Here is a 57,671-nt window from a genome sequence, read left to right on the forward strand (position 1 = left end):
CAGCCTTCCGGCTATCGCCAGCTGACCTGCCCGGCCCTGGCCGGTGAACGCGGTGACCCGCCGCCAGCTACACCATGCAAGGGGACACGATCGCGGCGAGCCCTTTTCTGCCCTGTCGCTTCCGACGAACCGCGGGGTACTCAGGACCGTCGCCGTCTGCGCTGCGGTATCGGTGGCTGCTGCGCTCCATTCGATTCACATTCGTGCTGGGACCGACCTCCGTCCGCCTAGAGCGCGTCGAGCGATGAACGATCGCCTCTCAAGACTCAGATTGTTTGTCCGCGCCGCGCGGACCAGCAGCTTTTCCAGCGCCGGTCGCGAGCTCGGCCTGACGCAGCCGACTGCATCCCGCCTAATCGCCGCGCTTGAGGAGGACATCGGCACCACGTTATTCAGCCGCGCCACGCGAGCGGTGGCGCTGACCGAGCTCGGCGCCACATACCTGGTGCGCATCGAGTCGATCTTGGCGGCGCTTGACGAGGCGGATCACGAAGCGCGCGGAACAGGAGAACTGCGGGGCACACTGCGCGTCGGCACGTCATCAAGTTTCGTTCTCAGGGAAATCATCCCGCGACTCTCCGGCTTTTTAAGGCAATACACGCTGCTGAGGATTGAGCTAGTGACGAACGACCGGTACCAAGACCTCGTGACTGAGGGTATCGACGTGGCGTTCCGGCTCGGAGCCCTGCCCGACTCGAGTGCGATGGCTTGCAAAATCATGCACCTTCCGAAGGTGCTAGTGGCTCCCGGACTACCTGCGAGAGCGCGGAGCGCCCATTACGCCCTCAGACCTTGCTCACCACTCGGTGATCATCGGTCCGGCGCACTCATCGTCAACTTTCTGCTCGCGCAAAGATGGCCGTGTCACCTCAGTGCGCTTGCAAGCCAGCTCGCGATCACGATCAGCGAAGGAGCCACAGCAAGCGCCGTCGCTGGATTGGGGATCGCCGCGTCGAGCGAAACCACTGTGCGGGCAGAGCTCGCGACCAGGCGGCTCGTGCGGGTCCTGCCTGAGTGGGATTTCGGCTCCATGGAGGTCAATGCACTCTTTATCGGCGGAAAGACCACAAAGCCTGCCGCAGGGGCATTTGCCGATTTCCTGGCCAGGGGGCTCCGCCCACCTCGCGGCGCATCAGTTCGGCGCTCAGGGGCTCCAGAAAGCGTGTCCGTGCGTCCAAACCAATAGACCAGGCTGTTCTAACGTGTGCATGCAAATGGCATCCATATGCCGTGATTTTGGCGGCCCGTGAGGTCGTCAAGTGCATAGACAGGAGAAACTCATCGGAGAATCCATGGAGCTTCATCAAGTTCGCTATTTCCTCGCGGTCGCATCCACGCTCAACTTCACGCGCGCGGCTGAGCAATGCAATGTTACGCAGCCCGCTTTGACTAAGGGAATTCAGAAGCTGGAGCAGGAACTCGGGGGCCAGTTGATTTACCGTGAGCGCCAGCTGACGCAACTCACCGACCTCGGGAAAGAAGTTCTTCCGATGCTGGCGCGCACGCTTGCCTCGGCAGAGACGGCGCGTCGCAGAGCTAGGGAATTCCAACGCAAAGAGGTCGCACCACTTAAGATCGGCCTCGCCCCCTCCATCTCGGCTTCGCTCGTCCTTGATCTGATAGCTGAGATCGCAAAGTTCGTCCCAGGGCTTACTGTTGAGCTGCGCGAAGGCGCGGCGGAGAAGCTGATCGACCTGCTGCTCGAGGGAGAGGTCAACGCCGCAATCGTCGGGGACGTTCAGGACATACCCCCTCGCATCGACGACTGGTTGCTCTTTGAAGAGCGCTACGTCGCGGTTCTAGCGCAGACACACCAACTCGCAAATCGCCACTCGATTGGGATTGACGATCTCCGCGAGACCGTCTTGCTGGAGCGCGTAGGATGCGACGTCGCTCCGAAGATCCAACGGTCGTATTTCCCCAAAGAACCTCCCCATCTGGGCCACTGCAGCGGTCACGACTTGCACCTTCAGTACATGGCCGCAGCTGGGTTCGGCGTGATACTCGCGCCCGAGCACATGCCACGCCTTCCGACGCTAAAGACCATTCCCCTCGAGGGGGACCCGATTTCGCGGGAGGTGCGGCTGCTGGCTGTGCAGGGACGCCGCTACTCGCCGGCACAGGACGCTTTCATCAAGGTCGCGCGGCTTCGAGACTGGTCGATCGAAGTCCGCCAGAGAGACATCCCGCCCGGAAGGCTCCCGGAGATGGCGACCACGCCCGCGCTAACACGCACGTCGACAACGAACCGATTCCAGCGCATCGATCCCATCGCTTGAGGCCTCACCCGTTCCAAAGAAGCCCTATGAGATGCAGCCCGGATCCGAGCCGGTGAGTGCTTTCAGCGCCGCCGCATTCTCAACAGGATTTGCCGTACAACCGTGGCCGTCGTTTCGCGTTCGATCTGAGTCTCGGAGCGAAAAAATCCAATAATTTCAGTCAGGGGATTAGGGCGGAGGCTATTCTGATTCCATCGGAGTCAGGTAGCCAGAATTAGGATTCCATTGGAGTTACTTGGTCGGTCAGGCGAGATCGTACTGCTACGGGGCCGAATTAGGGCGGTGATGTCGAAGGATGAAGGCGCGTATCTAGCGCGAACGCTTCCTGAAGGTGCTGCTGGTACACGCCTTTCGCCCTGGTCGGGTCGAAGATCAGATTCCAGCTGTGATTGGACACCACACTTGGGATCATGACGAATTTGTGCTTGGCCAGGAGCGCATCCCCGAACGCCTGCTGGCCTGCGCCTGGGATGCCCGGTCGCAGCCAATTGGCGTTCGGAACGTCGGCAGGGCGAACAATATGAACGTCAGACACGTCGGAGATATAAAGCGCGGTCAGTACGTGAGGCAGAGTGTCTAGCGCTTTGAAGCCTTTGTGAACCGCCACTTCGAGTATCGCGGTCGCTGGATCAAGCGCGCAATACACAACGCGAACGCCTTTGCTGTTCCACCGGCCGCCGACCTGGAATGCGCCTTCGCCACTATCCCAGGTCGACGCAAAGCGCGCCTGATCGAGGCGCCAAGCGATGAGCTTGCCGCCTCCCAATGGCTCTACAGAAAGCGTCATGCATAGACGCCATATGCGAGGCGTGTGAGGTACTGTTCAACGAGCTCGATGCCCGCCGGAGTGGCAAGGAGGTCGATCGGGCGACGCTGGTCAAGACCGATGGCCGGACGCTCGAGCCACTGCTCGGCTTCTTCCTGCGAACCGAACACGTCCGTGGCCTTGGCGAGGATTTCGGCAAACTTCCAGGTCCGCCCACTTTGCTCCTGGCTGAGCGGCTTGTCCGGAGCGTCCTTGCGTCGCTGAAAGGTGCGAAGGCTCATTCCGAACGCTTTTTCCAGCGAGTCCGTTTGAATGATGAGGAGGTGACGGACGAAGTGGGTCAACGCAGAGCCTGGCAGTCCGTCCAGCAGCAGTTCGTGGGCGTCGAGGGCGCTTGTGATCCGGCGCGACAGGATGCGTGGCCCGCCGAGCAAATCGGCCACCTTCTGCAGATCATTGCCTGGCCCCTTTGGAGCCGGTTTCTCGGCTGCGGCAGTCATAGTAGCCTCGCGTCACGTGTCGCTAAATATACGTCACATGTCGCAACTAATCAAGCCTAACCCTCCACGGAACTTGCCTGAATCTTGGTTGCAGAGGGCGGTGGGGTACTTGCTGACAGGATACATAGCGGCGAAAACCAGCCGTTCCTGGCGCATTGCCGAACTTAGGGGCGGTACTCGCCAACGTCGCCAACTTCTGCGACTTCGATTGCTATGGGGGAACTTTGTCTACGCTCAAGGCCGCGCTTGGCTGGGCGACAGTATTGAACGACTTGGCCTGGAGCTGATACAACTCGATCCGCTCCGTCTTAACCGCTGCGCCCCGAAGAGGCTCCGACCTCCAATTGGAGCAGACAGGATTCGGATCTCGTGAGAAACGCCAGAAGAGATCGGACCTTGACCCGACAGACTCCAATTGAAGGCGAATGACTCAGATCGAACACGAGACGACAGTGGCATCAACTCGTCGGAGGTCACGATAACCGGCAGACTTTCTTATGCGAATGCCGGAGATTCCTCCGCGAGCGGCCCGGCGAAAGAAATACTCGCCCGAACTATTCCGAGGCGGCTGCTTTGCGCATTGCACGGCTACGATCGTTGCCTCATAGCGCCGAGTCATTCGCGCTAATTGACGCGAGTTGGACGAAGGCGAGGTAATTGGCGCGGTTTGTCGGGCGCGTCGCTACCGGAGTCGCTCGCGCCCGGCCGGATAAGGTTCGCCGCTCGGGAGGCGCGAGCGGAAGACTGATCCAGTCGCCCCGCTCTATTCCGCAGCAACGGCGTGGTTGGCGCGCACTTCCGCGGTCAGCCACATCAGCGATTTGGTTGTTACGATGACGGTAAGATAGACCAAGAGCTGCATCTGCGTCGGCTGATCGGTATAGCCGATCAGCGTGTGCAAGGCGCGTCCGGGAATGCTCGTCTCGGGCAAAAGCCAGCCTAAGTTCCACACGACTGTGTCGAGCGAGGTTAGCCAGTTGGCGCGCTCCAGAAAAGCAACGGCCTGTGCCGCCATACCCGCCGCGAGGAGGGTGATCAGAACTGTCGTTGTTACAAACAGCGGGCGCGACGGAATCCGCACCAGGCCCAAATAAGTCACAAGGCAAACTGCAGCGCCGAGCAAGAGGCCAAGGCAGCCGCCAACGATCAAATCCAGGGCCGAACCGCCGTCGGAGGTGACGACGCCATAGAGAAACAGCGCGACCTCGCTGCCTTCGCGCAGTACGGCAACGCCGACCACGACCGCCAGAGCCAATAGAGGCTTGCTGCCTGCGGCCACCGCTTGGCCAACCGCGCGCATTTCGACCGCAATCTCCCGCCCGTGGCGCGCCATCCAGACATTATGCCAAGTCAGCATCACAACGGCGACCCCGAGAATAGCGGCATTGAACAGCTCCTGTCCCATGCCCTCGAACAGCTGCGACAGCCCACCGGCAGATGCCGCGACGAAACACGCCCCGGCCACACCTGCCAGCATGCCGCCGGCAACCCAGCGATCGCGGCGCGCGACCCCGCGGGTAACCGCGAGCACAATTCCGACGATCAGGCCTGCCTCGAAGACCTCGCGGAAGACGATGATGAGCGCGGCGAGCACGAGATAGACGCCCTATTCGACGACGAGCGCGCCGCGCGCTTTTTCGTTGAAGTCATCGTAGAACTCATAACGCCCGGCCTTGAGAGCGCGGACGTTGATCACACCCTGGCTCTTGGCGGTCACTACCTTTTCCACCCTGAGGGAGGTGCTTTCGAACTCCATCGCCTTCCCCTCGAGATTCCTGATCCGGAAGACAACCGGCTTGTCCGCCGGCGCACGTACCTCGTGCGGCTGAAACTGCCCGTTAGAGTAGCTGATCTGAATTTCCGTTGCTTGCTGGGCCGACGCCGTCGACAGCGGCAAAATCGCCGTGCAGAGCGCTGCGAGAGCGAGTTTTCTGGTCGCGGTCAAAACGTGCATCTGTAGGCCTTCCTCTTTGAGGGACGTCAGAACTCGACGGCGAATTTGAGTTTGGCGCGGTTGCGCTGGAACTCGGCAAGATTGAGCGAAAACGGGGCTCCAACTTCGCGGCCCCATATCTGCGTGCTCCAGGCCGCTGTCATGAACATCTTCGGCGTGAACCGGACATAGAGCGTCGGACCGAGCATCACTGTGTCGCCGGTAAAGGCCGAGAGTGCGAAGTCGTCATAATGGCGCAGATACCAAACTTCGCCTCCGATCACGACATTGGGCGTGATTCGGAACGACAGCGCCGCGGAGGCGCCGAGTTTAGTTTCCCGAATGGTCTCATCCAGCAATGTGTGGGTATATTCGGGTTCATATAATAGGTTGAACCCGGCAAACAGCCGCTTTCTAACGAGTTCGAGGTCGGCATTGAGTGTTGTCTCGAATTCATAGTTGTGAACCCGCTCGCCGCTTGTCTCATCGATGAGCCGCACCGTAGGCTCGAAAGCCAGCGTCACAGACAGTGGATTGTTCGACGTCCGTTCGAGGGCGAGGTAGCGGAATTCACCAAACCCGCCGCTGAACGCCAACTGGCGACGGTCGTCGAGGTCGGCTACGGTCCCGATGTCGTGGGTTGATCCGAGCGCCCCAAACTCGATTTGCACAAATTGAGACGGCGTGAATTCGAACTCATACTTGGTCTCGGTCGCGGTGTAGCGTCCATCGCGCTTGCCAAATCGGCCGATCGTGTCGGTCGTGAATTCCTTTTCGCCTTCGATGCCGATACCCGAACCGGTCGTGAAGCCGAAAATGTATTTCGTTTCGATATCTCGCCAAGTATCCGAGTCGTCGGCGCGGGCGAGGCCGCCCAGGCAAAGAAATGCGAATACACCGGAGACGACGGCATAACGCCACCCAAAGGCATTTCCCGCTGGCATCGATTGCCTCACCGTCATTGATGGAGCTTGACGCCTGTAATCGATGATCGCCAGACCCGCAAAAAGACTCCTTCTAAACTAGAGCGATTCTAAATTGTAAGTCAGAAAGTGCATGCGCCGCCGCTTCGAGCACACCAGCCTTTAGTTCCCGGCAGACTGCGTCGCACGATGTCGCGCCCGCCGCGGCCTGCACCTTGAAATAATGCAATCAATTTGAGGGAGCTGCCTCCGGGCTGCTCATTCCTTCCACCTGTGGGCCTTTAACGATCTCGGAAGGCATCCGCTTTATCACCGTTTACGATTGACCGGACATCGGGCGGCCGGCCGCTGAATGAGCACCTAGCCTAGTCCGACAGCATCGGCGTGTTTTCGCAATCGCGACGCCCGGCGCGCGGAACTTACCGCGTGGGAAAGCCAAGCCCGCGGATGCACTGGCATCCCCCTTACAGCTGTGGCCGCGAGACCACTGCTCGGGGCCTTGTATCTTCCACACGGCCCCGCACCTCCTGGGTTGTCGTGAGACGTCAGGACGCCGCTTAGCTCACGCCGGACCCAAGTGGAAGCTGAGTAGATCGAGCTCAGATGTCACCACCAGCGGAACGTATATCGCCGGCGGCCGTGCCAACGCTCTTGCAGAATGAACGATCCTCACGCGGCGTCGGATTGCTCGATCGCATCTTCGTCCGGAGCAGCCCTTGATGACCGTTCGCTCTGCGCATTGGAGCGATATTCTGACGGGTCGCTCCCGTAGTATTTACGAAAGCTGCGCGTAAAGCTGCTCCGACTCTGGTAGCCGACGTTTAGAGCGACCTGGTCGATCGATAGCGCGTTGGCCGCGAGCAGATCAGCAGCGTGGCGCATCCTAAGGCGGCGCAACAGTGACATGGGTGCCTCTCCGAAGGCAGCGGAGAATCGCGCCATGAAAGCTGAGCGGCTCAGACCGACGGCGTGCGACAGACTTTGAACGGTGTGCGGAAGCGAGGGACGCGAGGCCATCTCAGCGAAAGCTCGTGCGATTGGCGGGTCACTTAACATGGCGAAGCGCTCAACCCAGGCTTTCGTCGAGACCAGGCAACGTCGAAGCAGGGCGAGCAATACGACCTTCAGTAGCGCTGCCGACATTGGCCCCACACCGACGTCCTGGGCCGCGAGCTCGGCTAACGCGCAAGCGATCACCTGGTCGAGCTGGTCATGTACGTCGAATGTCTCAACAATCGGCGCTGCGAGGGATGCGAACAAGTCAAGCGCTGGACCGTAGGTCGCTCGAAAAGTGCCGCACGCAAGTACGAGTGTCGGTTGGTCATCTCCGACAGTGTGCCGGTACGACGAGCCGGGCACGAAAAGGCCTACACTGCCCTTGCCGACATTTCGTAGTGCGGTCGGGCGCTCCGTGGCGACGATCCTCATTGCGCGTCCGGGCGGAACGATTACCAATGTATGCGGCGTCAGACGGATAGGGCTTTCCCCGTCCATCAGGATGAAACCGACGCCTCGAACGCAGTAGTGGATGGTGCACGCGTCCACGCGCGCAACGGGCAAGTGGGCACCCGCCGCAAGCAAGCATTGCGACAGCCTAACAAAGCTAATGTCCAATGTGGTCATCAACTTGTCGAGGTCTTTTCGCGATATACGCCAGAACGGCTCACCTGCCACGTCCAAAAGCCTTTTGTTGCTCAGATTCATATGAACTCAGCTCCGGAGGGCTGTACAACGCCATCTCACGCGAGCAGCCAGCCTCAAAATCGAGCGAACGGTCCTTCCGCGCTCTGACTTGATCTGGGATTTTGATTGTGTGTCGGTGTCGTTGCGTTCGACTGAACACGCTGACGAAATAGCCAGTTGCGGCTCACAGAGTAGTAGTTGCAGCCGAATTAGATATATTCAGCCACGACATGAATAATCCGGCTGAGCGTCTGAACTATAATAAATTGGCGCGAACGCGCACCAACGCGCGTCAACAGGAACCTCAGCCCAGTCGTGGCGGCTCGAGACCAACCAACCCCGGATGTAGAATCTCGAGCAAGCAGGTAGCCCTGTCACTCTCGACTGCTTTGGTCTGCCCCGCGATACTTATGCGAGTAACCGTAAGACCGCAAACTGCCCTTTTCATGTCCTGCGATGACGGCCGACACCTCGACGACAGTACCGTCTTCAACCGCTGATCGCAACAAAGCCAGAGGCAGACGCGCACTGCGCTCTGACGATACCCGAACCTATCGAATGCATATCCAAAAGGAATTTTCAATTTCCTCCGCTGTAGCCGATCTTAGGCCTCGAGAGCCCGGCCACCGGATGCCAACGATCTAAGGCGACTAATCGCGCCAATTCGCGCGGCGCGGGCAAAGGAGTCCCGATGAAATTACCAGCGACCGGCTCGCCGTTCCCCCGCATCAAGTCAGCTAGGACCTCTCTCTCATGCTTTCACTCCACGACGATTTCAACTTTGTTGCGCGGCTGCGCCTACTTTGAGCTTGGGAAAAAAGGGATGTTCGCAATGAACAACGCAGGAAAGGTTGGAGCGTTTTTCGCGACGCTCCTGTTTGCGGGAGCAGCTGCCGATCCGGGCTACGCGCAGAATGCTGAGCACGGAAAAATCGTCTTCCAAGCCTGCGCTACGTGCCACACTACGGATCAGACCAACCGTGTTGGACCCGGCCTAGGAGGACTCATTGGCAGGAAGGCAGGTACGGCCCCGGGATTCCACTACAGTGACGCGATGAAGAAGTCCGATATTGTTTGGGATACCAAGATTCTCGATGCGTATCTTGAAGCGCCGCAGAAAGTGGTTCCCGGAAACAAGATGCCCTACGCAGGAATGACGAACCCAACCGATCGGGCCGACCTCGTCGGCTATCTGGCAACGCTGAAATAGGAGCTCGTTAGGCGAGACATCAGCAAGGTACAGCCCGTTTCTGACGTGAAACGTCCTTACTGCCGACTGCATGTGCAAGCGTCCGAATCGCGGTCCTCTTCCGATCGGCTGATGTTCGAGGGAACCGACACTTGGAAAGCCAACTCTAGGCGGTGAGCCTTTCGAAATGTGCCTCAGCGACAGTGTGCCCGCTGTCGCGTACTACAACACGGAGGATGGGCGCATCGTCCTTCTTCACACTAAGGTGCCGCCGGAGCCCATGGCCCGGGACACGGATGACGACTGGGGCATGGCGTTTCGAAACGTTTACGATAAGCTTAGAACCGAGTAGTCGCGAAGTTCCGCTGATTTCGTGCGCCTCCCGACGCCCCGAATACGGCGTGCTCCTCGATGGCTGATGATAAGCCCAATACAGTTCCGGCAATCGCCTGCGGGGCAGCGACATTAGTCCTGGTTCGGCGTAGGCAAGCGAAATTAGACGATCTCTACCGACCAGCACACCGATTGCTAGGAGGCTCATATCCCCGCCGAGGTCCGCGAATTTACGTGAGCGGACCTCCTGTCCTCATACGCACTCACTTCTTGCTGGTGCGTCACGCTGGGCAACATCGGCTCCGGCAAGTCGGCGTGTATAACGCCGCAACACAGATGAAGTCATTATGGCCGTTCGTTTCGGTTATCTATCTCCGGATTTCGCAATTACCTTCAGAGTAAAAGGAGCGTCAAGAGGTCAAAATGTCGTTCTCTGTCTATGAAATCACAGTTCCTGTCATGGTACATGGACTGAACGTAATGGATAAATATCTCGACGACGCTAAGGCGCTCGAACGGTTCAAAGGGTTTGAGGCCGGGGCGATTCTTGGCGAGAGGCTCGCGCCAGACATCACCTTCGGAGAACAGTTCTCCGTGATTTGCAACAAGGTCGAGGCACACATTGCAAAATTAATGCGAGAGGCCCCGCCGGGACCACGCGACATCGCGATGGCGTATCCGGCGTTGAACAGTAGACTAATCGAAACTCGCAGCTTCCTGAAAAACGTGCAGCCGGTGCGCAGTCCCACACATACGAACTTACGCCGCCTATCGTTCGTGGATGGTTCGGCGGCGACGACTACATCCGGCACCTAGTACTACCGGACTTCTTTTTCCATATCTCAGTTGCGCACGCGATCCTCCGGAAGCTCGGAGCGAAAATCGGAAAGCGCGACTACCTCGGCAATCTTGCTCAGCAGAGTGGCGGTGACTACTCGTAGAGGCGGACGCGACGCGTGGCATGATCCACGCCCTTCAAGGCAGGGAGGGCGAGTTTGACGGATGCCGTAGGCACCAGCGCTGCGAGAGGTCATCCGAATAGACGCCGCCTGTCGCGATCACGAGTATTCCATACGCGGTCTTTTCGACCGAATAGATCCCGCTGGCGCTGTTACTCAGTCTTATATCTCACCCGTCGGGTCCGGATCGTCATCGCTGCGCGCTGTGACGCCCTCTGGATTACTGGCACGGACTAAGAAGGACATCGCATAGCATCCACAAAAACAGCGGAGTACCGCCTTTCAACGTCGACCTCACAGGACGTGCCGCCGATCTTTAACTTGAAAGCGATGGATGCCTCTCGATGGCGCAGGATGCAGCCGGTTGGCCCGGCATGCATCGACGGGAACGAGGTGCTACGAACGAACGCGGATGATCGTCTTCCCCTTGTGTCGTTCGGTCGAGTTAAAGGCGGCGATGGCCTCGTCCAGGGACGAGACGGCACCGATGTTCGTGCGCAGTCGTCCGTCTCGCGCCCGCTGGACGATCTCACCCAATTGGGCGCGATCAGATTCGACGACGAAATCGATCGCAAAACCGTCAGCGGGCCGTGTCTCGATCGGGCCGGCAATGCTTACCAACGTTCCTCCGGCTCGAACTAGTGCCGCGGATCGTTTCCCAATATCGCCGCCAAAGACATCGAAAACCAGATCGACTGGGCCGACGTCTTCCAATGCGTCGCCCCCAAGATCGACGAACTCTTGCGCGCCGAACTCGAACGCCGCCGCTCGGTCGGGGGCGCGTCCAGTGCCGATGACGTAGGCGCCAGCCTCTCGTGCGAGTTGGATCGCCATTGAACCCACTGCACCGGCGGCGCCATGAGCGAGGATGCTCTGCCCCGCCTTAAGGCGACCGTGCTGGATCAGCCCCTGCCATGCGGTCAAGCCAGGCATCGGCAGGCTTGCGCCCACCACAAAATCGACATCGCCCGGCAGCGGCGCGAGGTTGCGGGCATCGACGGCCACATACTCGGCCAGGGTGCCGTCGCGATACCAGTCGGCGAGACCAAACACTCGTTGTCCGACCGACAGTCCTGTCGTGCCGTAGCCGAGCGCGGTAACCACTCCGGCCAGCTCGTGCCCAGGGACCGACGGTGTTCGGTTACGATCGAGGCGATCAGTCCAACTTGGAGGCCAGGTCAGCTCATCCCAAGTAAAGCCCGACGCATGAACCTCAACCACAACGTCGTTTATTGCTGCCTGCGGCTGCTGCCGCTCCACGAGCTTCATCCCGCTTGTTCCGGCGGCTTGGTTGGTCACAATGATCGCCTTCATGGGAATTTCCTCTTCGCCATTTCTCTGTGTAGTTGAGTCTCTTCCGGCTTCTTCGCGCCACCTCACTCCGCCGCGGTTGCTATCGACTGCGTCGGCCGGCCCTCGTTCTTGCCTTCTGCGAGGTTCCGCACCACCATGTAGAAGATGGGCGTGAAGATCAGGCCGAACAATGTAACGCCCAGCATGCCGAAGAAGACGGCGACGCCGACCGCTTCACGCATTTCCGATCCCGACCCGGTGGAGAAGACGAGCGGCAGCACGCCAAGGACGAAAGCGAACGAGGTCATCAGGATTGGCCGCAGTCTCAACCGGCAAGCCTCGATAACGGCCTCCAGGCGCGGTTTTCCCCTAAGCTCGATGTCCCGCGCAAACTCGACGATCAGGATCGCGTTCTTGGCCGCAAGCCCCACCAGCACCACGAAGCCGATCTGCGTCAGGATGTTAATATCCTGGCCCATGATGCGCACGCCGATCGTGGCTGCAAACAGGCACATCGGCACGATCAGGATCACCGCCAGTGGCAGAGTCCAGCTGCCGTACTGTGCCGCGAGGACCAGATAGACGAACAGCACGCAGATCGGAAACACATACAGTCCGGCATTGCCACCCGTCACCTGTTGGTAGGACAGATCGGTCCATTCAAAAGAAAAGCCGCTCGGTAATGTTTTGTCGGCGAGTTGCTTGATGGTGTTGAGCGCCGTCTTCGAGCTCACGCCCGGTGCCGGCTCGCCCTGCAGTTCGGATGCTGAGTAGAGATTGTAGCGCGCGACACGATCGGGCCCGGAGACATCCTTCAAGTCCACTACGCTGCCGAGCATAACCATGTCACCGGCCGCGTTTCGGGTGCGCAGCCGCGCCAAATCGGAGGCCTCCCTTCGGAATGGCAGATCGGCCTGCGCGGTGACGTGGTAGGTGCGCCCAAACAGGTTGAAATCATTTACATAGGTCGAACCGAAGTAGGTCTGAATCGTGTCGTTAATGCTGGCGATGGGAACACCGAGCTTCTGCGCCTTCACGCGATCGATTTCGACGAATAGCTGCGGCGTATTCGCCGTAAACGGCGAGAACACCGACGTTAGGTTTGGCGACTTTCGTGCGGCGGCCACGAGCTCGTCCGTCGCAGCCCCCAGCAACTCGGGACCGCGCCCCTGTCGATCCTGGATGCGGATGGCGAAGCCCCCGCCGGTGCCGATGCCTGGCACCGCAGGCGGTGGAATAACGATGACGAAGGCGCCCTGGATCGCCGACAGCCGCTTTCGCAGGTTCGCAGTGATCACGCTGGCAGTCAGACCCTTCCTAACCCGGGCCTCGGGATCGTCGAACACGGGAAACAGTGCCGCGGCGTTACCCGCCTGCGTGCGCGTCGCCCCCGAGAAGCCAGCAAACGCCGCGACACGGACGATACCTGGCGTATCAAGCGCGATCCGCTCGATTTCGCGCACCACCGCGGTGGTCCGCACAAGCGAAGCAGCCCCCGGCAATTGCACCGAGATGATTAGGTAACCACGATCCTGCGCGGGAATGAAACCCTGCGAGGTGGTAGCGAGCAGCCAGCCGGCGCTGCCGATCAGCGCGACATAGATTGCAAGCATCACCACCGTATGGCGGATCACGAAGTCGGCGGCGGCCGCATAACCGTGCGCCAGGCGATCGAAGATGCGATTGAAAAGAACGGCGAAGCTGTCCCAGCCACGGGCAATGATGTTCCAGCGCGCCGGCCGACGTTTCTCCTCATGCGGAGTAAGGATCTTCGATGCCAGTGCTGGCGACAGCGTTAGCGAGCAGAAGCACGAAATCGCGGTTGCGACCGCGATGGTGACGGCGAATTGCTGGAAGAACCGCCCGGAGATGCCGCCGAGGAACGCGGTCGGCACGAACACTGCGCAGAGCACGAGCGCAATCGACACAAGCGCACCGCCAACCTCCTCCATCGTCTTGAGCGCCGCCTCGCGCCGGCTCATACCGAGCTGAAGATGTCGCTCGACATTCTCCACAACCACGATGGCGTCGTCGACTACGATGCCGACCGCAAGCACGAGGCCGAACAACGTGAGGTTATTGATGCCGAAGCCGAGCGCGGCCATCGCTGCAAAGGTGCCGACCAACGACACCGGAATTGCGACAATCGGGATGATCGCAGGCCGCCAACCTTGAAGGAACACCAGCACCACGATCACCACGAGCGCCATCGCCTCGTAGATCGTCTTGATCAGCTCATGGATCGATTGGGCGATGAACTCGGTGGGATTGTAGCCTATATTATAGTCGAGCCCCTTTGGGAAGCTCGTCTTGAGCTGCACCATCGTGTCGGAGATATGCTTCGCAGTGGCGAGCGCATTCGATCCGGGCCGTTGCGTCACCACCATCGCGACGGCAGATTTACGCAGTATGAAGCTGTTGGTGGTGTAGGCCAGCGCGCCAAGCTCGATCCGCGCGACATCGCGCAGCCGTACGGTACGGCCGTCGGAACCAGCCTTCACCACGATGTCCTCAAATTGCCTGATATCCTTGAGGCGGCCAGTGAAGACGAGGTTCGGCTGGAATGCGCGATCAGCAATTGGCGGCTCCGCAATCTGGCCGCCGGCGATCTGCAGGTTCTGAGCGCGGACCGCAGCAATGACGTCGCTCGATGTCATGCCAAGACTAGCGATCTTGTCGGGGTCGAGCCATAGTCGCATCGAGTAGTCGCGCGCGCCAAACATCTGGATATCGCCGACGCCGTCGAGTCGTAACAGCTGGTCGCGTACCTGCAACAGTGTGTAATTTGAGATGTAGAGCTGGTCGAAGCTATCGTCTGGCGAAAGCATGAACACGACCATGAGGATATCGGGCGAGTTCTTGCGGGTGATTACTCCGTTGCGCTGCACCTCCTCCGGCAGCCGCGGCTGCGCGATCGCGACGCGGTTCTGCACTAGGACTTGGGCCTTGTCGAGATCGGTACCAAGCTTAAAGGTCACGGTTATCGTGAGCTGGCCGTTGGAGGTCGCTTGGCTGTACAAGTACAGCATGTCCTCGACACCATTGATCTCCTGCTCGATGGGAGCTGCGACCGTGTCGGATACAGTCTGTGCCGAAGCGCCGGGGTATTGCGTGGTGACCGTAACCGTAGGCGGCACTACCTGCGGATATTCAGAGACGGGGAGTGTCTGGTACGCGATCGTGCCCACAATCAAGAGCACGATCGATAGCACCATCGCTAGAATGGGCTGATTGACGGAAAGACGTCCGAGATTCATGACTTACTGCCGCTGATCTCGACGTTGCGCGGGCTCACTTTAGCGCCAACGCGGGCTCGCTGAAGGCCGTCGATGATGACACGGTCCTCCGGCTTCAGGCCCGTGCGAATCACGCGCAGTCCCTGGTCCAACGGGCCAAGTTCGACCGCGCGCGCTTCCACGGTGTTGTCATCCTTCACCACGAACACGATCTTGCGCGACTGATCGGTCGCGATCGCTACATCTGGCAAAAGAAGCGCCTCATACGGCGAGGAGCCAATCAGCCGGACGCGGCCAAACTGGCCGGGCAGGATGGATAGATCGTGGTTCGGGATGATCGCGCGGCTGCGCAAAGTGCCGGTGGACACATCGAGCCGGTTGTCGATGAAATCCATATGGCCTACATGCGATGGTTTGGCTTCGCCGGTCAGCGCAACCTGCACTGGATTAGGCGTATCGCGCGAGCTCGGCCGCCTACCCTCGAACCACAACTTGCTGTTCTTGAGATAGGTCGCCTCGTCAACGTCGAAATAAATGTACATTGGGTCCATTGACACGATGGTGGTAAGTAGCGTCGAACCGCCATTGTCGCTCCCCTGCACGAGGTTACCGACGCTCACGAAATGACGGCTGACGCGACCGGTGATCGGCGCCACCACATGCGTGAACTCGACATTAAGCTGGGCGGCCTTTAGCGCACCTTCGGCGATAGTCTCGGCGGCGTGAGCTGCCTCCAAGGCTTCGCGACGCTGGTCGACAACTTGCTCGGAGACAGCGCTGGTCTTTACGAGGGTGAGCCCGCGCTCAAGCTCTCGCTTGGCCAGCTCTGTCTTGGCGCGCGCATCGGCAAGCTGACCGTCGGCTTGAGTTGCCACCGCCTCGAACGGACGAGGATCGATGACGTAGAGCAGATCCCCAGCGCGCACCATGTCGCCGTCTTTGAACTCGACACTGGTGACAAAGCCACCGACGCGGGCGCGGACTTGCACCTCCTGGATCGCCTCGAACCGGCCAGTGAACTCGTCCCAGTCGGTGACCGTGCGCTTGACCGGTTGTGCCACCGTCACCGACGGCGGCGGCGCGGCCGCTTGCGACTGCGCCTTCTCGTTGCACCCCGCCAACACAAGCGTAAGCAGCATACAGACCGATGCGACGACGCATCGGTGAAACCGAGGGAGGATGAACCGGATCGCCGCAGCCATTCCTTCAGCCGCACTCACTTCTGACTCTCCCAAACAAGCTAGAACGCTCGACTGACTGAGACAGGTCGACAGTGTCCTCTTGCGGCAACGTGACGTTTGCGGTCATTTCTGATCGATCCAGACGCAATTACTGCAGGAAAAGCAGCAATATTTTGGAGCAGATAGCTCGATCGACGGCACGGCCATCAGACGCGACAGCCTCAATTGCGCCGCTGCGCTGCATGTCGAGTCTCCAATAGCAACGTGTCCCGCGCGTCGGTTCCGCATTGAAAGTTGCGATAAGAGGGAGAGTGACCTTGCAGCGCGGCGAAGGGAAATTACAATTCGCCATGGACTTGATAAACGATTGTTATCGCTACTTTTCGAGTGGCAGGATCTTTAGTCGGGATGCACGACCACTCGCACATTGGGTCCGGCGCGTCCTGTCAGCAGAGAGCTCTGAGCCACGCTGAGTCAGCGAATCCGCAATAAACGTCGTCATGACCCGCACAACGTCTACGCTACTTAGGTCGCGAGCCCGGAGAGACACTCTATCCGTAATCTGCGTCAGCGAAACGCACGAACAAGTCTAAGGTCCGCCATTCATGATGCGCATGAATAACTCAGATACATTTTGACCGGCTAGCAGGTTTGGCGTCTTGCGTGCTAACTGCGCCGTTCTATCTAGGCATTACTTGCCTTCTGCGGACGCTTTGAACTACCCGCCTTCCTGGAAGTCGTCTCGTACTCTGTTTCTCGGCCGTGACTCTGTAGGGTTGTGATGGACGAAAGTGTTGGCGAGCAAAATCGCAGGACGCACCTCGAGAAGCGATACAGCTATCTCCCTTTTGCACCGGCGGCGGCGGCGATTTGTTATCCATTTCTCCTCGATGTTTTCCATGCCATCGTCGGTACGCAAGTGGTAAGCTTGCCACCTTTCGCAGTCGCCAGCGCGACATTCGCCTTGGTCGTTGCGTTCGTGGTGCCGTTTCTCGGGATCGCCCTGGCTTGTCGACCAACGTACGGTCCAGGTTCGAGACGCCTCGCCTATGCGAGCGTGGTGTCGCCAACCCTCTATGTGTTTCTCGGCGTTGTGCAAGCTCTAATCAAGAGCCCTATTCCCGATGAGGTCATTTGGTGCGCGATCTGGCTCGCAATCGCGAAATGGTCGCAGTCTGCCCGAGATCCGGTTAAATCAGCTGAGCCTGCGGTGGGAGGTTGGCGGAGTGTCCACGGAGTATCGGCCCTGGTCCTCAGCCTATATGTGGTGTTTCATCTCGCCAACCATCTGTTCGGCTTGATAGGTCCTGACGCGCACGCCGCAGTAATGAAGATCGGACGCATGGCCTATCGCTCTACCGTAGGTGAACCGTTGTTGATTGCAACGATGCTTTTCCAGATCGGCACCGGCCTCTTTCTGGCGTGGCGCTGGAGCGCTACGGCGCATAACTTCCAGAGGACCTATCAGGTCGCTTCGGGAGCCTATCTTTCAGTCTTTATTCTCGGCCACATGAATTCAGTCTTCGTCTACGCTCGAAGCTTTCTCGGCATACCCACGGATTGGAACTTCGCAATCGGAGCTCCGACTGGTCTCATTCATGACGCTTGGAACATCCGTCTACTGCCTCACTACGCGCTCGGCGTCTTCTTTGTCCTGAGCCATCTCGCTTCAGGATTAAGAGTGGTTCTGATCGCACACGGTGTTGATCAACGTGTTGCCGGTCGTCTTTGGGGTACCTGCCTCGCTATAAGCGCGGTCGTAGCGTCAGCAATCATCGCGGGAATGTCTGGAGTCCGGATCGGTGCATTGGTCTCGTGAGTTTCGTCAGCTCTGGCATACGTCTTTTGGACAGGGCATTGATTTGCTCTCCTATCGATGCTTCCAAGCGCACCATTCCTAGTGTAGCCCCGCCGAACGATGACTACGATCCGGCGACCGCTGATGAGCTATATACCTGCAGCCTTCCCGAAGCAGCAAAGATCACTTGCGATTCTCGATCCGCATGCAATCCGACGGCCTCACCTCCGAGAACCCTCCTGCAAGAACCTATATGGGTTAGGTATCCGCCCTTGCCGAGTCATATAGCTCGATTGGCGACACATCGTAGTCAAGTCTCGGCACCATCGCGCAATGGCTTGGTCGTTTTGTCAGGTCGTCTTTCCAAGTCGCATCGCAAGCTGTTTCGAAGAAGGATAAAATATTGCGGAGAATGCCGGTTGAAAGTTCGCAATTTTGGCCAAAACGACTGATCGACATCAAGTTTCGATCCAAGAAGCCCGCTGCTGAGAGTGCGCGCAACGTCGACTCTTCAAAGCTCTTGCAGGGGATTGCTTCCTGATGGGCGGAGCGGAATGTTCAGGGCCATCAAAACGACGCAAGACAATGTTCTGCATCTTGCTTGGACTTGGTCTAAGCTCCCTCGCAAGCGCAATCGTGAATATCGCGCTGCCGAATATCTCACGTTCATTTGCAGGCAATGACGCGGCGACCGTTTGCGTAAATGCGTATCAGCTTTCGGCAACAGTCTGCTTGTTGCCCGTCTCAAGTACGGTTGAATCGCTCGGCCTAAAACGCATCTATGCCGCCGGTCTGACCATTTTTGTTCTCGCATCTTTGGCCTGCGCGTTCGCTCCAACATTGCCTCTGCTGGTGGGTGCCCGCTTGATTCAGGGAGCCGGAGCGGCTGGGCTTTCTGTTGCCGGCGTTGCCCTCGTACGCGTGGTCTATCCGCGCGGCATGGTCAGTAAAGGTCTTGCACTGGTTGCGTTGGCGGTGGCGATACCAGGTGCATTGGGGCCCATCATCGCTGCTGCAATACTTGCCGTTGCAAAATGGCCGTGGTTGTTTCTGGTGAATTTGCCATTCGGCCTCGCGGTACCGCTCTTTATCAACGCCGCACCACCAGACGTTCGGTTCCTCGCGCCCTCGATCTGACCGGGACCGCTCTCAACACGCTTGGATTCGGGCTTTTTGTCATCGGTGTCGGTACGCTGGGTAGCAGCGACGCGCGCATTGGGATCGGAGAGATCGTCGCAGGTCTTTTCTGTTTTGGTCTCTTCATTCGACAACAACAGAAGCATCCCATGCCAATGCTGCCATTCGATCTTTATCGAATACCGGCATTTAGCTTATCGGTGTGGACATCTGTCTGCTCATATGCCGCACAAATCCTGACCTACGTCTCTTTACCTTTCCTACTTGAGACGCGGATGCATCTTTCTGCCGTAGAAACAGGTTTGCTCTTGACGTCCTGGCCGTTTATGACTGCCGTCACGGCCCCGATCGCCGGTCGCTTGACAAGCCGCTTCCCAACGTCATTGATTTGCAGCATCGGTTTGACGTTGTTGGCGGCCGGCCTACTTCTGATGGTTTTCTTGCCAACAAATCCGGCAAAGTTGGATATCGCGTGGCGATTAGCCCTTTGTGGTATCGGTTTCGGTCTTTTCCAGACCCCGAACAACACTGCGATGATGACGGCTGGACCAATCGGACGTAGCGGGGCCGCGAGTGGGATGAATGCTGCGGCTCGCTACGTCGGATGGTCGCTGGGTTCCGCCTTGATTTCGCTGATCTTCGGCGTAGGCGGAGATCATAGCGCGATCTTTTGTTTGGTTGCAGGAATGACGTTTGCTCTGATGGGAGCTGCTACCAGCAGCGTTCGTTCACTCAGATAGTCAACGCGGAATGCCCTACTTCGTCGAAAGTTGTGTTGCGGTTATCTAGGCTAGGTGAGCCGCAGTAGACCGCGTGGTAGGGCCCTAGCCAACCACGCAGGACACCCCGCGAATCACGAGCACCATCCGACACATGCGCGATTTATTTTTCTCCTAGCTAAACCTTGCCTTTCAATTCTTTGCTAAAGATTTGAGGTGGCGGACAAAACTGAGCACATCGTCGGGCATCAGACGGCCGATCGCGCGGGTCGAATAGACGGCCGTCACCACCCGACCTTCGGGGTTCAGGACGAAACCGGTCGCCTGGAGACAGACGGGATCATCATTGACGAAGGCGCCGGTCACAGCAGAAACTGCTCGCGCATCAGCACCGTACGCGACCGGGAAACCAATTTTGTGCTTTTCGACGAGCATCTCCGACTTTTCCCGGTCGTCTACCGATACCGAGACGACCTTGATGCCTTCACTGGCGAATCCGTCCGCCGCTCGCGCGAAAGCGGCGAGTTGAGCGTTACAGTACGGGCACCAGGAGCCACGGTGGAATATAACCACGCCGAACCAACCTGCCAGATCGGCAGGCAAGTTGATTTTGCCGCCTCCGACGCGAGCAAAGGTTAGAGAGGGAAAAACGTCGCCGTTCTGTAGCATCACTATCGGTCTCACTTTTTGAACCACATGGCGCTCAAACGGCCCGCAGCTTCGTCAAGAACGGCCCGCGCATCCAAGGATCAAATCAGCTCGCTGATCTCGTCTCCAAAACACGCGCCGATACGATGAGGTCGTTGCCTGGCATATCGAGCCTTCTAATTCTCAGTGCCCACATGGAATCGAATTCTACAACGTTGGCTTGGAGAATGATCCCATAACGTCGGCGGCGCAAAATCGCTTATCGTCATAAAGTCGATAAACGGTAGTTAATGCCGCTAGCCGCGCAACCCGAGCTAGATGCGATTGGCCGTCTGCAGAAACTCGCCGCCTCGACAGTCGATCACCGTCCCATCCTGCGATAAACGCCCGCCTATCCACTCCGGTACTGACTTCGCAGCACTTCAATGATGTCATGTGTGGCGTCGACATGACACCCCTAAGCTTCAGGTGCCTGCGGCACGTGGGCCCTCGCGCCGATAGATCAGAAAAGGAGCCGCCTCTCCGTACACCGTGGACCCTCTCACCAGCACAATGGTCGCGTCGGAATGGAAACCATAACAGTCAGACATTTCCCTGTATGATGACGTCGTCTTAACATCGCTCGAGCCAAACGCTCCACCGCGAGTTTCAGATATCATATAAAATAGGCGGTCTCGCGACGTCGTCTTCCCGCACGTTACGGCGGAGAGGATCGTGATCTCCTATCTAGAATCGTCATCCTTCTCCGACTTTGCGCGCAACACAAGGGCAACACTTATGAAGATCCGCACCATCGTCGTCGGCAGCGCCGCTCTAGTGTTTTCAATGACTGACCCTATCTGCGCCCATGATAGCCAAGCGCAAACCGTCACGAAGAACTTCGAGGCGGCTATTCCCAATATTCCTGGCAAGTCGCTGATCGCTGTGGAAGTTGATTACGCGCCCGGTGCGGCTTCTCCGTCCCACACCCATGCGAAATCAGCTTTTATTTATGCCTATGTGATCTCAGGCGCGATCGAGTCGAAGGTAAATGATAGCGGGACGCGCATCTATCGGGCTGGCGAGAGCTGGTCTGAATCTCCGGGTGCGCTCCACTCGATCAGCCGTAACGCCAGCAAGACCGAGCCGGCGAAGTTGCTCGCTGTGTTCGTCCTTGACACCAATGACGGCCCGCTCACCACGCCTAGCAACTGACGCTTCGACGCAGTGAGACAGCGACGTCCCTCAAGTAGCAACCATAGAGGAGTAAGAATGCGTTCACTCCGTTCACGCGGCTTGCATCGCATTGAACGATCTCAACCACACTCGCTTGCACATTCAGGACAAACCAACTGCCCACGTTGTCGAGGCTGTTTTGCGGTAGCAATGGTAACCCAGCGCAGGTCTTCACGTGCGACGATTGCGTAAACTGCCTGCGCGACATCAGGACGAACCTCAATGCCGCTATACCTATTGGACGAATCCGCCATTCGGCGACTCAAAGTGCAGCGGCCAACAACGGCGGTCTGAGGGCGACCTCGGCTTCCTGCAAGAGGGCATGGATTTTGACAACATCTGCCGTATTCTTGTCAGTGCACCGTCCCAAGGAACTCCCGTCGGTTGAGCGGCGGCCTATGAGACTGAGTGATTCTGCAAACACACATCGCCAACTTCAGAGGGAGCACAGCTCTCCTCTGCAGTCGGACCCGTTAATCATGCGTCGGTAATCATCGACTGAAGCACTTCATCGCGCAGATAAAAGTAGTGGAAGAGGGCCGCGGCTGTGTGCACGCCAGCAAGCCAGAGGATAGCGTTACCTAGCGTGGTATGTATTTCCATGATCAGATGACCCAGACCATGCGCCTTCGTAATCTGCGGAGCGATGTCGACTCCGGGAAGTGTGACGGGAATCCCCTCAAGCCAAGTACCAAGCACGGCCGTTGTTGGAAGCGCGATGAGGAACGCATAAAGCGCGAGGTGGACGAGCTGCGCGATTAGGGTCATCAATTGTGACATCCGCTGCTGCTTCGCTGGCGCGCCGTCGATCAGGCGCCATATCAACCGCAACACGACCACACTGAAGACAAGAACCCCGAGCGCCTCGTGAATCCTCCGGAGCCCGTCCGCGGAGGCGGAATAGAGCGAGTAGCCATCGCCACTGCTCAGCACATAAGCGATAAGAACCAGCACGGCCGTCAGCCAATGGAATAATCGGGCACCGGCGCCGTATCGAGAGGAAGTGCTGCGCAAAGCGATTACCTCACTTTAAATGCGCTGCGGCATTTGATGAACAGTTGCGGCGCGTTGCGAGAGAAGTGAGCAACTTTTGTTCATGACTTGTCGGCAACGGCCGCTTCGGCTCGCCGACGCATTTGCCCACTCCGTCCGATGGATCACCTCTGGCTCTGATCGGCGTCGCCTTGCAGGTGATCTTGACGAGTTGGTCAGGAAAGGCCTACCGCGCCGCACAGATCGGATTGCTTGCGCGAGCCGACCGAATTCATCGAGAAGCAAGCGCAATCAGACTGCCATTTTCTTGTGGCCTGAGCTCGCCAGAGACATGGATCGCATCACCGAGCTCAAACTGCTGCCTTTCAGCGACCCTCGTTGCCTTCCACGGTGGTCACATGCCCGTTGGCGGCATTTGAACCGCGACCGTTGAAGAGTGCCCCTTCAACTGCGGCGCGTGAAATCACCTTTAGCCATAGATTCGATAGGCCATCGTTATTGTCGCCTCTGCTGTGGCGATGCCATACCGTGGGACGCCTGCAGGCGCATATCCAAGAGACCAGCGCTCGCGCCTTTGGACAACTCGACTTGGCTCGTTTCATGGCGTCGCTCGCTTACCCGCGTCGCCACCAAGTCGATCAACGCAGGACAACCTGGATCTCTGGAGAGAGGCGGGTGGCATTCTTCGCTACGAAGCCGTTGGTAGGCGATAACGGTCGTCTATCGACTCTATGTCGAAAGGTGATTTCCTTTCGCGGCACGGCTCAGCCACAAAGAAGAGGATCACTTGATGCGCCGGGTTCTCTCGATAAAGCCGGCCCGGTTGCAACGCCACTAGCATCACGCTTTTGGCGCCCCTCACGCCAACGCTGAACAACGTCGTCGAGGAGACGGATGATGTCAGATAGCGCTGCAGCCATTCCACTTCGCGCGCTTCCTCCGGATGACCGCGTCTTGGCGCGGGTACTCGCGGCTTACGTGGCGTCGGCGACAATCTGGCTTGTATTCGCCACGGCGGTGGGGCTCCTCGTTAGCTACAAATTCGTTTACCCGGATTTCGCGACCACGCCGGGGTTGTCGTTCGGTCGGCTGCGCGCGATACACACCAGCGGAACATTTTATGCCTGGGCGAGCCAGGCGCTGATTGGGCTTGCGCTGTTCGTCGCTGCTCGCAGTTCTGGCGCAAGGCTCTACAGCGAGCGCCTCGCATGGAGCAGCCTTGCGCTCCTTAATCTTGCCGCGGTACTGGGCACGGTCACGCTCGATCTCGGGTTCACCTACGGCCAGGAGTATCGCGAATGGCTATGGTGGATTCGCGTAATCCTCGGACTCGGCTTGATCACCGCGGTCTGGAATATGATCGCCACTGTCGAGCGCCGGGATGGCGAACATATCTATATTTCTAACTGGTATACTATCGGGGGCACGCTGTGGACGATTGTTATGGTCCTGGTGTCGATGTTGCCGTGGTATCAGTACGGACTGGGTCAGGTCGCGGTGCAGGCCTTCTTCATGCATAACGCCGTCGGACTATGGTTCACGCCTCTATCACTCGGTGTGTCCTACTATGCGCTGCCGAAGCTCCTGAACCGGCCAATCTATTCATATTCTCTCGGCGTCTTCGCATTCTGGACGAATCTCATCTTTTATCCGATCATCGGCGCTCATCATTTTGAATTCAGTCCACTACCATGGTGGCTGCAGACTACGGCCATCGTCTTCAGTGTGGCCATGCTCGTTCCAGTGTTGAGCGGCTCAGCAAACTTCCTTCTCACCTTCCGGGGGACTCACGAATGGGTATATCGCTCACCCGCGGTTTTCATCCTCGTCGGCGTCTATGGCTATTTACTGGGATCCGCGCAAGGCACATTCGAGGCGTTTCGCTCGCTGCAACAGCTTTGGCATCTGACGAATTACACGGTAGGGCACTCGCACCTCACGATGTATGGCTTCGTCACCTTCGCGATCTGGGGCGGCATCTATGCACTGTTGCCGCGCGCAACTGGGAAGTATCCCTATAATCTAGCGATGGGCATTCATTTTTGGCTGTCTGCCGTCGGTGTAGTCATCTATGTTGCGGCGCTGTCGGCCGCCGGCACCATTCAGGGGCTCGACTGGTTCCGAGGACTCACCTTCATCCAGTCGGTCGAAGATGCCGCGCCATACTGGATGTGGCGCTCCGTCGGCGGCTCCCTGATGTTTGCCGGCCATCTAATCTTCGCTTTCAACGTCTGGACGATGACCTACGGTAGGTCCCGCGCCGAGCTTGCCAAAGCCAAGACGGTGCCAGCATGAACAGGACATTTGCCATTTCTGGCGGTTCAACGCTGATCTACACTGGATTAGCCGTTCTTATGGGTGTGCTACCAGGGATCTGGCTGTCGAAGGTGCCGCCGACGCCAGGCCTTAAGCCACTAACCCCGATTGAGGCGCGGGGTCGAGACGTCTATGTCTCCGAAGGCTGCTTCTATTGCCATACCCAGCAAGTACGCCCGCTCTCCGGAGATAAGCCGTTTGGCCGCCCGTCTGCGCCGGGCGATTACGCCTACCAGACTACGGAATTGCTAGGTTCGGAGCGCACTGGTCCAGATTTGAGCAATATCGGCGCGCGGCAATCGAGCAGCATATGGCAGTACATCCATCTCTATCAACCGCGTGCAGTTGTACCACAATCGATCATGCCGGCTTTCCCCTGGCTGTTTAGGACTGTGGGAAGACTGCCACCAGGAGAGAAAGCGGTGCCATTGCCGCCGCAGTTCGCGCGAGGTGATATGGTCATTCCCAGCGACGACGGCAAGGCGCTAGTTGCCTATCTGTTATCACTGAAGCAGCCCCCACTCGCTCCGGCACAGACCCGCGCCGCGACTAAGAGCTCTTCGATCGGGTCCCTGGGGTTTGACGCCACCAAGGGCGCTGCATTGTTCGCCGACAACTGCGCATCCTGCCATGGCGCGGAGGGCATGGGTGTGCCGGGAACGTTTCCGCCGCTTGCTGGAGATGCGGTGGTGAACGACGCCAATCCCACTGCACACATTGGCGCCGTGCTGCACGGACTCAGCGGGCGCGTAATCAATGGTCAAAGCTATGAAGCGCAAATGCCGGGGTTTGCCGATCAACTGTCTGATCAGCAGATTGCTGACATCATCGATCACGAACGATCTTCGTGGGGCAATCGTGGTGCCTTAATCAGTGCGGCTGATGTCGTCGCGGCCCGTGCCAATGAACCATTGCAGAAGCAAGCAGCGACGCCGAAAGAGGCCTTACCGGTAGCGGCCCCGGCATCGACGTTCGATGTTGCGGACGGATCGAAGCTGTTCGCCGACAACTGTGGCGTCTGTCACGGTGCGGAGGGCAAAGGCGTTCCTGGCACATTTCCGCCACTTGCGGGCGATCCGGTCGTTAATGCCACTGATCCTGCCGAACACATCGCCACCATGCTACGCGGCCTCAGCGGCAAGGTAATCGACGGCCAGAAGTACGAAGTGGAGATGCCGCCGTTCGCTGACCGGCTCTCTGATCAGCAGATCGCCGATATCATCAATCACGAACGCACGTCCTGGGGTAACCACGGGGCGTTGGTAACGCCTGCCGAGGTCACGAAGCTCCGCGGCAAAAAATAGGAGGTGACGATGACCGATACGATTACCGCCTGGATTCTCTCGGCGCTTGGCTACCTCTGCACCTCGCCTGCGACCGCTGGTGGTGCTGGCGGTCCTAACCTTGCCGGACCACTGCTCGGCAACATGCTAGTGGCGGGCGGAGCCGGGCTCGTGACAGTCAGTTGCATCGTGGCGGCCGTGTGGATGCTTATCGCCCCGGGCGAACGAGACCCCGATCATCCAAAATATCGCGTCCTGCATGCCGACCGTTAAAGGAATGCAGCACGTGCCCGATCCGCGCATCCGAATCTATCTCGACGAAGCGACCGATCCAGTGACCGATCAGCGGCCGCCGGTGCAGATAGCGCTCGACACAAAGAGCCTCGCCGACGGCGAGCACGCCCTGCGCATCGAAGCCCAGGACGCCACCGGCCAGGTCGGCATCCGACGCCTCCAATTCCAGGTTCGCAACGGCCCTGGAATCACAGTTAGCGGGCTTGGTGATGGGGCCCTCGTTCACGGTACGCTCCGCTTCATAGTCAACGCGTTTGGAGCCGAAGAGCCATTTGAGCCGCACCGCGCGGAATCGCCCTCGCCGATCCCTGTTTGGGTGTGGGTGCTGAGCCTGCTCATCGTTGCTTGGACCGCCTGGTATGTTGCAACGCTTTGGAACGTTCCGACGGACTACGCCAAAACGCCAACCTACTCCACGTCAATGAATCCCTTCAAATTGCGCGCCCGAGGCGACTAACGATGAGGTCCTCAGCCGGGATCAAATTCACATGCCACGCACCATAGTCAACAAACACGGCTTCCCCGGCGTCAGGAAGCGCTCGGACTATGTTAGGCGGCGAAAGCCCTACTACGCCCGCATCAGCACTGGTTGCGAAACCTTCATTTATAGCAAGAACTTCGCGACAGTCGAAGAGGCCGCTTCGGAATATCAACGAATGAAGGCTGAAAAGTCATCGCCACTATCGTCCAGGGACTACCGGTCAGCACCCTGCGGCGAGCTACCCAACAAGTAAGAGGTTTGATCATGGAAGTTCGCCTCGGCACCAGGCGAAGTGACTTGGCCCGCTGGCAAGCCAGTCACGTCGCCAGTCTTATTCGCGGCGTCGAGCCGACCGCTGAGGTAAGGATTGTTTTAACAAGTTCGGTTGGCGATAGAGATCGAAGGTCGTCCTTTCAACAGTTTGGGGGCTTCGGAGCATTCACGAAGGAGGGCGAGGACATGCTTATGCGAAAGGAAGTTGACCTGGTCGTTCATTCTCTCAAGGATCTTCCGACTAGATTGCGGCAAGGCTTGGTATTAGCGGCTGTTCCCAAGAGAGAGGATGCTCGTGACGCGATTTGTGGCGTTACACTGGATCAGCTCGGGCCGGGGTTACGCGTCGGCACCGGATCAATTCGCCGCAAAGCGCAACTTCTCGCTCTATGCAGTGGTCTCGATATTCGACCCATTCGCGGGAACGTTTCTCCAAGGCTTCGTAAGGCAAAGATCCGAGACGGAATAGACGCTACTCTATTGGCAGCGGCAGGACTGTCCCGGCTAGGGCTGCTACATGAGGCCTCACAGGTTCTAGACGCGAATGTCTTTCCGTATGCAGCCGGCCAAGGCGCTCTCGCGGCCGAAGCTCGCGAAGAAGATACGGAACTCATAGCATTGCTTCAAAAGATAGAAGATCGGAAATCGCGCACTGAAGTAGATGCAGAGCGCGCCCTGATGAGAAGTCTCGATGCGGGATGCAGCCTACCCATCGGCGTTTCCGCCACGTTGGTCGCCGGGACACTAACGCTTCGAGGACAGGTGACTCATCCGGATGGTCAATCGAAGATTGCTGATGAATGCGTTGGTCCGGCCGATCAGGCCGAGGCAATCGGCAGACGTCTCGGGCACAAGCTTCTTCAGCAAGGTGCAGGCGAGATACTGAAGGCCGTGCATCGTATGATGGAAGAGCAAAGGGCAATCTGAATTCGATACCTGGCATGATGATGGACTCAGGATCTGGGATACAGCATGCGACTTTAGCGCGTGAAACGCAACGTCTTCCCCCCGACCCTCGGTTCGGCGCTTACAAGCAGAAGTAGATGTCATCCTGCCGACAATCCTGCAGAACCCGTCGAAATTGACCCGCAGCGGACGTTCGTCCATGACCGTGATGATTGCCAGTGTGCTATGACCGCGCCAACCAATGTAAGCACGCTTTGCCGTGTGGTCCTGACGGCCGCAAATGGTATTTCCGCTTCTGAAGCTGTACAGGGAGTGCTTCCATAGTGGTTTACGACCCAAGAAAATTGCTTCTACGTGCGCTTGCCGGCGAGCGTACGGAACGACCGCCAATCTGGCTTATGAGACAAGCTGGCCGGTACCTGCCTGAGTATCTTGTAACGCGGGCCGCAGCCGGCGGAATGCTGGAGCTGTGCAACTCGCCGGAGCACGCGGTGGAAGTCACGCTTCAGCCGATCCGGCGATTTGGTTTCGATGCGGCCATTCTATTCGCGGACCTTCCGCAGATTGCCGCAGCCCTTGGCCAAGTGCTCGAATACAAGGAGGGCGATGGGCCGGTTCTGTCGCCCCCGATCCGTTCGGCTGCGGATGTGGCGCGCCTTAGTCTTACCTGGTTGCACCAGAAATTGGCGCCGATCTATGAGACAGTGCGACGAGTCACCGTCGCCCTCCCTCCAAACGTGGCCTTGATTGGCTACGCGGGGGCGCCCTGGACAGTGGCTACTTACATGGTTGAGGGTCGCGGCGGCGGTGCCACCGACCATGCCACTATCAAGCGATGGGCGTTGAGCAACCCAGAGGAGTTTCAGCCGCTGATCGACCTGTTGACCGAAGCCATCACTCAGTTCCTAGGACGACAGATCGAGTCGGGCGCAGAAGTCATCCAGCTATTTGAGAGCTCGGCGGGTATCCTCCCTGAACCTTTCTTCCAGCGCTGGTGCGTGCAGCCGGTAGCCGCGATCGTCAGCTCCCTTCGCGCCAAATATCCCGACACCCCGATCATTGCCTTTCCGCGCGGCGCCGGTCTGCTTTACCTTGGCTACGCCGAGGCGACCGGGGTCAATTGTGTAGGCCTGGACAGCACCGTCCCGCTCGCTTGGGCCGCCGACAGAATACAGGGCGCCCTTGGGTGCTGCGTGCAAGGCAGCCTGGACAACCAACTACTGGTGGCGGGAGGCGCAGCGATGTACGCAGAAACCGACCGCATCCTGGCAGCCTTGGGGCGGGGACCGTTCATCTTCAATCTCGGCCATGGGATTCTGAAGACCACACGCCCCGAGCATGTCCAATCCTTGGTGCGTCACATAAAGTCGCAATAGCTCGATGGCAGAGGTCGAGCTACCTGGATCCTAATCGAAATCAAATCAGTGCCGTATCCGTATCGCTGCAACGATGCTCGCGCAAGCACATGTACTTGGCCTATAATGTCCGCATCTATTAGCAGCACCATCGCTCGGCATCGATCAAGCGCGACGAGCAAATAACTGAACGCGATTCCCGGCGTCGGGTCCCACTGGCAACATCTTGTGGTCGCCGGCATTGCTGATGCCAAGGCCTTCGTAGCTTTCGTCGCATCACGTCGCCGAGTTTATGAGTACGCGGCCTAAACCTCAAAGCTGGCGACCGCGTTTGTTTCCCAGCGCGCGCGAGAACTCCTCATTTTGAGTCGGCAGGTTAAATCAAATCTTGATCTGGCTGCGCTGACGCTGAAGTTAACCTTGTCAGGTTCCAGCTGCTTGCATTTCAAGTGCGACTTGCGCGCCTTGGTCCGAGGGCCCCAGGAACACGGGGACCTTAATTCGGCTCGCCGAGCACGAACGTGAAAGGCACAACGAAGAGTTCATCGCCCTGATCATCACTGACATGCAAAATCCAGTCACGCCAATCCTCGAGGCTGCGCTCTCTAGTGAGAGATTGTACGATACGGTTCGCATGATCCCGCGCTTCAGCAATATCTTCCACCACTGCGCCGCGGTGATCGACGAAAACCTTCTTGGTGTTCGAACAGTGGAAATATACGTGCGTCATTTCGGCTCCTTCAAACGCGACGGTTTACTTCAGCGTTGTTGGTTTCCTTGATGATGGGATGCCAGGAAATTCGGTTAGGTACACCCCAGGTTTTCACGCGTGGTTGTGAATCAGGGGGACTGCGTCGTGCGACTGGTGGGCAGGAAGAACCATCTCCTTTCCATTGTCCGGCTTGCATTATGATTTTATGTCGAGGCTCCGCGACGCATCTCCGATAAGCTCCCGGTGCGAAGCTCCCCAGAGCAGGACAGTCCCAACGACGGCAGAGAGAATCGAGGCGGCGAACACGGCAATTTTTGCGGCCGAGAAGTCGGTGGCGTTTGGAAATGCCTGACCGGCGATGAAGAGCGACATCGTGAAGCCAATCCCAGCGAGGACTCCTGCCCCGCCCAACTGCCGCCACGAGTACTCATCCGGCTTGACGGCTAGGCCTGTGCGCACAGCCGCGGCGGCCGCGAGGAAGACGCCGAGCGGTTTTCCTAAAGCGAGACCAGCGACGATCGCGGCCATGAGCCGGCCATGGCCGACGAAGACGCCTGGGTTGATCATCACTCCCGCATTCGCCAATGCGAAGATTGGGAGGATAGCGTAGCTCGATCGCGCGCCGGCATGTCGCAGCAGCCTATCGGCGGGCGACTCAAGTCTCTCGTAGATTGCCTCGAGCGCGTGCAGAGCCGAAGTAGAGGGGCCGTTCCTAAGAACTTCACCCTCGTGCCGAGCCTCGGACGCGATGATGGTGCTCGCCTGCGTCATCAGGGCTTCTAAGTTGGCCGGCGGTCGCGTCGGAATAAACAACGCAAGTACCACCCCGGCCAATGTAGGCTGAAGGCCGCCAGCGTATACGGACGCCCACAGCGCAACCCCCAACAGGATGTAGGGCGACAGAAAGTAGACTCCAGATCGGCTCAGCAGCACCAGCGCAACTACAACTGTAGCGGCCGCAGCAAGGTAGGCCAGATGGATCTCACCAGAGTAAAACAGAGCGACGAGGACGATCGCGCCGATGTCGTCAACGATGGCCGCCGCGGTGAGGAAGATACGCAGCTCCACGGGGACGCGAGAGCCCATCACCGCAATCAAAGCAACCGCGAACGCGGTGTCGGTCGCCATCGGGACACCCCATCCGTGCGACCACGGCCCCGCTGGGATGACCAGCGCATACACAAGCGCCGGTCCGGCCATGCCGCCGAGCGCGGCCGCGATCGGAAGCGCGGCCGAACGACGGCTTGCGAGATGGCCCACCGTCATCTCGCGCTTGACTTCCAATCCAACGACCAGGAAGAACACTGTTAACAGCCCGTCATTGACCCAATCAAAGATGGGTTTCCGAAAGGCTATGTTGCCCAAGCTCACGCCGAACTCGCGGCGCCAGAGCGCGTCGAAGTGCGGCCCGATAGGCGAGTTCGTCAAGATGATCGCCGCCGCGGCCGCGAGGACGAGCAGACTGCCGGCTGATGGGCCCCAGCTCGCAAAGTCCAAGGCAGCCGTACGAACGCGGTGGCCGAGCGTACCAAGCATCGCATCAACGAAAGAACTCTCGTCCCAAGGCCCGTCGTAGCGCCGACGGTTGATGTAGAAAGTCGGCGTGAATCTCACTCCGCTCGCGCGCGCGCTTGCAATGTCCGACTCCACTCTCGACCTCGCGCGCCGTACGGCTTCACTGTCGCCAAGCGAGAGGTCCGCGTTCACACCGAGGTCTGCGGCCACCGTGAGGAGATCGTCTTCCGTGAGCTGCGCCGATCTCGTCATAAGCTTGATGTGCGCGGACCAGAACGCTTCGGGCGTACGAGCAAGCTCAACGATCTGTGCAGCCAAAAATGAAAGACTGTTGTTCGCGAGCGGCTTGTGACGGAACACATAGCAGATGCGGTCGCCGAGTTGATCGCGCGCCTGCGCGATGCGATCGTTTGCAGCCCTACAGTGCGGACACGCGTAGCTGCCGTACTCGACCAGCGAGATCTCGGCGTCGGGAGGGCCGAGCACATGTTCCGTATCGTGATCGACCGGTCGATCAAGTCGTCCTGACGGAAATATGCGCTTCATCGCTGAGCCGGTCCCGAGTGTTCGCGCCTGCTACGACCTTGGCGCAGCCGTCGCGGTGTTGAAGACTTGGAATACGTCACCACCGGGCAAGTGCGTGTATGAAATCCTTGTTTCGACGACGCTGCAGGAGAGCCCAGCTGGCTTTACGCGTGGCAAGAAGAGGCGGACCACCGTTCCGGCACCCGGCCGGCTCTCTATCCAGACCGCGCCACCTTGCTTCTCGGCGAAGTGCCGGACCTGAGGGAGTCCGAGTCCAGTGCCGCGACCTTTGAGTTTTGTCGTGAAGTATGGGGTGAAGGCCTGGGACAGGACATTCTCGGGCATGCCCTCTCCGTCATCGGCCACGGCAATCTCGACAAACTCTCCGGCAGTGTTGCCAGAAGGGTCGATGTTCCGCGCAGCGACAGTAATCACGCCCGCGGTTGGCATTGCATCTGCCGAGTTTCGGCAGAGATTGAGCAACGCGAAGTACAGCTCTTCCGGGTCGGCAATGAAGGTCCACAACTCAGTTTCGATTTCCGTGCGGACAGAAACGTCTGGACGCAACACCCGGTCAAGCGTCCCCGCTATCAATGCGAGCTGACTGCCTGTTATACCATTAGACTTTTGGCGCGGTCTCGCTGCGCCAAGGAGCTGCCGACTAAGCGATGCGCTTCGTGTGATCGCATCCTGCATTTTGTCGAGGATGCCCCCCCGGTACGCAGCATCGCTCTGACGCTCGACTTCCCGCAGACCGCTCCCGATGACGGTGAGAAGATTATTGATGTCGTGGACGAACTGCCTCACGTCCGCTATCGTCACCATCGCCCCCTTGTCCGCGACCGCGCCTCGCGCTTCGCATAGCGGATCGGTATGGCGCCAAATCCCCGATACCTCGCCGTCGGACCCGATGACTTGGATCTCCACACATCTAAACGAGCGGCCGCCAACATCATCGTGCACGCAACTCATCCTTCTGACCGCACGTTCCACTCCAACCGCAACGCCGCTCCCGTCCACGAGCACGACTACGTCATCCAACGGCGGGCGCTCGACAGCGCCGGGGTCGCCGATCTGCATTTTGGGATCTCCTGGCATCGGATCGTCCGAGGTAACGTCGGCAACTCCGGCCGCAGCCGGGGACGGGCGACGATGGATCGAGATTGGGCCAAGGACGGTGAAAATTAAAATCACCTCTCGCCATAAAGTCGATAGCCGACTGTTATCGGAATAGCTCAGAAGCGTGCGGCGTGCGGCGGGCGCCAGCGGCACATAGTCGCCTCAGTCCAGTAAAACTCTTGGCCACCAAGAAGGGGTGTTCACGCGACGATCCATTGCCGCGGGTTCCGAGTCTCGGCAATAGCAATGGTGCCGTAGTGTCTCGTTAGCCAAAAAGCGCTCGCCCGTGTCCTTCGGTCGGAAGCGCGATTGCCAGTGCGGCAGAGTATTGCGGCAACCTGCCGTTACTTCGCGGCTCCCCACTCGCACGGATATTCGGACGCCGATGACATCGGGCGAAGCAGCAGTCCGACCGCGTTCAGGCACCAATGCCAATGCGCGCGACAACTTTTTCCTCGACTAGCGGCACCATCGCGCTGCGCTCCCTTGGGCCCTAGCGGTCCGCCAATAATGGTCGTCTATCGACTTCATGGCGAGAGGTGATTTCACTGGCCAGCGCTGGAATGTCATTCTCCCGCAGAGTTAAACTCTGATAGGATCTGCCATGAACGCTCGACTTCGCATTTGCGCGTCTGCGCTCGCACTTGTGATTCCGATCTCAATTGCCGCGCCGTCCAAATCGTCAGCTGCCCCAATTCTTAGTACGTCCATCAAGGCGGCCATACCACCATTGACGACAGATGTGCGCTTAAGGGTGCGGCCTGGTCATCCTCTCGAACCGGCAGCATACGGTCGCTCGGCCTACGACGGCTCTTGGGACCTCGTCTTCGTGACGCAACGAGGAACCTGCGATCGCAACTACAGTTTTACTGTCGATGTGACCAACGGGATTGTTACGCATCCAAATCTCGTGAAGTTTCGGGGTTACGTCGCAAAGTCGGGCGCAGTTCGCGCCTCTGTGACAGTCCACGACAAATATGCCGCGGGTACTGGCAAACTGTTCGCGACCACCGGTCGAGGGACCTGGAGCGGCCACTCAGGATCAGCGCGCTGCTCAGGCTACTGGTCGGCACAACGTAATTGAAGACGCAATGTCGCCACGCGCCCTAACTCAACTGTGGCCGGAACGCTATTGCCGCTATGCCATCTTACCGGAGGAATGTTCTTCGGTAAGCCGGAAACCATAATGGAATGAGATCTCCCAAACTAGCTAGCGTTGCCGTCCTGCTTAGCTTGCTCTCAGCCGCTTCCGACGGGGCAATGCGGCCGCAGGCGCCTCGGTCCATGAGCGAGTCCATCCAGCCGAACGACGCCGCGCCCCTCGATACTAGTCGACTGGCGTTGGTGATTGGCAATTCAGCCTATCCCGACGCGGACTTTCCTCTTCCTCAAATAACGAGCGATGCGGAAGCCTTGACAAATTCTCTTCGCGAGGACGGCTTTTTGGTCGATGCGATTGAGAATACGACGCGTCTCGGAATGACTCGCGCAATCGATCATCTAAAAAACCGACTGCGTTCGAACTCAACTGTGTTGGTTTATTTCGGAGGTTACGGCATCCAATCTGACGGACAGAATTACCTAATCCCTATCGATGCGACGATTTGGAGTGAAGAGGATGTTCGTCGACAAGGTGTAAGCCTCGACCGCCTCCTTTTGCAACTCCGAGATTCCGGAGCACGGGTTAGGCTCGCAGTGATTGAGGCCTCTCGCCGCAATCCGTACGAGCGGCGCTTTAGGACTTATTCACATGGGCTCGCACCCATTCGACTGCCTGTCAACGCGCTTGTGCTGAGCTCAGCCGGGCCTAGTGAAGTAGTCGAAGACTCCGAAGGACTGCATAGTCAGCTGATTAGCGCTCTTCTTGTTCAGATGGAAACCTCAAGGGAGATCGAAGAGGTCTTCAGTAATACTCGAAACGCGGTGGTGGCTGCTACTCGGGGCCAACAAATTCCAGTTGTGTTATCTACGCTGACCGAGAGTTTCCATCTTTCGCGGGCGCAGATCGGCGCTCCAGCGTACTCCGTCGGCTCTGCGATTAGCGGCCATCGGTGACCATACAGATTCAGCTGAATCCAGACGTCAAGCCCAGGGGGCCCCTTCCACCCGCGCCTCTTCGAGAACCTGACAAAGGACGAGGAGAACCATCTCGATTTCCTCGAGACAGCTTGATTTGATCAACCGCGTTGGGCTCGACTTTTGACCCAAGCTTTGGACGAGGACTACTGACATTTCGCCTCATACCGGGGTTGCTCGCAACGCTCATGCCTAGCTCTGCCTGGACTGAGATCGACAGCCCCCGTCACTCGGTCGAGCTGTCAAGCGCGAGGCCCGCCTAAGCATCGATCCTGCAGTATGGCGCGGGGCCTTAGCGCGGTCGTTGTCAAGGTAAAGCCTCAGTAGGCGAAGAGACATTGCGCTCCCCGGCTCCGCAGGGGACCCACGATTATGCGGTCGGGGGGCTATTCGTTGGTAAAGCCCACAACCGGACAATTCACTAGATTGCCCGTCGTCTTCACCGGCCCTCCCGCAGGGCTCACCAGTAAGCCCGCCGCGCTTTTGGCTTCAAGATCGTCGCCGTCGGTGATCAATTTCCTTTGATCCTTCGCGATAGCTTCCTTGGTCCACTCGGCCAATCGTACGTCCCACATCGGAGAGTAGCCGGCGCTGAGCTCGCTGAAGTGCGCGAGGATGTCGAGCGAAGGGCCCTCTCCCTTGATGGCACTGTTGAGTCCCTGGCGATTCGGATCTTTCGCACCCATGCTGCCATTCAAGATCGTATAGATCACCTCGATCGCGCCGCTCTGAAGAATATCGCTTTCCGCAGGTGCAAAGGTGGACGCTTCAAGGGTCGCTGACTCCTCGGAATTTGCGTCAAAACTTAGATAACGCAGGTGCTTTCCGTTCGCGAACCCAAACCGAAGTTTCAAGTCGACAGTGCCCTTATCAGGACAGATGCTTGCTACGGAGTCCGTCACGACAGAGTAATTAGGGCTGCCGTTGCAGAATGAAATTTTTTCGGGCCCGACATCAAATGCTATGACTGGCGCATTGAAGACAATGTTCATGCGATTTGCCACCCGCACCAGTGGGCTGTAGTGCGCATCCCCAATAGATCCGGGTCGGGCTATCTTAGGAGGAAAGAAATTGGGCGCGTCCCCTCCGACCAACTTCTGCGAAGGCGAGAAATCGACGCGCCCCGATTTAAACGTGAAGTTGCCTGAGTCGTCCATTTCCGCAACCCGTGTGCTCTTCAGGTCCTTGGCATCAGCGAGACTCGGCGCCCACGTGAGTCCCATCTTTTGCGATGTATCGTAATCGCTTACATCGGTGAGAACGAACCAAACGGTCTCTCCCGAGGCAAGACGGCCGCGATGGAGCGGTAGAGTCACCACCTCTCGTGCCAGGTCCACCTGGCCAGACATAAGAAATTGCTTCGTGATCTTTTTGCCAGCAGAGGGATCAGCAGCTAAACTTACCTGAGGAATCGACAATGACACCACAAATATCACTATCGATCCGTAGACGCATCTGCCGAACTTCCCGCTAACCTTCATGACTCTACCTTCCTTGCATCCAGTCTGGTTTTACACACGTGACATTGAAGCGTAGTCGCTAAGGGCCTGTCACTTTTTGAGTCCGGGATAGCCTTGAATATAGATCCAGTCAGTCGCTTTGGCAGGGATGTGGCAACCTAGACAATCTGAGCGGAAGTCAGTTGAGGTCGTTTTCACCGGGTCACCCGCGTCAAACCAGGACCAGCCCCAGCCGTTACCCCACAACTTGTTATCGGGGTGACTATTCTTGCTGTCTTTCACCATCATGAACCATCCTTTGAGGCTTTGCTGATGGCTGACGGTCCCAGTCGTCATGTCCGAAGTGGCCGCGACGTACACTTCCTTGACCAGGATCGAGCCCTCGGGATATTTGCCACTCGCCCGATAAGCCGCCGCCGTTCCGGGCGACGCGTAGACCACGTGCATCTCCTTAGCGCCTTTGTCACCTGCAACAGACCAGCTTCCAAGGAATTCGTATGTCGTTCGGTAGTTCTTCGGGACATGCATGTTGCCTGCCCCGTCGACGAGTCGTTCCTGCGCAGACGCGGCCTGGCTAGGTACGAGTTGCGATACGACGCACCCGGCGCTCACAGCCATGAACGACGCGGACGCCACGGCCGCACTTCTGAGAATTTTCATCACGGCTGTCCTACTTCTTGATGGACGGATTCTTGCTGGGCGGCATTTTCTTGGAGCCACTCTGGCCGGGCGGTAGCGGAACCTGGTCGAGCAACGCGTAGAACTGCGTCCATACGTCATCCCGCTTCGCGCTTGCGATGTGGCAGTAGCCGCATTCCTCGACAGGCCGGACTTTAGCAGTCGCCGCTTTTGGTTCGTGATGATTGAAGTTGAAATAGCCCCAACCGTCGCTTGCCTTGTATCTCTCGCTGTCCTTAACGGTCACATCCGCTCCGTTGAACGCCCCCGGGAAAAATCCTTTTCCTGATGGCGCGGTGCTCGAACCGTCCGGATTGGTGGCAGGCTTCATGAGCTGCAATTCCTTCACGAAGATTGTTCCCTCGGGGAAGACGCCCGTCTTCTTGTAAATATCGTAGGAACCGGGCTCGATATATACGTTATGAAATTCTGGGAAGTTTGCTTGAGGCGGGTTCAAGAAGTTCGGCGTCAGTGGCGATCCAACGTAAACCCATTCGTGAAAGTTTTTTGGCAGGATAAGGTCGCCGTCTTTAGTGTATTCAGGAAGATAGCGGCCGGTCGCGTGCCAATCGTCGGGCGGTGGAAGTTGCGGTTGCTGCGCGAAAACTGCGGTTGCTAGAGCGCCAACGCCAAGGACGGCGGAAAGTGCCAGTACGGTGCGTCTCATATTCTCTCTCCTTTGACAGCTCGATATTGCCGATGGGGCAACGACTGCGTTCCTGCGCGAGTGGTCTCATTAACTGCGCGCAGATCAGAGTAGGCATGGATGCAAAAGTGCGAAAGCAACAAAGGGGCATGAAATCAATGCCCGATGGAAATGACGCGCTCTCGAACTATCGTCGGCTCTATCTGTTTCCCGGCAAAGCAACGCCCTGAGTTGCGACTAACGATCATGTCCAGTCCTTTGCTGATGAGCTAGGCTCTTTGCTCATCTGCAGATTGGGCTTGTCATTCCAAATGTCGCACGTGATCCTACGAAAGGGCCAATGCAATCTCCCCGCCGATCCCGAGCCCTGATCACTCAATCTCCACTCGCTCGCGGCTTGCCTCGCCTTCCGAGTGATCGTCTTGTCAGGCAGCTTACGAGCCATTGTCCATCGTGTTTGGTGAAGACACTTCTCTTCAAGAAGGCATAGTGTCTCGAATGTCGACGACTCCTCTTTTGCGTTTGAGGAAGTCTCCTACGTCACACATTGGTTGCATGACACTATCAATCGGCAGGGGAGCTTCGCCTCGGCTTTGTCTACTTCGGCCCGGCTGCCCATCCGGATCGCCAGCTCTCCACTGGTGGACAGCCATCGAGCGTTTTGGACTATGCTCTTGGCGGCATCTTAGAGCGCGGTGAGCGACGAACCATCTCGCTGTTCTTACTGATCTGGTCGTACAACTGACTTAGCTTCCGGGGCCAAGTCGCGATCTTGGAGATTTTTAAGTCCGGGCGGAGTACGCACCATGCAAAAAGGACGGGGCTTAAGCTCGGTCTAAGCTGCCTCAGGCGGCGGCGCTCGATCATAACCGGAGGGTTTTAAAACCATAACTGAGACGAGTGCGAAGTGCTCTGCGGGATGGGCTATAGTCGACCTATGCTCGAGTGACGGATAGGGAAGGTTGACATGGAAAATCTGGACATATCGACTGAGCGTCAAGCGAAGCATCCAGCGCACGGAAGCTCCGGTAAAGAACATTCGTGTACGGACACACACTCGTGCTCGGACATATCGTGCATGAGACGCGCGTTGACGAGGCCTCCAGCGAGCTTCGTCTGGGGCGCCGTCAATTGTGCGACCGAAATATACGAACGCTATTTCAACGACTCTCTTGAGCGCCTGCGTGGGGAACAACGCTATCGCGTCTTCGCTAACATCGAACGCGTCTCCGGTCGCTTCCCAACCGCCAAATGGCGCCGCCCTGACGGATCCGTTACTGATATCACGGTTTGGTGCTCGAATGATTATCTAGGCATGGGACAACATCCGGAGGTCGTGAGCGCGCTGACGGCGGCGGCACACCGCTGCGGTGCGGGAGCAGGTGGAACTCGCAACATCGCGGGAAATAGTTCGCCCTTGGTTGATTTGGAGGACGAACTTGCTGATCTGCACGGCAAGGAGGCAAGTCTCGTCTTCACCTCCGGCTATGTATCGAACCAGGCCAGCATATCCACAATCGGTAAGCTGATCCCAGAGTGCGTAATCTTTTCTGATGCATTCAACCACAATTCGATCATCGAAGGCATTCGTCAATCAGGTTGCGAAAAGCGGATTTTTCGCCACAACGACCTTGGTCACCTTGAGGCCTTGCTGCGCGAGGCGGGAAGCGGTCCCAAGCTCGTCGTTTTCGAATCCGTCTACTCAATGGACGGCGATGTAGCGCCGATCGGCGCAATCTGCGATCTTGCTGAGCGGTATGGGGCAATGACCTACCTTGATGAGGTTCACGCCGTCGGCCTCTATGGCGCTCGAGGCGGCGGAATTAGCGAGCGCGAAGGCGTGATGCATCGCTTGACGGTGATCGAGGGTACTCTCGCTAAGGGATTTGGCTGCATTGGCGGCTATATCTCGGCGTCGCGATCTATTTGCGATGCGGTGCGCAGCTTCGCGCCCGGATTCATCTTCACGACCGCCCTCCCCCCACCGATTGCCGCCGCGGCGCGTGCATCTGTTCGCCACCTGAAACACTCGTCTGCCGAGCGCGAAGCACACCAGCGACAGGCAGCTGCAACGAAAGAGGCGCTCCAAGCCGCCGGGCTTCCGGTTCTCCCGACCGAAACCCACATCGTGCCTGTGATTGTCGGCGATGCGGAGTTGTGCAAGGCGGCAGCCGATCGCCTTCTACAACGCCACGCCATCTATATCCAGCCGATCAACTATCCGACGGTCCCGCGTGGAACGGAGCGGCTGCGGATCACGCCGTCCCCTTATCACGCAGATACCCACATAGCTGAACTCGCAGCTGCGCTGGCTGAGACCTGGAGCGCCCTTTCTCTTTCCTGAGAGTCGTGATCGGTATCACTCCTTTCGCGACCGCCTACCCGGCTTCATCGCCAGGGTGTTGGCTTACCGACGGCGCAGAGTACACTCGGAGGGCATCAGGTGTCCCCGGTGGTGCAGCCGAGGCAGCAAGCTGGGACCATGGAACATCCCTTTCACGTTTGTATGGGCGATCGCGTCGCACATCTTGCCGTCGGCGTTCACAATCGGGCTCGCATCCGTTTAATGGGCAGCCCCGAAGAGCGAACCTCATCGGCCTTCTGGACCGTTCTCCGCCACCAACCCGCTCGAACACGTTTGTCCAAAATCGTCATTCTTTTCGATAAGCCCTCGAAGCGAGGGAGCGAGGGTTCGATGGAAACGATCTCAGAGAAGCAACGGGCAACGAGAACTGAAAATGGATAAAACACAGCAGTCCCATCTGCTGATCGAAGATCTATCCGTGGCGCGCGGCGAGCGCATCCTGCTCGGCGGGATATCTTTGCGACTAAGCTCGGGCCAAATCGCCGAAGTGACGGGTCCCAACGGAGTGGGCAAATCTACACTCTTGCGGGCGATCGCAGGTTTTTTTCCAGTGAGATCCGGCCGCATGTCATGGGTGGAATCCGAAGCCGCGGATTCGGCGCCCCTGGCAGAACGCCTCCACTACATCGGCCATCTTGACGGGCTGAAATCGGCGTTGACCGCCCGCGAAAACCTCGAGATCGGCCTGAGATTTTTGGGGCGAGACCGGCGAACCCCGTTACAGGCGCTGGACCGAATGGAGTTGGCTCATGTTCTTGATCTGCCAGTCGGTTATCTCTCCGCGGGGCAGCGTCGCCGTGTCGCATTGGCCCGGCTCTTGATCGTCGATCGCCCTCTATGGCTGCTCGACGAACCGCTGACTGCGCTCGACCGGCACGCGTGCGCCTTATTGAAGGCTATCGTTGCGGGCCATCTCGGAAGCGGAGGATTGACGCTGGCCGCGACCCACGAACCTCTTGGTCTGCCAGGGACAATCCAAGTCAGGCTTGGAACCAGGTGATGGCCATTTCGCTGAAGTGGGGTCGCAGCCCACGTAGCTGTCTGTCGCGAGGTCGGGAAGATCACGCTGCTCTTCCGATTTCAGTGGAGCGGTGTCTGCCCAATAGCGATACCGGATGGGCATCATGACACGTATTCTCCTCGTCATTTTCGTTCGCGACCTCATGCTAGCCCGCCGCATCGGGGGCGGCGGGATTCTCGGTCTGGTCTTTTTCCTCAGTCTCGTGACGGTCGTACCATTCGCGATCGGGCCTGACCTGCGTTTGCTGTCGCGGATCGGCCCGGCAATTCTATGGATAGCGGCACTTCTCGCGAGTCTATTGGGCCTCGACCGTCTGTTTCAGGCAGATCAAGAGGACGGTTCGCTGGACCAAATGTTCCTGTCGCCGGCGCCCCTAGAACTCATTGTTCTTGTGAAGTGCATGGCTCACTGGTTTGTGACAGGGCTGCCGCTCGTTATGCTCTCGCCTCTGTTTGGCCTAATGTTGGATTTGGATGGCCCAGCCCTCCGATCGGTAGCAGCAACGTTGTTGGTTGGTACGCCGACGTTCACCCTTCTAGGGGCGATCGGGGCGGCCCTTACTGTCACCCTGCGGCGCGGCGGTCTATTGCTATCGATCCTCGTCGTGCCACTAGCCGTACCGGTGCTGATCTTCGGTGTCTCCGCGGCGCAAAGTGCCACAATTTCCTTTTTGACACCGTTCCTGGTCCTCTGCGCACTCGGACTCGCGTCCATCGCGCTCGCTCCGATAGCTGCGGCCGCAGCTCTCCGTACCGCAGGAGAATAATGAGGCATGCAACGAATCGGGTTTTCTTTCGGGGCACCCTTCTGCAACGACTTCGGCCTTGTGCGAACTTGACCTCAGGAAGAGCCTATAGCCGGCTATCGGAGTCAAACGCAGCGGCAAGCTGATCCCGCTCGGCTTGGCTCAATGGTGCCGCTGGCGTGGACTGCTGGCGGCGCAATCCGAACAGGAGAACGATGGCGCCCGCTCCGAGCACCAAAGCCGGCATTCCCCAAAGGAGTGCGGTTTCCAAATCGAGTGGCGGTTTCAGCAGGATAAAGTTTCCGTAACGCTTCACCAGAAAAGCGCGGACCTGCTCATCACTCTCTCCGAGCTTAAGGCGCTCGCGCACCAGCAGGCGAAGGTCCCGCGCGAGCTCTGCCTTGGAATCGTCGATAGACTCATTTTGGCAGACCAGACAACGCAGTCCGGCGGAAATAGCGCGCGCGCGTGCCTCGAGTTTCGGATTGGTCAGGATTTCATCCGGCTGAACCGCCCCCGCCAAGCTAGGGGCGACGCTTACGAGTACGATCGAAAGCAGAAGAATGCGACGAAGCCACGTCATTCGGCGGGCTCCGGCGCTGCGGGGCTGTCGGCGACGCGGAGGCGAGCCGCGCGGCGCGCGAAGCCAATTCGGAGGCGTCTGTCGGACAAGGACACAATCCCTCCGAACGCCATAATGACCGCACCGATCCAGATGCTCGTCACGAGCGGCTTCCAGAACAGGCGCGCATCAACCGAACCATCCGCGTGGCGATCCCCGAGCGAAATGTAGATCTGCCCAAAACTCAGCGTTACGATGCCTGCCTCGGTGACGGTTGTCTGTCGTGTGGGAAAGCTGCGCTTGGCTGGCTCGACGGCTGTCACGTATGCGCCGCCCTTGCTGATAACCGTATGGCCGACGAGCTCCGTGTAGTTCGGGCCCTGTCGCGATTGAAAATTCTCTATAGTGGCTTGATAAGGACCGAGATCGATCCTCTGACCCAACTTGACGGTCGCGATCCGCTCCACACCCCAACCCGTCGCTGCCAAGCCCATGAGGGTCAAGCCAAGGCCTGCGTGAGCGATCGCCCCACCCCACGCGGAGCGCGGCAGCCCGATCGCGCGGGCTAGCATAACCCGGCCGCCTTGCCCTCTTGCCCAGATACGCGACGCCACATCGGTGAACGAACCGACGATGAGGTAGACGGCGAGGCCGAGACCGGCTGCGGCGAAGACGGAGCCGCCCCGGATGACAGCAACGAGCACAATTGAGATTACAAGACCACCCAAGGCTGCGACCGTTACCCGCTGCGCTGCGCCGAGCAGGTCACCGCGCTTCCAGGCGATCGACTGACCGAGCGGCATCAGCAGAACGATAGGCGCTACGAGCGGGCCAAGCGTTAAATTGAAAAACGGTGCGCCGACCGAGATCTTGTCTCCGGACAGCGCCTCAAGCGCGAGCGGATAGAGCGTGCCGGTCAGAACCGTAACGCAGCAGGTGGTCAGCAGCAGGTTGTTGACTGCCAGCGCGCTCTCGCGTGAAACGGGTGCGAACACGCTACGCTCGCTCAGGGAGGGCGCGCGCCACGCGTAGAGCGCGAGTGGCCCGCCGATGAATACGGTCAGTATGACCAGGATGAAGACGCCGCGAGCCGGGTCACTGGCGAACGAATGGACGGAGGTCAGTACTCCGGAGCGCACGAGGAACGTACCCAGCAGCGACAGCGAGAACGTAAGTATCGCCAGGAACAGTGTCCAAATCTTGAGGGCCTCACGCTTCTCCATGACGGCAGCCGAATGGAGGAGCGCAGTGCCCGCAAGCCAGGGCATCAGTGACGCGTTTTCGACCGGATCCCAAAACCAGAATCCGCCCCAGCCTAGGGTGTAATAGGCCCAGTACGACCCCATGGCGATGCCAAGCGTCAAAAAGATCCAGGCAATCAGTATCCAGGGCCGAACGTAGCGGGCCCAAGCAGCGTCTAGCCGGCCACTGATCAGCGCGGCTACCGCGAAGGAGAACACGATCGAAGAACCGACATACCCGACGTAAAGGAGCGGCGGGTGTATGGCGAGGCCCGGGTCTTGAAGCAGCGGATTAAGGTCGAGGCCCTCAAACGGCGCCGGAAATCGTCGCAAGAAGGGATCGGAGGTGAACAGAATGAAACTGAGGAAGGCAAGCGAGATCCAGCCTTGGACGGCCAGCGTATTCGCGCGTAGTTCGTTTGCCATGGCGCGTTCGAAAATCGCTACAGCCGCTCCAAAAGCCGCGAGAATCAGAACCCAAAGCAGCATGGATCCTTCGTGATTGCCCCAGACGCCCGCGATTTTGTATATAAGCGGTTTGGTGGTGAGTGAGTTCTCGGCGACTGTCACGAGACTGAAGTCAGACGCCACATGGGCGTAAGTCAGTGCTGCGAAGGCATAACCTAGGAGCAGGAACTGGGTGATTGCGGCAGGGACCGCGATTGAAGTAAGTGCCGTATCCCCAGTACGGGTTCCCCAGAGTGGCAGAATTGATTGAAGCAGCGCGACTGCGAGAGCCAAAGAAAGCGCGTAATGTCCGGTTTCGATGATCATCTGGTGGTCCCATCAGTAGGGATGTTTCGTGGGAGCGGCGCTATTGCGCTCGCGCAGATCTCTCGTTACGCCAAGTGCCTTCTTGCTTGAGCTTGTCAGCTACCTCCTTGGGCATATATCGCTCGTCGTGTTTTGCTAGCACGGTGTCCGCATGAAAACGGCTCGGTCCTTCCACGGTGCCCTCGGCGACGACGCCCTGTCCTTCCCGGAAGAGATCCGGCAACAATCCGGTGTAGCTGACTTCGACATCGCGTTTTAAGTCTGTCACCGCGAAGATGACAGTCGACGAACCCTCGTGAGTAAGTGAGCCACGTTTAACTAGGCCGCCGATGCGCAGCCGAGTGCCTGGCGGCGGCGCCTTTGCGGCCAGTTCGCTAGGCCCATAAAAAAAGACAATACTGTCCCGCAACGCGAACAGGATGAGCCCTATCGCGATCGTCAAAGTGACGCCAGCTGCGCTGATGATAGCGAGGCGTCTGCTCTTTCGCGTCAAGATCTACTCCTCTAAACGAAGCTGTCTGACGAGTTCATCCACGCGTGCCGACGCTTGCGCGTCGCCTGCTAGCTGAGCACGTGCGCTTGCGACGGCCGCCTCAGCTTTCTTGTGCTCACCCAATGCCGCGTAAGACCTAATAAGTTGTAGCCATCCTTGAAGGTGATGTCCGTCCTTCGAGAGCTTCTCGGCGAGCTCCGCTACCATTCCTCGGATCGCGTTGCTCCGTTGCTCTGGACGGAGCCTTTCAATGTCAGTTCCGGCTTGGCCGGCGTGGATGTCAGGAACTGTGGCAGCGAGGTTAAAATCTGCATTGGACTGCCTCGATGCGATCGGCATGTCAGGCTGGCTGGGAGCGCCGACCTTGAGGTACGATGCGAGCGCGACGAGCGGCAGGACTAAGACGATCGCCAAAGCCGCTGCGGCGCGTCGCTGACCTCCGCGGCGCGACGTTTGCGACCAGCCCTCGGAGGCCGAGTTGAGTGACGCGAGCAGCCGGCGCTCGATTTCGGCGCGAGTCGTCACGGACTCCTCAGGTGCTAGCATTCCGCTGCGCACGTCCTCATCCGCTTCGGTCAGAAGATCGCGATAGAACGTCACATCCGGATCACGAGCGCAAACGGCTCCGCGCCGCTCAGAGAGCGACCGGGCCAGCGCCAGCACGACTGACGACGTCATCATTGCAAAAATGACCCACAGCACGCTTTCAAGGACCTCCGTTCATCTTGGCCACCGCACATCGCACCGTCCGCCAGCATGCGCAGCCAGTGAGGCTCGGGCCACCTGACCGTTCCGCTTTCATTTGCCAACTCCGAATTCCCGAACAATGTAGCGGACGGAGCACTACAATGCTGAGGCAAGAAACGATCCTTCTTGCATTCATCCCGAAAGGATGGAGAGCGTGCCAGGCAGCCGTCATGGACGCTCAGCCTCCGCAATGGCGTCCATCAAACCGGGCCGGCTTGCGTCCGAGATGCCACCAACCAGCTTGTACACAATTGTGCCATCGCCCTTGATCACATACGTCTCGGGAACGCCATAGACGCCGAAATCGATCCCCGTTCGGCCTGAGCGGTCAGTGCCGACCTGTGCGAACGGGTTGCCGTGAGCGGCAAGATAGGCCAGCGCATTTCTGGGATCGTCTTTGTATACAATGCCGGACAGTTTCACACCCAGTCGCTGCAGCGTAGGGTCGCTTGCCAACGCCATCAGGGCCGGTTGTTCTTCCCGACACTCAACACACCATGATGCGAACACGTTCAAGATGGTCACGTGCCCTCTCCGCAAATCTGCGCTCGACAAGCCAGGTGGACCGGATGTTGAAAGCCCTTCGAGCGGCATCAGCACAAATTGCGGTACTGACCTGCCGATCAGAGCAGAGGGCACCAGTGAGGGATCACCTGCCCCGAGCCGCACTAGAAACAATGCCGCAATTCCGCAGAAGACCAATAAAGGGATAACAACCCACAAGCGGGCCAGTGCGTGTCGACGCGTCGACGCGCTCAATGATAGATGAATTGCGGCTGGGATGTTGCTCATGCGCGACCGCGCCGATCCGAGTGATCGAGAAGGCGAGCTAAGGCTCGACGCTGAAGACCATAGTCGATAAGAATCGCCACAATCATTGCCGCCAGGACGGTGCCCGTGACTAGAAATGCCGCCATTATGAATCCGTCATGCCGCAACATAGGTTCAGGAACCTAATTCGGCAGTCAGCATGCGACCCAGCGCCGTTTTGTCACCAGCCGCCCGCGTGATCGCAAGCCGCCGAGCTCGGCGTCGCAGGATCTCGTTGCGAACTGACATAATGTGGAGCGTCACGAACAAGAGCGTGTATGCGAGCGCCATAACAATCAGCGGCCAGAGCATCGAGCCAGCAATCGCCGAGCCCTCCATCCGGAACACCGACGCCGGCTGGTGAAGCGTGTTCCACCAATCAACCGAGAACTTCACAATCGGAATATCGATAAGACCCACCAGGGTCATAATCGAAACTGCTCGTGCCGCCCTACTCGGGTCCTCGATCGTCTGCCAGAGTGCTATGAGACCGAGATAAATGAGAAGCAGAACCAGCATGGAGGTAAGCCGTGCATCCCAGACCCAATAGGTGCCCCACATTGGTTTGCCCCACAACGAGCCCGTGACGAGGCAGATGAAAGTGAAAGCTGCGCCGAGGGGCGCTGCCGCCTTTTGAGCCGCATCGGCGAGTGGATGACGCCATACCAAGGATCCGAACGCAGACACCGCCATGAATGTATAAGCAAGCATTGCGGTCCAGGCGGCGGGAACGTGGATGTACATGATTCGCGCCGTCTCACCTTGCTGGTAGTCGGAGGGCGCGTCGAACGTTCCAAACAGACCAAGCGCGAAGGCGACGGCCGTCGAACCCCAAAGCAGAGGCAGCAGCTTTGCGGCGATGCGCACGAAATTTCCTGGGTTGCTGTAGGCGCTAAAGCTCTGCTTCAAATTTCAATCTCCTGGAAGCCAACCAGCAGGCGGAGAATCGCTCGATTCCGAAAGCGGCGCGCGCAGGGACTCTGTTCTCATTTCGCCTGCAAAGCCGATGAGTATTGCATCACACGAGACACGGGTTCGCAAATTACCCTCGGTTATCATTTCGATGCCCGAAGCTCGGAGATTAGCGATTTCTATCGAGAGGTCCGCCTTGGTCCATCACGCGGATTCTGCACGAAGCGGAGTTAGCCGCGCTCTGAGCCTCGGTGTTGTGTAGTCACGTAGTTGACAATGAGGATGTGGATAAGGGGTGGGATGCGCGATCACCTGGAGAAGCAGCGTCGCGTCTGACGCATGCCCATCGTGTTAACGATAGAAGCACGCAATAGCTCTTCGCCCTCCTGGCTCGCGGCTCGGCGAGGGCTGTTATAGCCTAGCGGATGGTCGAGTGCGGTAAGTTAGCGGTTTAGGTCTGCAGAAGCGGCTTGTCGTGTGGAGCGAACGCCTTAAGCCTTCGTATTGGACTCTTGCTCCATTTGGATAACTGGCCTGTACAGGCGTTCAATTGAGCCGCCAATCGCGATCATTGTATGTATGAGGCCGCGATGGTCCTCCTCTCCCCCCGCCATCGCTGCCCACCTTGGGCGCCTCCCTAGACTTGGGCCGCTTGTGGCAACGCAAGCGGCCTTCTTTTGCGTAAGGCCATTCGGAATAGACCGGCGTTTGATTCAACCGATATCTCTGTACTGTCACTTGATACCTGCGCCCAATGGCGTCAATCACAGGCTCCGTGCTAGCTGTTGATACGGAATGAAACGCAACGGAACCGGCCCGCGAGCAGGCAGTTGCAGGATAAGGTCGGCGGCGTAGCGCCCGACCGACCTTTCCCCTGACCGACACGTGCGTCGCCGATCCCGAAAGTGTCCCTAGTTCGACGGTTCGCTGCGGAGAGCCGGCCATGAAAAACATCGTGCATCTCCTAATCTGGTTTTGGCGAGGCCCGCCCGCGCCCGACACACAACTTGGGCCTATGGCCGAAAATCGGGACCAATCCAGCATGGCCGATTTTGTCCGCATCCTGCAGGCCTACGATCATGACCAGTACGGCGGGAGTTAGGGATATCGAAATCGGCTTACTAGGTCTCATGGGCCTAGTAGAAAATGCGTGGTCATAGGGCCGCCATCATCGGTACCCTTCTAAATGGCCATCGCGGTCCAGTGCACTGGTAGACAATCGGCTAAGTATCTTCGAAGTCACCCTTCCTGATCGAATTCGAGAGAGCGATCTCGCGCCGACCATATGTGGTCGATATTGTTCTGACCGCGAGAAGATAGGCCCGCATCTCGGCTGTACTCAACAGACGGTCGCAAGCCAGGGCGGACGCGATGGTACCACCTCAGACTTGACTTGCTTCAGGTCGGACTAGTCGGCGCGACTAAGTAGAGAAGCATCAAAATTGGGTCGACGCCTACGATAGGCACTGGAATAACAGCCGTTGCCAGGCAAGGCCCCGCCGCTCCGCCTCTCTGGTATTGCGTTTCTTCGTAGCATGCGCGGGACTTTGAGAGACATCTAGCAGAGTCGGGGGCTCGCACGATGGTTCAGAATTCCGCGTTGGTGATTCAGGCCAGCACGAACTAAGTCGAAGCTTGGATATGCCAAAGTCGCAGTCCGGCTCCGCGAAGGTTTACCCCGGTATCGCCCTTCCTATCAGACGCGCAAATGCGAGTGCAATTGAGGACCAGGCTGTCGCACGGCAAGCTCACCTCGAGCCACTCACCGCGCATTTCGGGCGAGGAAAAACCGGCGCTCGACCTGCCGCCCGCACGGTCACCGCCACCGTGACAAACGAACGGATGAACAAGGTCTGAATAGGAACCCGGAGGTCGAATCCATGCGTCTAGCCGATAGAAGGCAGCTGACAGCACGAAGCCAATTTAAGCGAACAGGAGAAGCGATGTCAGAAGGCCACCTACTACTTCCGACGTCCAAACTGGGAGTCAAGCTCCACCAAGCCCACTTACGCAGCAACTCGGAGACGCTACGCGATTCCTCGCGGGGCCATGACGATCGGCAACAGGTTCTAAGTTCGCAAGTATTGCTCCCGATAACCCGGGCCCGAAACATTGAAGATGATCATGCCTCCTCCGTTTTTGATACAGTCCGCCGATTGGACAGTGACCTCGTGGCGGACACGATCCATCCTGTCGTTGAAATCTCCCCGTCCCACGCCGTGGCACGCCTCAGGGTAAACGGGCACGGAATGGCGGCTGAATCTGTGCGACTCGCCGGACGAGGCAAAATCGAAAACCATTTCCGGGCTCCAATGCATATGATCGTGATGTACGAGAAGGGAGAGCGCCGGGACGGAGAGACATTCGTGGAGGGTCTGCCTCGATCTGCGCTCCGAAAACTCGAGCGGAAACTGACATTCGTACCGGCTGGTCTCGAATTTTTTGACTGGCACGAGCTGCGCGGGTCGCAGATGCGGCTCATGTACTTCTACTTCGAGCCGGACAAGCTTTCGTGCCTTTCTAATCCAGGTCTCGCTGGATCCTCGGTAGCTCCACGTCTGCTATTCGAGGACGACACGCTCTGCCACACCGCACTAAAGCTGAAGACGCTCGTGGATGGCCCTGCAGCAGACCCACTTTACTTCAACACTCTCGGTACTCTCCTCATACACGAACTCGTACGCTTCACTTTCGGGCTGCCCAGCATTAAACCTCAGCTTCAAGGCGGCCTGGCCCCGTGGCAGCAACGGCTTGTCACCGCCTACATTCGCGAGCATGTCAATGAGCGAATTCCTATCCGCATATTGGCACAGCTGGTGCGCCTCAGTCCGCATCATTTCTGCCGGGTATTCAAGCAATCTCTCGGAATGCCACCACATCGCTACCAGACCAACCAGCGTGTTGAGCACGCGAAGTTACTGCTGGCGGGCGGGTCGGGTTCGATGACGGAGATCGGGCGGGCGTTGGGCTTTAACAGTCGTAACGCGTTCGCGACGGCGTTCCGGAAGGCGACAGGAATCGCACCCGCCGATTACCGCCGACGCTTGGATTCTCGTATGACAGAAGAATGACCGGAGACTTCGCGACCACCTTCACTAATCGGGAGGTGAGCACCTCGTCGCAACATTGCGATGAGAACGGTCGGGCTTTCGCGGCCCGTTAGCAGCTCGCACCCTCGGGTGAGGAGATGCCTCCAGGCGCCGGCGACCATGAACCAGGCGAGTTTGTAGCACCCAATATTGCGGCGTTCCACCCTGGAACTTGCGCCGCGTGTGCGTTGAACGACCTTCGCGAAGGTGATATTTTTCACATGCTCTATTCGCGTGTCGGGAGAGAAGCACCAGTGGCGCAGCATTCTATTCGAACGCTTGCGGTAGCGGAGGAGCCAACTATTGTCGTTGTGGACGACGACAAGGACTTCCGCGACTCACTCGGAGCTCTCTTCAGCTCGGTCGGGTTCAAGGTCAAGCTGTTTGGGTCGGCAGCGGAATTACTCGAAACTGGCTTGTTCCCCGACGTGGTGAGCTGCCTAGTACTTGATGTCAGATTGCCGGGTTTGGGCGGCCTCGATTTGCAAAGGGAGCTGTCGAAAAAGAGCGCTTCGATTCCTATCATCTTCATGACTGGCCACGGCGACATTCCGATGTCAGTCAAGGCGATGAAGGCAGGGGCTGTGGACTTTCTGACCAAGCCGTTCCGAGAGCAAGACATGCTGGATGCAGTGACGATCGCCCTCGATCGGGATCGAACGCGGCGGAAGACTGAGCAGCGGCTCACGGACCTTAGGTCGCGTTACGAGCGATTGAGCCCGCGCGAGCGAGAAGTATTGGCTCTCGTGACCACTGGTTTAAAAAACAAGCAGATCGCTTTCGAACTAGACGTCGCTGAGATCACCGTAAAGGCGCACCGTGCCCATGTGATGCAAAAGATGGGCACTCAATCGCTGGCCGAGCTTGTCAAAATGGCGGAGATGCTCGGTATAAAGTCGCCCGGGTCCTGATCGCCTTGCGATGGCACATGTTCCATCAGCGAGGATCTTTTTTGCTGCGCAACTCAATCGATGTTCCTGATCTCTCGATGGCCCTACTACCAGTCTAGCGAACGAGCCCGGGTTCAGACTTCGGGCGACGAGAACCGACCTAGACTATTCAGAAGCTCTGCATCAATTATTCCAAAATATAGCACCGATTGTTCCGTGGTGTGGTGTTTCCAGTCCACCGTATAATCGCCAATCCAGAACCTTATCGTTATGTTATACTGAGTGGATAGTCGTCGTACGCTCCTGGAGATGGATAGAGACGAGAGATGCGTCGCGCCGCATCCCCCAACAATCAGGGTGGGGATATGTCTAACGAGATTCGCATTTCAATCATCGATGATGATGACCAATCTCGCGCGGCATTGACGGCCCTCATGCAGGCGATGGGGTTTAAGATTGAGACTTTCCCCTCCGCAGCGGATTTTTTGGCGTCTCCTAACTTCTGCCATGCCTCCTGTTTGATCGTTGATATCCATATGCCGCAAATGACGGGGATGGAGCTGCATAGCTTCTTGACCGGATCTGGCTATGACCTTCCGACGATTCTGATTACAGCCTACCCAGATGACAGAGCGCGAGCTAGGGCTCTGCGTCAGGGCGTCGTTTGCTACCTGGCCAAGCCCATCGACGACGATGATTTGCTTGGATGCGTCCAATCTGCTCTGCAGCGCGCGAAGCCGGATAACATTTAAATGACCGCTCAAGACGTAAATCTCCTGTCCTTCGGGGACGAAGTTCACGCCCGCAGGCGACGGTCTAACATCGGGTTCGGATGCTCAGCTCGAAGATCGTTGCTCTTTGAACGGATCACCGTAAATGTGATAGCCATTAAATTCCCATAGACCCGGCGACTCGCGATCCAAGAACTGGATCCCGCGCACCCATTTCACGCTCTTATACGCATAGAGGTTTGGCACCACGAGCCGCAGCGGGTAGCCGTGCTCGGCCGTGAGGGGCTCGCCGTCATGCCGCAAGGCTAAAATTGTAGTCGGACGCAGAAAATCCGCGATTGGTAGGTTTGCCGTGTACTTGTTCTCGCCATGGACCATCACATGTCGCGCTTCTGGCCGCAACTTCACTCGCTTCATCAATTCTGTGACGAGCAATCCTCCCCAATTGTTGTCGAAGCGGCTCCAGCCATTGACGCAGTGCATGTCCGCAGATAGCTCTGTCTGCGGCAGATTAGAAAACTCTTCCCACGAAAGCCGCAGCTGCACTTCTACTAGCCCGAATACACGAAAATCCCACGACCTGGGACGAAAGATCGGCACCGAGCCCACATGCAGAACCGGCGACTTCAGCGTCAGCGACTGTCCGGGGGGAAGCCGTCCGGCGGCAAGCATCTCGCGCTCCAATTCGCCTCGTTGCTTTGATCCCACACTTACCTCCACCACGAGCTTTAGTGTTCTAGTCGGCGCACATATCATTGGCAACGGCGAGCCGGGTTGCGGCGGACATGCCATACATTGGGTTTCCGAGCAGCAACCCGTCAAATAGTCAGTAATCTCTAAGCGGCGAAGGGATCTTCACTGCTCGTCTTCGTCAGCTTTGAGGTCAGAACGACTTGCAGACTTGGGCTCAAGGCCAGGAACGGTCTTGCTGGTGTTGTGACGGAAAATATTGACTGCTCCGATCACTTCGTCCTCGCTGTCACGGATAGGAAAGACATTCACGAGAGCTAGAAGACGATAACCATTCGGGTGCTCGCAAATTACATCGGCGTTTCGAACAGTGCCGCCGTTATTGATCACCACGGAAGGTGGTGCATGTTCGTGCGGCATCACTTCTCCTGAGGGATAACGAAGAAGGTGTGACCCACAAAACTTCTCCGAAGTTCCAAGAGACGGCGTGCGTCCCCAACCTGCAATCGCGGCTTTGTTGCACTTGACGACGGTCGCATCCTTTTCGAGAACGTATATTCCTACTGGGATGGAATCCATTGCCGCCTGGTCTGCGAGAATGCCTTTTGCGACGAGGTGCCCGTCGACGATTTCTCCTCGGAAGTCGATTCTGTCGAAGTCACCTTCTAAAATCATGGTGCTTGTTGCGTTGGCTGCCATTTTCAACCTCCTTTGCGTACCTCATTGTTCATAGGGCCTATTCGGCCTTGCACTCGAATTTGGGTAAACATAGCCTCGCAGGTCATCATCGTCGTCTCACCGTGCGCCGAACGATGTCTCATTTTGCGCCGATCGCCATCCGGTTGTTGTTCAGCTAAGGCCGCGGAGAGGCGGGTGCGGTGATTAGCTCGCGCGCTGATCGAGACGCAAAGGAACTCTCCGCGTGCGCCTTAAAAAATGGCGGCCCCGAACCCGGCGCCCTCGCTTTGCCTATGTGACCGGTCTAAGATTAGGTTCCAAGGCATTTGGTCGGCCCACCGGATGGTTATGCAAGTCCATTTTTCCACGGACCATATTGCACCGCACGACCGCGTGAGGTCCTGGTGCGAGTACTTCGCGAAGCAGGCCCATAGCATAACACCGGGCGAGATTCCGGATCCCGCTGCCTTTCGCGCGGAAGCAAGCGGTTCGATTGCAGGCGAATTCGCGCTGCTGGAGATAAGTTCGGGACTTGAGAGGGTCCAACGGACGGCAGCCGACGTTGCCAAGGACAAGACCGAAGCGTTCTTCGTCCGCCGATTTCGGACGCCGGTCATCTGGAGGGCTGCGGCACGCAGCACGCCAGTCGACCTGATTCATGAGCCCGGTGATTTCTGCATAAGCTCGACCGAATGGCAATTCGACGCGGAGTGGAAAGGCCCAGCGACGTTCGACCTGCTAATCATCCCGCGGGCTGCACTCTCGCCGATTATAACCGGGGGCCGACTGAAACGCCCGTATCGGTTGGCCGGTGCCTCGCCGCTCGGCTCGCTGCTCGGCGCAGCTATTGATGCGGCGAAGGCACAGGCCCCGCTGCTCCCCAACGAACATGGTGAAGCCGTGCTGCGCAATCTCTGCGGTCTCGTGGCACTGAGCTGTAACATCTCCAACGAAGGCATCAATCGGGGGCGGGATACGCTACAATCGGCGCGGCTAGCGGCCGTCAAGCGTTACGTCGACCTGCATCTCGCCGATCCTTCCCTAACCCCCGCCAGCGCCGCGGCCGCACTCGGCATCTCGGCGCGCCAGGTGCATCGGTTGTTCGAGGCAAACAATGTCAGTTTCGCCCGATACGTTTCGCGCGAGCGACTGCTCCGGTGCCGCGACGCAGTGGCCGACGCGGCGGGAACCGGCCGATCGGTGATCGATATAGCTTTTGGCTGGGGGTTCAACAGTATGGCAACGTTTTATCGCGCGTTCGCAAGCGAGTTCGGTAGCCCGCCCACGATGCTGCGTGCGGCATCGCAAGAACGAGTGAATAGCCAGCGCACGACACGGAAGGACGCATCGTGAATGTTCGGGGCGGTCTCCGGCTTGGCGCTAAGTGAGACGTTGCCCGGCGCTAAATGGGACGACTTCGCAACTGTTTCCGTGTGAATGATGTAGTGACTCACGAAAATCGAGTGCCAATGAGATGCGTCAGGTTGCCAGACGCTTCTATGTGCCTGAGGGATCGTATCCGATTGCTATGATGAGCTGCGTGAGCCGCGCCCGCACGCAAAGGAAATGACATCGTGGATGCTGTGCAGCAGGAGCTTGTCCAGACCACCTTCGCCAGGCTGGCGGTGATGCCAGAGGTCACCGGGGCGTTGTTCTACGAGCGGCTATTCGCCACCAATCCGAATCTCCGGCCGCTGTTCAGAAACAACTTGCGTATTCAGGGCATCAAGCTAATGACCATGCTAGCTATGGTTGTCTACAATCTACCGGCGCCGGATCAACTTTCGCCTGCGATCCGTGACCTTGCCGTCCGCCATGTCGAGTACGGGGTTAAGCTCGCCGACTACGACGCGCTGCGGGAAGCGCTGCTCTGGACCCTCGAACAGGCGCTTGGAGAGGATCTCACGCCCGCCGTTCGTGAGGCGTGGATGGTCTGCTACGATGAACTCGCGGGTGAAATGAAGGCGGCGGCCGGCGTCTGATTTACAATCTCCCGCCTGGCACTAAGCGCCTTTTTTCTTCTCTGGAAACAGTGATCCCGATATGTCCGTTCAGGGTCTTGGTAGTGTGGAAACGGATAGGATGGGGTGGCCGCTATCGGACGACGTTTATGACCTCGTGCGTAACAATCAGATGGTGTCGCGGTGCCCGCCGCGCCCAGCATATTATAGCCGACGACACCCAATCCGCGTCCGCTGGTGGCCATCTGCTGCTGGCCATCTAACGGGCATCCGGATCGGTCAGCGATATCTGTTGATCTTGGCGTGTTGCCCATCGTACGCATACGATGAAAACCGGCTGATTGACGCATGCGCGCGAGAGCCGGGTACCGCTATGATAGCGCTGCGTGAAGGTTAGGCAGCTTGCTGATCGGTGGGTTCTTCAGCTTGCGCGGGAGCTTCCTTTCTGAGGGCAGCAGTTCGTGCAGACGAGAAGCGGGAAGATCGGTGATCCGGACGAGGACGTCAAGCACGAGCCGACGACGAGGTTGAACACGCCGGCCGGAATGCCGGAGCGGGTGATGATTTCAAGCAGTTCGGCAGCGGAAGCCAACGCTTTGACCTTTTTCAACCCGAGCGAACGGAACAGGCTGCTGAGTGATCCGCGAGTGAAGGGATCGTCATCGACCACAAAAACAATCGGGCCTTCTGAGTCTGGAATGCTAAGCACGCGAGATGATGGTAGATTACTCATGGTCGATAAGATGGCTCAGGTCTACTTACATTTAGTCGAGGAATATTCTTTGCGGCGCCGCCATCGCCGACTCGGAGAATGCGCATGATCATTCCGCGCGCGTCGTGCGCTCGCCCGTTTTGGCGAATTACCAAAGGGATTGGCGCAGCGGCGTCCTGCAGGGAGATGATGTCTGCGTCGAGACCTTTGTCGCGGCGCTCCAATGCCGTCCAGAGAACAATGATCCTGAGAAGACAACTCCCAGAGCACTAGGGGCCGTCGCCATCCTGGTTGGCTCTCGCTGAAACGTCTCACTTCGTTAGAGCGATTGAACCAAGTCTGCGCTCGGCCATTGATACTTCGTTCCTGTGAGCATTCTATCCAGATGAATACTCTGAAGTGGTGATGCTGTGGCAACAAGAATGTCACCTATCCCAGGGCTTTCGGGTTACGTGCTGGTGCCCCTACGAGAAAGCACGGACTTTACCCTTTACCGCGGACGAAAGCACGACGACCCCTCGCCGCTCCTAGCGATCGCACTCTTCGAACGGCCGTCGCCTCAGAGTATTAGGCGGCTGATGCACGAATACTCGCTCGGAGCGGAACTCGATCCCGCGTGGGCCGCCAAGCCTCTGGCCGTTACTCGTCACGAAGGGCGGACGATCCTCTTACTCAAGGACCCTGGCGGTCAGCCGCTGGATCGGATTCTTGAGCGTGACCAAGGGCAACCGCTAGACCTCACTCGTTTCCTTAGCACCGCCATTGGGTTGGCAAGAGCACTCGGTCAAGTCCATCAGCGGGGCCTCATACATAAGGATATCAAGCC

General features: G+C 58.3%; 50 protein-coding genes and 1 pseudogene (1 of these 51 running past the window's edge). 25 read left to right on the plus strand and 26 right to left on the minus strand.

Annotated features, from left to right (window positions below):
- The first annotated feature begins 244 nt into the window (after window positions 1-244).
- The gene (locus XH88_RS28720; RefSeq protein WP_271671587.1) at window positions 245-1,186 is read left to right on the plus strand and encodes a LysR family transcriptional regulator; all 942 of its coding nucleotides are present in this window, start codon (window positions 245-247) and stop codon (window positions 1,184-1,186) included.
- 106 nt (window positions 1,187-1,292) lie between these two features.
- Window positions 1,293-2,279, plus strand: a complete 987-nt coding sequence (locus tag XH88_RS28725) for a LysR family transcriptional regulator (RefSeq protein WP_271671588.1) — start codon at window positions 1,293-1,295, stop codon at window positions 2,277-2,279.
- 274 nt (window positions 2,280-2,553) lie between these two features.
- On the opposite strand, the gene XH88_RS28730 is transcribed toward XH88_RS28725, so the two are convergent.
- The 6 genes from XH88_RS28730 to XH88_RS28755 form a co-directional block, all read right to left on the minus strand.
- Window positions 2,554-3,066, minus strand: coding sequence for an RES family NAD+ phosphorylase (locus XH88_RS28730; protein ID WP_271671589.1), 513 nt, complete (start codon window positions 3,064-3,066; stop codon window positions 2,554-2,556).
- The gene (gene parS, locus XH88_RS28735; RefSeq protein WP_092234398.1) at window positions 3,063-3,545 is read right to left on the minus strand and encodes a type II RES/Xre toxin-antitoxin system antitoxin; all 483 of its coding nucleotides are present in this window, start codon (window positions 3,543-3,545) and stop codon (window positions 3,063-3,065) included. Before parS ends, XH88_RS28730 begins: the two co-directional genes overlap by 4 nt.
- A gap of 763 nt (window positions 3,546-4,308) precedes the next feature.
- Window positions 4,309-5,139 carry an FTR1 family iron permease gene (locus XH88_RS28740; protein ID WP_271671590.1) on the minus strand — a complete coding sequence of 277 codons (831 nt, stop codon included), beginning with the start codon at window positions 5,137-5,139 and terminating at the stop codon, window positions 4,309-4,311.
- Between the two features lie 12 nt (window positions 5,140-5,151).
- A complete protein-coding gene (locus XH88_RS28745; RefSeq protein ID WP_271671591.1) occupies window positions 5,152-5,499 on the minus strand; it encodes a cupredoxin domain-containing protein in 348 nt (115 codons plus the stop codon).
- A 26-nt stretch (window positions 5,500-5,525) separates the two neighbouring features.
- Window positions 5,526-6,422 carry a hypothetical protein gene (locus tag XH88_RS28750; RefSeq protein ID WP_271671592.1) on the minus strand — a complete coding sequence of 299 codons (897 nt, stop codon included), beginning with the start codon at window positions 6,420-6,422 and terminating at the stop codon, window positions 5,526-5,528.
- Window positions 6,423-7,070: 648 nt separating this feature from the next.
- Entirely contained in the window at window positions 7,071-8,105 is a 1,035-nt protein-coding gene (locus XH88_RS28755) for an AraC family transcriptional regulator (protein WP_271671593.1), read from the minus strand.
- 670 nt (window positions 8,106-8,775) lie between these two features.
- On the opposite strand from XH88_RS28755, the gene XH88_RS28760 reads away from it, so the two are divergent.
- Window positions 8,776-9,294, plus strand: a complete 519-nt coding sequence (locus XH88_RS28760) for a c-type cytochrome (protein ID WP_271671594.1) — start codon at window positions 8,776-8,778, stop codon at window positions 9,292-9,294.
- 792 nt (window positions 9,295-10,086) lie between these two features.
- Window positions 10,087-10,547 (plus strand): annotated as a pseudogene (locus tag XH88_RS28765) (DUF1993 family protein).
- Window positions 10,548-10,961: 414 nt separating this feature from the next.
- Here the strand turns inward: XH88_RS28765 and XH88_RS28770 are convergent.
- The 3 genes from XH88_RS28770 to XH88_RS28780 all read right to left on the minus strand — a co-directional run bounded on the left by XH88_RS28770 (window position 10,962) and on the right by XH88_RS28780 (window position 16,314).
- Complete coding sequence (locus tag XH88_RS28770) at window positions 10,962-11,879, minus strand: NADP-dependent oxidoreductase (protein WP_271671596.1); 918 nt, start codon at window positions 11,877-11,879, stop codon at window positions 10,962-10,964.
- Window positions 11,880-11,941: 62 nt separating this feature from the next.
- A complete protein-coding gene (locus tag XH88_RS28775) occupies window positions 11,942-15,115 on the minus strand; it encodes an efflux RND transporter permease subunit (RefSeq protein ID WP_271671597.1) in 3,174 nt (1,057 codons plus the stop codon).
- Window positions 15,112-16,314, minus strand: coding sequence for an efflux RND transporter periplasmic adaptor subunit (locus XH88_RS28780; RefSeq protein ID WP_442868488.1), 1,203 nt, complete (start codon window positions 16,312-16,314; stop codon window positions 15,112-15,114). The genes XH88_RS28775 and XH88_RS28780 overlap by 4 nt, the downstream gene beginning before the upstream one ends.
- Before the next feature lie 742 nt (window positions 16,315-17,056).
- Here XH88_RS28780 and XH88_RS28785 point away from each other — a divergent pair.
- The 3 genes from XH88_RS28785 (at window position 17,057) to XH88_RS28795 (ending at window position 19,950) form a co-directional block, all read left to right on the plus strand.
- On the plus strand, window positions 17,057-18,094 hold the full coding sequence (locus XH88_RS28785; RefSeq protein WP_271671598.1) for a hypothetical protein: 1,038 nt from the start codon (window positions 17,057-17,059) through the stop codon (window positions 18,092-18,094).
- A 615-nt stretch (window positions 18,095-18,709) separates the two neighbouring features.
- Entirely contained in the window at window positions 18,710-19,210 is a 501-nt protein-coding gene (locus XH88_RS28790; protein ID WP_271671599.1) for an MFS transporter, read from the plus strand.
- Entirely contained in the window at window positions 19,108-19,950 is an 843-nt protein-coding gene (locus XH88_RS28795) for an MFS transporter (protein ID WP_271671600.1), read from the plus strand. The genes XH88_RS28790 and XH88_RS28795 overlap by 103 nt, the downstream gene beginning before the upstream one ends.
- Before the next feature lie 171 nt (window positions 19,951-20,121).
- Here the strand turns inward: XH88_RS28795 and XH88_RS28800 are convergent, their stop codons facing one another.
- Window positions 20,122-20,598, minus strand: a complete 477-nt coding sequence (locus XH88_RS28800; RefSeq protein ID WP_271671644.1) for a redoxin domain-containing protein — start codon at window positions 20,596-20,598, stop codon at window positions 20,122-20,124.
- A gap of 756 nt (window positions 20,599-21,354) precedes the next feature.
- On the opposite strand from XH88_RS28800, the gene XH88_RS28805 reads away from it, so the two are divergent.
- Complete coding sequence (locus XH88_RS28805; RefSeq protein ID WP_271671645.1) at window positions 21,355-21,771, plus strand: cupin domain-containing protein; 417 nt, start codon at window positions 21,355-21,357, stop codon at window positions 21,769-21,771.
- Between the two features lie 498 nt (window positions 21,772-22,269).
- On the opposite strand, the gene XH88_RS28810 is transcribed toward XH88_RS28805, so the two are convergent.
- Window positions 22,270-22,806: a cytochrome b gene (locus XH88_RS28810; protein ID WP_271671601.1), complete on the minus strand. Its 537-nt coding sequence runs from the start codon at window positions 22,804-22,806 to the stop codon at window positions 22,270-22,272.
- 876 nt (window positions 22,807-23,682) lie between these two features.
- Between XH88_RS28810 and XH88_RS28815 the strand changes: the two genes are divergently transcribed.
- The 6 genes from XH88_RS28815 to hemE all read left to right on the plus strand — a co-directional run bounded on the left by XH88_RS28815 (window position 23,683) and on the right by hemE (window position 29,714).
- Window positions 23,683-25,080, plus strand: a complete 1,398-nt coding sequence (locus XH88_RS28815; RefSeq protein WP_271671602.1) for a cbb3-type cytochrome c oxidase subunit I — start codon at window positions 23,683-23,685, stop codon at window positions 25,078-25,080.
- Complete coding sequence (locus tag XH88_RS28820) at window positions 25,077-26,405, plus strand: c-type cytochrome (protein WP_271671603.1); 1,329 nt, start codon at window positions 25,077-25,079, stop codon at window positions 26,403-26,405. Before XH88_RS28815 ends, XH88_RS28820 begins: the two co-directional genes overlap by 4 nt.
- 9 nt (window positions 26,406-26,414) lie before the next feature.
- Window positions 26,415-26,657, plus strand: coding sequence for a hypothetical protein (locus XH88_RS28825; RefSeq protein WP_271671604.1), 243 nt, complete (start codon window positions 26,415-26,417; stop codon window positions 26,655-26,657).
- Window positions 26,644-27,135 carry a cytochrome C gene (locus XH88_RS28830; protein ID WP_271671605.1) on the plus strand — a complete coding sequence of 164 codons (492 nt, stop codon included), beginning with the start codon at window positions 26,644-26,646 and terminating at the stop codon, window positions 27,133-27,135. The genes XH88_RS28825 and XH88_RS28830 overlap by 14 nt, the downstream gene beginning before the upstream one ends.
- 288 nt (window positions 27,136-27,423) lie before the next feature.
- Window positions 27,424-28,359, plus strand: a complete 936-nt coding sequence (gene hemC / locus XH88_RS28835; RefSeq protein WP_271671606.1) for a hydroxymethylbilane synthase — start codon at window positions 27,424-27,426, stop codon at window positions 28,357-28,359.
- A 302-nt stretch (window positions 28,360-28,661) separates the two neighbouring features.
- Window positions 28,662-29,714, plus strand: a complete 1,053-nt coding sequence (hemE, locus tag XH88_RS28840) for a uroporphyrinogen decarboxylase (protein ID WP_333909271.1) — start codon at window positions 28,662-28,664, stop codon at window positions 29,712-29,714.
- A 475-nt stretch (window positions 29,715-30,189) separates the two neighbouring features.
- On the opposite strand, the gene XH88_RS28845 is transcribed toward hemE, so the two are convergent.
- The 3 genes from XH88_RS28845 to XH88_RS28855 form a co-directional block, all read right to left on the minus strand.
- On the minus strand, window positions 30,190-30,423 hold the full coding sequence (locus tag XH88_RS28845; RefSeq protein ID WP_271671607.1) for a DUF6894 family protein: 234 nt from the start codon (window positions 30,421-30,423) through the stop codon (window positions 30,190-30,192).
- 177 nt (window positions 30,424-30,600) lie between these two features.
- On the minus strand, window positions 30,601-32,466 hold the full coding sequence (nhaA, locus tag XH88_RS28850; RefSeq protein WP_271671608.1) for a Na+/H+ antiporter NhaA: 1,866 nt from the start codon (window positions 32,464-32,466) through the stop codon (window positions 30,601-30,603).
- Between the two features lie 30 nt (window positions 32,467-32,496).
- Entirely contained in the window at window positions 32,497-33,525 is a 1,029-nt protein-coding gene (locus tag XH88_RS28855) for a sensor histidine kinase (RefSeq protein WP_271671609.1), read from the minus strand.
- Between the two features lie 1,323 nt (window positions 33,526-34,848).
- On the opposite strand from XH88_RS28855, the gene XH88_RS28860 reads away from it, so the two are divergent.
- On the plus strand, window positions 34,849-35,619 hold the full coding sequence (locus XH88_RS28860) for a caspase family protein (RefSeq protein ID WP_271671610.1): 771 nt from the start codon (window positions 34,849-34,851) through the stop codon (window positions 35,617-35,619).
- A gap of 407 nt (window positions 35,620-36,026) precedes the next feature.
- Here the strand turns inward: XH88_RS28860 and XH88_RS28865 are convergent, their stop codons facing one another.
- The 3 genes from XH88_RS28865 to XH88_RS28875 all read right to left on the minus strand — a co-directional run bounded on the left by XH88_RS28865 (window position 36,027) and on the right by XH88_RS28875 (window position 38,445).
- Window positions 36,027-37,121, minus strand: coding sequence for a DUF7482 domain-containing protein (locus tag XH88_RS28865; protein WP_271671611.1), 1,095 nt, complete (start codon window positions 37,119-37,121; stop codon window positions 36,027-36,029).
- A gap of 69 nt (window positions 37,122-37,190) precedes the next feature.
- Window positions 37,191-37,760: a cytochrome P460 family protein gene (locus tag XH88_RS28870; protein ID WP_271671612.1), complete on the minus strand. Its 570-nt coding sequence runs from the start codon at window positions 37,758-37,760 to the stop codon at window positions 37,191-37,193.
- Between the two features lie 10 nt (window positions 37,761-37,770).
- Window positions 37,771-38,445, minus strand: coding sequence for a cytochrome P460 family protein (locus XH88_RS28875; RefSeq protein ID WP_271671613.1), 675 nt, complete (start codon window positions 38,443-38,445; stop codon window positions 37,771-37,773).
- Window positions 38,446-39,502: 1,057 nt separating this feature from the next.
- On the opposite strand from XH88_RS28875, the gene hemA reads away from it, so the two are divergent.
- From hemA to ccmB, 3 genes are all read left to right on the plus strand, one after another.
- A complete protein-coding gene (gene hemA / locus XH88_RS28880) occupies window positions 39,503-40,768 on the plus strand; it encodes a 5-aminolevulinate synthase (RefSeq protein WP_271671614.1) in 1,266 nt (421 codons plus the stop codon).
- 394 nt (window positions 40,769-41,162) lie between these two features.
- Complete coding sequence (ccmA, locus tag XH88_RS28885) at window positions 41,163-41,789, plus strand: heme ABC exporter ATP-binding protein CcmA (RefSeq protein ID WP_271671615.1); 627 nt, start codon at window positions 41,163-41,165, stop codon at window positions 41,787-41,789.
- 124 nt (window positions 41,790-41,913) lie between these two features.
- Entirely contained in the window at window positions 41,914-42,576 is a 663-nt protein-coding gene (ccmB, locus tag XH88_RS28890) for a heme exporter protein CcmB (protein WP_271671616.1), read from the plus strand.
- Window positions 42,577-42,661: 85 nt separating this feature from the next.
- Here the strand turns inward: ccmB and XH88_RS28895 are convergent, their stop codons facing one another.
- From XH88_RS28895 to XH88_RS28920, 6 genes are all read right to left on the minus strand, one after another.
- The gene (locus XH88_RS28895; RefSeq protein WP_271671617.1) at window positions 42,662-43,138 is read right to left on the minus strand and encodes a cytochrome c-type biogenesis protein; all 477 of its coding nucleotides are present in this window, start codon (window positions 43,136-43,138) and stop codon (window positions 42,662-42,664) included.
- Window positions 43,135-45,132: a heme lyase CcmF/NrfE family subunit gene (locus XH88_RS28900; protein ID WP_271671618.1), complete on the minus strand. Its 1,998-nt coding sequence runs from the start codon at window positions 45,130-45,132 to the stop codon at window positions 43,135-43,137. The genes XH88_RS28895 and XH88_RS28900 overlap by 4 nt, the downstream gene beginning before the upstream one ends.
- 40 nt (window positions 45,133-45,172) lie before the next feature.
- Complete coding sequence (ccmE, locus tag XH88_RS28905; RefSeq protein WP_271671619.1) at window positions 45,173-45,625, minus strand: cytochrome c maturation protein CcmE; 453 nt, start codon at window positions 45,623-45,625, stop codon at window positions 45,173-45,175.
- Window positions 45,626-45,628: 3 nt separating this feature from the next.
- A complete protein-coding gene (gene ccmI / locus XH88_RS28910) occupies window positions 45,629-46,327 on the minus strand; it encodes a c-type cytochrome biogenesis protein CcmI (protein ID WP_271671620.1) in 699 nt (232 codons plus the stop codon).
- A 213-nt stretch (window positions 46,328-46,540) separates the two neighbouring features.
- Window positions 46,541-47,164, minus strand: coding sequence for a DsbE family thiol:disulfide interchange protein (locus XH88_RS28915; RefSeq protein WP_271671621.1), 624 nt, complete (start codon window positions 47,162-47,164; stop codon window positions 46,541-46,543).
- Window positions 47,165-47,317: 153 nt separating this feature from the next.
- Window positions 47,318-48,091, minus strand: a complete 774-nt coding sequence (locus XH88_RS28920; RefSeq protein ID WP_271671622.1) for a heme ABC transporter permease — start codon at window positions 48,089-48,091, stop codon at window positions 47,318-47,320.
- A gap of 946 nt (window positions 48,092-49,037) precedes the next feature.
- On the opposite strand from XH88_RS28920, the gene XH88_RS28925 reads away from it, so the two are divergent.
- The 4 genes from XH88_RS28925 to XH88_RS28940 all read left to right on the plus strand — a co-directional run bounded on the left by XH88_RS28925 (window position 49,038) and on the right by XH88_RS28940 (window position 52,825).
- A complete protein-coding gene (locus XH88_RS28925; protein ID WP_271671623.1) occupies window positions 49,038-49,196 on the plus strand; it encodes a hypothetical protein in 159 nt (52 codons plus the stop codon).
- Window positions 49,197-50,343: 1,147 nt separating this feature from the next.
- Window positions 50,344-51,165: an AraC family transcriptional regulator gene (locus XH88_RS28930; RefSeq protein WP_271671624.1), complete on the plus strand. Its 822-nt coding sequence runs from the start codon at window positions 50,344-50,346 to the stop codon at window positions 51,163-51,165.
- 239 nt (window positions 51,166-51,404) lie between these two features.
- Window positions 51,405-52,094 (plus strand): response regulator transcription factor, encoded by a 690-nt coding sequence (locus tag XH88_RS28935; RefSeq protein ID WP_442868489.1) that lies wholly within the window; start codon window positions 51,405-51,407, stop codon window positions 52,092-52,094.
- 305 nt (window positions 52,095-52,399) lie between these two features.
- Window positions 52,400-52,825, plus strand: a complete 426-nt coding sequence (locus XH88_RS28940; RefSeq protein ID WP_271671625.1) for a response regulator transcription factor — start codon at window positions 52,400-52,402, stop codon at window positions 52,823-52,825.
- Between the two features lie 84 nt (window positions 52,826-52,909).
- On the opposite strand, the gene XH88_RS28945 is transcribed toward XH88_RS28940, so the two are convergent.
- Window positions 52,910-53,476: a sulfite oxidase-like oxidoreductase gene (locus tag XH88_RS28945; protein WP_271671626.1), complete on the minus strand. Its 567-nt coding sequence runs from the start codon at window positions 53,474-53,476 to the stop codon at window positions 52,910-52,912.
- 183 nt (window positions 53,477-53,659) lie between these two features.
- Window positions 53,660-54,193 carry a PAS domain-containing protein gene (locus XH88_RS28950; protein ID WP_271671627.1) on the minus strand — a complete coding sequence of 178 codons (534 nt, stop codon included), beginning with the start codon at window positions 54,191-54,193 and terminating at the stop codon, window positions 53,660-53,662.
- Between the two features lie 327 nt (window positions 54,194-54,520).
- Between XH88_RS28950 and XH88_RS28955 the strand changes: the two genes are divergently transcribed.
- Together XH88_RS28955 and XH88_RS28960 are read left to right on the plus strand one after the other, a co-directional pair.
- Entirely contained in the window at window positions 54,521-55,525 is a 1,005-nt protein-coding gene (locus tag XH88_RS28955; protein ID WP_271671628.1) for a helix-turn-helix domain-containing protein, read from the plus strand.
- Window positions 55,526-55,746: 221 nt separating this feature from the next.
- A complete protein-coding gene (locus XH88_RS28960) occupies window positions 55,747-56,154 on the plus strand; it encodes a globin domain-containing protein (protein WP_271671629.1) in 408 nt (135 codons plus the stop codon).
- A 400-nt stretch (window positions 56,155-56,554) separates the two neighbouring features.
- Here the strand turns inward: XH88_RS28960 and XH88_RS28965 are convergent, their stop codons facing one another.
- Window positions 56,555-56,803, minus strand: a complete 249-nt coding sequence (locus XH88_RS28965; RefSeq protein WP_271671651.1) for a hypothetical protein — start codon at window positions 56,801-56,803, stop codon at window positions 56,555-56,557.
- A 620-nt stretch (window positions 56,804-57,423) separates the two neighbouring features.
- Between XH88_RS28965 and XH88_RS28970 the strand changes: the two genes are divergently transcribed.
- Window positions 57,424-57,671: the start of a trifunctional serine/threonine-protein kinase/ATP-binding protein/sensor histidine kinase gene (locus tag XH88_RS28970; RefSeq protein WP_271671630.1), read on the plus strand. The gene runs 4,441 nt beyond the window's last position; only the first 248 of its 4,689 coding nucleotides appear in the window; its start codon is at window positions 57,424-57,426; its stop codon lies beyond the right edge, outside the window.

Origin of the sequence: Bradyrhizobium sp. CCBAU 51627, assembly GCF_028128765.1 — a bacterium.
Lineage (GTDB): Bacteria > Pseudomonadota > Alphaproteobacteria > Rhizobiales > Xanthobacteraceae > Bradyrhizobium.

Coding starts and splice junctions, on each gene's coding strand:
- XH88_RS28720 (WP_271671587.1), top strand. CDS start 245: ATGAACGATCGCCTCTCAAGACTCAGATTGTTTGTCCGCGCCGCGCGG.
- XH88_RS28725 (WP_271671588.1), top strand. CDS start 1,293: ATGGAGCTTCATCAAGTTCGCTATTTCCTCGCGGTCGCATCCACGCTC.
- XH88_RS28730 (WP_271671589.1), bottom strand. CDS start 3,066: ATGACGCTTTCTGTAGAGCCATTGGGAGGCGGCAAGCTCATCGCTTGG.
- parS (WP_092234398.1), bottom strand. CDS start 3,545: ATGACTGCCGCAGCCGAGAAACCGGCTCCAAAGGGGCCAGGCAATGAT.
- XH88_RS28745 (WP_271671591.1), bottom strand. CDS start 5,499: ATGCACGTTTTGACCGCGACCAGAAAACTCGCTCTCGCAGCGCTCTGC.
- XH88_RS28750 (WP_271671592.1), bottom strand. CDS start 6,422: ATGCCAGCGGGAAATGCCTTTGGGTGGCGTTATGCCGTCGTCTCCGGT.
- XH88_RS28755 (WP_271671593.1), bottom strand. CDS start 8,105: ATGAATCTGAGCAACAAAAGGCTTTTGGACGTGGCAGGTGAGCCGTTC.
- XH88_RS28760 (WP_271671594.1), top strand. CDS start 8,776: ATGAAATTACCAGCGACCGGCTCGCCGTTCCCCCGCATCAAGTCAGCT.
- XH88_RS28770 (WP_271671596.1), bottom strand. CDS start 11,879: ATGAAGGCGATCATTGTGACCAACCAAGCCGCCGGAACAAGCGGGATG.
- XH88_RS28775 (WP_271671597.1), bottom strand. CDS start 15,115: ATGAATCTCGGACGTCTTTCCGTCAATCAGCCCATTCTAGCGATGGTG.
- XH88_RS28785 (WP_271671598.1), top strand. CDS start 17,057: ATGGACGAAAGTGTTGGCGAGCAAAATCGCAGGACGCACCTCGAGAAG.
- XH88_RS28795 (WP_271671600.1), top strand. CDS start 19,108: ATGGCCGTGGTTGTTTCTGGTGAATTTGCCATTCGGCCTCGCGGTACC.
- XH88_RS28800 (WP_271671644.1), bottom strand. CDS start 20,598: ATGCTACAGAACGGCGACGTTTTTCCCTCTCTAACCTTTGCTCGCGTC.
- XH88_RS28805 (WP_271671645.1), top strand. CDS start 21,355: ATGAAGATCCGCACCATCGTCGTCGGCAGCGCCGCTCTAGTGTTTTCA.
- XH88_RS28815 (WP_271671602.1), top strand. CDS start 23,683: ATGTCAGATAGCGCTGCAGCCATTCCACTTCGCGCGCTTCCTCCGGAT.
- XH88_RS28820 (WP_271671603.1), top strand. CDS start 25,077: ATGAACAGGACATTTGCCATTTCTGGCGGTTCAACGCTGATCTACACT.
- XH88_RS28825 (WP_271671604.1), top strand. CDS start 26,415: ATGACCGATACGATTACCGCCTGGATTCTCTCGGCGCTTGGCTACCTC.
- XH88_RS28830 (WP_271671605.1), top strand. CDS start 26,644: ATGCCGACCGTTAAAGGAATGCAGCACGTGCCCGATCCGCGCATCCGA.
- hemC (WP_271671606.1), top strand. CDS start 27,424: ATGGAAGTTCGCCTCGGCACCAGGCGAAGTGACTTGGCCCGCTGGCAA.
- XH88_RS28845 (WP_271671607.1), bottom strand. CDS start 30,423: ATGACGCACGTATATTTCCACTGTTCGAACACCAAGAAGGTTTTCGTC.
- nhaA (WP_271671608.1), bottom strand. CDS start 32,466: ATGAAGCGCATATTTCCGTCAGGACGACTTGATCGACCGGTCGATCAC.
- XH88_RS28855 (WP_271671609.1), bottom strand. CDS start 33,525: ATGCAGATCGGCGACCCCGGCGCTGTCGAGCGCCCGCCGTTGGATGAC.
- XH88_RS28860 (WP_271671610.1), top strand. CDS start 34,849: ATGAGCGAGTCCATCCAGCCGAACGACGCCGCGCCCCTCGATACTAGT.
- XH88_RS28865 (WP_271671611.1), bottom strand. CDS start 37,121: ATGAAGGTTAGCGGGAAGTTCGGCAGATGCGTCTACGGATCGATAGTG.
- XH88_RS28870 (WP_271671612.1), bottom strand. CDS start 37,760: ATGAAAATTCTCAGAAGTGCGGCCGTGGCGTCCGCGTCGTTCATGGCT.
- XH88_RS28875 (WP_271671613.1), bottom strand. CDS start 38,445: ATGAGACGCACCGTACTGGCACTTTCCGCCGTCCTTGGCGTTGGCGCT.
- hemA (WP_271671614.1), top strand. CDS start 39,503: ATGAGACGCGCGTTGACGAGGCCTCCAGCGAGCTTCGTCTGGGGCGCC.
- ccmA (WP_271671615.1), top strand. CDS start 41,163: ATGGATAAAACACAGCAGTCCCATCTGCTGATCGAAGATCTATCCGTG.
- ccmB (WP_271671616.1), top strand. CDS start 41,914: ATGACACGTATTCTCCTCGTCATTTTCGTTCGCGACCTCATGCTAGCC.
- XH88_RS28895 (WP_271671617.1), bottom strand. CDS start 43,138: ATGACGTGGCTTCGTCGCATTCTTCTGCTTTCGATCGTACTCGTAAGC.
- XH88_RS28900 (WP_271671618.1), bottom strand. CDS start 45,132: ATGATCATCGAAACCGGACATTACGCGCTTTCTTTGGCTCTCGCAGTC.
- XH88_RS28915 (WP_271671621.1), bottom strand. CDS start 47,164: ATGAGCAACATCCCAGCCGCAATTCATCTATCATTGAGCGCGTCGACG.
- XH88_RS28925 (WP_271671623.1), top strand. CDS start 49,038: ATGAAAAACATCGTGCATCTCCTAATCTGGTTTTGGCGAGGCCCGCCC.
- XH88_RS28930 (WP_271671624.1), top strand. CDS start 50,344: ATGGCGGCTGAATCTGTGCGACTCGCCGGACGAGGCAAAATCGAAAAC.
- XH88_RS28935 (WP_442868489.1), top strand. CDS start 51,405: ATGCTCTATTCGCGTGTCGGGAGAGAAGCACCAGTGGCGCAGCATTCT.
- XH88_RS28940 (WP_271671625.1), top strand. CDS start 52,400: ATGCGTCGCGCCGCATCCCCCAACAATCAGGGTGGGGATATGTCTAAC.
- XH88_RS28945 (WP_271671626.1), bottom strand. CDS start 53,476: ATGCTTGCCGCCGGACGGCTTCCCCCCGGACAGTCGCTGACGCTGAAG.
- XH88_RS28950 (WP_271671627.1), bottom strand. CDS start 54,193: ATGGCAGCCAACGCAACAAGCACCATGATTTTAGAAGGTGACTTCGAC.
- XH88_RS28955 (WP_271671628.1), top strand. CDS start 54,521: ATGCAAGTCCATTTTTCCACGGACCATATTGCACCGCACGACCGCGTG.